46 protein-coding genes and 1 pseudogene (1 of these 47 cut by a window edge) are annotated in these 56,659 nt (G+C 74.3%); 21 read left to right on the forward strand and 26 right to left on the reverse strand.

The window, feature by feature from the left end; translation table 11 throughout:
* Nucleotides 1–146: 146 nt before the first annotated feature.
* Together ACZ6EM_RS02180 and ACZ6EM_RS02185 are read right to left on the reverse strand one after the other, a co-directional pair.
* Nucleotides 147–1,025, reverse strand: coding sequence for a geranyl diphosphate 2-C-methyltransferase (locus tag ACZ6EM_RS02180; protein WP_359915263.1), 879 nt, complete (start codon nt 1,023–1,025; stop codon nt 147–149).
* An 87-nt stretch (nt 1,026–1,112) separates the two neighbouring features.
* Nucleotides 1,113–2,414, reverse strand: a complete 1,302-nt coding sequence (locus ACZ6EM_RS02185; protein ID WP_452179254.1) for a family 2 encapsulin nanocompartment cargo protein terpene cyclase — start codon at nt 2,412–2,414, stop codon at nt 1,113–1,115.
* A gap of 553 nt (nt 2,415–2,967) precedes the next feature.
* Between ACZ6EM_RS02185 and ACZ6EM_RS02190 the strand changes: the two genes are divergently transcribed.
* Nucleotides 2,968–4,293: a radical SAM protein gene (locus ACZ6EM_RS02190; RefSeq protein WP_401048829.1), complete on the forward strand. Its 1,326-nt coding sequence runs from the start codon at nt 2,968–2,970 to the stop codon at nt 4,291–4,293.
* A 57-nt stretch (nt 4,294–4,350) separates the two neighbouring features.
* Here the strand turns inward: ACZ6EM_RS02190 and ACZ6EM_RS02195 are convergent, their stop codons facing one another.
* Together ACZ6EM_RS02195 and sph are read right to left on the reverse strand one after the other, a co-directional pair.
* Nucleotides 4,351–5,169, reverse strand: a complete 819-nt coding sequence (locus ACZ6EM_RS02195; RefSeq protein WP_452179253.1) for a thioesterase family protein — start codon at nt 5,167–5,169, stop codon at nt 4,351–4,353.
* Nucleotides 5,170–5,321: 152 nt separating this feature from the next.
* Complete coding sequence (gene sph / locus ACZ6EM_RS02200; protein ID WP_401048826.1) at nt 5,322–6,299, reverse strand: sphingomyelin phosphodiesterase; 978 nt, start codon at nt 6,297–6,299, stop codon at nt 5,322–5,324.
* A gap of 217 nt (nt 6,300–6,516) precedes the next feature.
* Here sph and ACZ6EM_RS02205 point away from each other — a divergent pair, with 217 nt between their 5' ends.
* The gene (locus ACZ6EM_RS02205) at nt 6,517–7,218 is read left to right on the forward strand and encodes a hypothetical protein (protein WP_401048824.1); all 702 of its coding nucleotides are present in this window, start codon (nt 6,517–6,519) and stop codon (nt 7,216–7,218) included.
* On the opposite strand, the gene ACZ6EM_RS02210 is transcribed toward ACZ6EM_RS02205, so the two are convergent.
* Nucleotides 7,200–8,519: a hypothetical protein gene (locus ACZ6EM_RS02210; RefSeq protein WP_465771395.1), complete on the reverse strand. Its 1,320-nt coding sequence runs from the start codon at nt 8,517–8,519 to the stop codon at nt 7,200–7,202. The two genes, ACZ6EM_RS02205 and ACZ6EM_RS02210, sit on opposite strands and share 19 nt — an antisense overlap.
* Nucleotides 8,520–8,860: 341 nt before the next feature.
* On the opposite strand from ACZ6EM_RS02210, the gene ACZ6EM_RS02215 reads away from it, so the two are divergent.
* The 3 genes from ACZ6EM_RS02215 to ACZ6EM_RS02225 all read left to right on the forward strand — a co-directional run bounded on the left by ACZ6EM_RS02215 (nt 8,861) and on the right by ACZ6EM_RS02225 (nt 11,121).
* Complete coding sequence (locus ACZ6EM_RS02215; RefSeq protein ID WP_380548567.1) at nt 8,861–9,163, forward strand: hypothetical protein; 303 nt, start codon at nt 8,861–8,863, stop codon at nt 9,161–9,163.
* 184 nt (nt 9,164–9,347) lie between these two features.
* A complete protein-coding gene (locus ACZ6EM_RS02220) occupies nt 9,348–10,649 on the forward strand; it encodes a GNAT family N-acetyltransferase (protein ID WP_465771396.1) in 1,302 nt (433 codons plus the stop codon).
* An 82-nt stretch (nt 10,650–10,731) separates the two neighbouring features.
* Nucleotides 10,732–11,121 (forward strand): hypothetical protein, encoded by a 390-nt coding sequence (locus tag ACZ6EM_RS02225; protein WP_465771397.1) that lies wholly within the window; start codon nt 10,732–10,734, stop codon nt 11,119–11,121.
* A 125-nt stretch (nt 11,122–11,246) separates the two neighbouring features.
* Here the strand turns inward: ACZ6EM_RS02225 and ACZ6EM_RS02230 are convergent, their stop codons facing one another.
* On the reverse strand, nt 11,247–11,972 hold the full coding sequence (locus tag ACZ6EM_RS02230; RefSeq protein ID WP_401052268.1) for a dienelactone hydrolase family protein: 726 nt from the start codon (nt 11,970–11,972) through the stop codon (nt 11,247–11,249).
* A gap of 159 nt (nt 11,973–12,131) precedes the next feature.
* Here ACZ6EM_RS02230 and ACZ6EM_RS02235 point away from each other — a divergent pair, with 159 nt between their 5' ends.
* Nucleotides 12,132–12,752 (forward strand): cold shock domain-containing protein, encoded by a 621-nt coding sequence (locus ACZ6EM_RS02235; protein ID WP_465771398.1) that lies wholly within the window; start codon nt 12,132–12,134, stop codon nt 12,750–12,752.
* Between the two features lie 124 nt (nt 12,753–12,876).
* A complete protein-coding gene (locus tag ACZ6EM_RS02240; protein WP_465771399.1) occupies nt 12,877–14,166 on the forward strand; it encodes a hypothetical protein in 1,290 nt (429 codons plus the stop codon).
* A 90-nt stretch (nt 14,167–14,256) separates the two neighbouring features.
* Here the strand turns inward: ACZ6EM_RS02240 and ACZ6EM_RS02245 are convergent, their stop codons facing one another.
* The 7 genes from ACZ6EM_RS02245 to ACZ6EM_RS02275 form a co-directional block, all read right to left on the reverse strand.
* Complete coding sequence (locus tag ACZ6EM_RS02245) at nt 14,257–14,478, reverse strand: hypothetical protein (protein WP_401052261.1); 222 nt, start codon at nt 14,476–14,478, stop codon at nt 14,257–14,259.
* A 213-nt stretch (nt 14,479–14,691) separates the two neighbouring features.
* Nucleotides 14,692–15,411 carry a ribonuclease H family protein gene (locus tag ACZ6EM_RS02250; protein ID WP_465771400.1) on the reverse strand — a complete coding sequence of 240 codons (720 nt, stop codon included), beginning with the start codon at nt 15,409–15,411 and terminating at the stop codon, nt 14,692–14,694.
* Nucleotides 15,412–15,453: 42 nt separating this feature from the next.
* Nucleotides 15,454–17,634: an MGH1-like glycoside hydrolase domain-containing protein gene (locus ACZ6EM_RS02255; RefSeq protein WP_465771401.1), complete on the reverse strand. Its 2,181-nt coding sequence runs from the start codon at nt 17,632–17,634 to the stop codon at nt 15,454–15,456.
* Nucleotides 17,631–19,676 carry a beta-galactosidase gene (locus ACZ6EM_RS02260; protein WP_465771402.1) on the reverse strand — a complete coding sequence of 682 codons (2,046 nt, stop codon included), beginning with the start codon at nt 19,674–19,676 and terminating at the stop codon, nt 17,631–17,633. Before ACZ6EM_RS02260 ends, ACZ6EM_RS02255 begins: the two co-directional genes overlap by 4 nt.
* Entirely contained in the window at nt 19,673–20,533 is an 861-nt protein-coding gene (locus tag ACZ6EM_RS02265) for a carbohydrate ABC transporter permease (RefSeq protein WP_465771404.1), read from the reverse strand. Before ACZ6EM_RS02265 ends, ACZ6EM_RS02260 begins: the two co-directional genes overlap by 4 nt.
* The gene (locus ACZ6EM_RS02270; protein WP_452179245.1) at nt 20,530–21,468 is read right to left on the reverse strand and encodes a carbohydrate ABC transporter permease; all 939 of its coding nucleotides are present in this window, start codon (nt 21,466–21,468) and stop codon (nt 20,530–20,532) included. Before ACZ6EM_RS02270 ends, ACZ6EM_RS02265 begins: the two co-directional genes overlap by 4 nt.
* An 11-nt stretch (nt 21,469–21,479) precedes the next feature.
* A complete protein-coding gene (locus ACZ6EM_RS02275) occupies nt 21,480–22,871 on the reverse strand; it encodes an ABC transporter substrate-binding protein (RefSeq protein ID WP_465771405.1) in 1,392 nt (463 codons plus the stop codon).
* A gap of 96 nt (nt 22,872–22,967) precedes the next feature.
* On the opposite strand from ACZ6EM_RS02275, the gene gcvPA reads away from it, so the two are divergent.
* The 6 genes from gcvPA (at nt 22,968) to ACZ6EM_RS02305 (ending at nt 29,537) form a co-directional block, all read left to right on the forward strand.
* Nucleotides 22,968–24,326, forward strand: coding sequence for an aminomethyl-transferring glycine dehydrogenase subunit GcvPA (gene gcvPA, locus ACZ6EM_RS02280; RefSeq protein WP_401047195.1), 1,359 nt, complete (start codon nt 22,968–22,970; stop codon nt 24,324–24,326).
* The gene (gcvPB, locus tag ACZ6EM_RS02285; protein ID WP_452179243.1) at nt 24,323–25,921 is read left to right on the forward strand and encodes an aminomethyl-transferring glycine dehydrogenase subunit GcvPB; all 1,599 of its coding nucleotides are present in this window, start codon (nt 24,323–24,325) and stop codon (nt 25,919–25,921) included. Before gcvPA ends, gcvPB begins: the two co-directional genes overlap by 4 nt.
* Nucleotides 25,918–27,093 carry an ATP-NAD kinase family protein gene (locus tag ACZ6EM_RS02290; RefSeq protein ID WP_452179242.1) on the forward strand — a complete coding sequence of 392 codons (1,176 nt, stop codon included), beginning with the start codon at nt 25,918–25,920 and terminating at the stop codon, nt 27,091–27,093. The genes gcvPB and ACZ6EM_RS02290 overlap by 4 nt, the downstream gene beginning before the upstream one ends.
* A gap of 20 nt (nt 27,094–27,113) precedes the next feature.
* The gene (locus ACZ6EM_RS02295; RefSeq protein ID WP_401047186.1) at nt 27,114–27,860 is read left to right on the forward strand and encodes an SDR family NAD(P)-dependent oxidoreductase; all 747 of its coding nucleotides are present in this window, start codon (nt 27,114–27,116) and stop codon (nt 27,858–27,860) included.
* Nucleotides 27,861–27,960: 100 nt separating this feature from the next.
* On the forward strand, nt 27,961–28,614 hold the full coding sequence (locus ACZ6EM_RS02300) for a GntR family transcriptional regulator (RefSeq protein ID WP_380548517.1): 654 nt from the start codon (nt 27,961–27,963) through the stop codon (nt 28,612–28,614).
* A 287-nt stretch (nt 28,615–28,901) separates the two neighbouring features.
* A complete protein-coding gene (locus tag ACZ6EM_RS02305; protein WP_465771406.1) occupies nt 28,902–29,537 on the forward strand; it encodes a DUF4937 domain-containing protein in 636 nt (211 codons plus the stop codon).
* A 164-nt stretch (nt 29,538–29,701) separates the two neighbouring features.
* Here the strand turns inward: ACZ6EM_RS02305 and ACZ6EM_RS02310 are convergent, their stop codons facing one another.
* Complete coding sequence (locus ACZ6EM_RS02310; RefSeq protein WP_465771407.1) at nt 29,702–30,043, reverse strand: aromatic-ring hydroxylase C-terminal domain-containing protein; 342 nt, start codon at nt 30,041–30,043, stop codon at nt 29,702–29,704.
* Between the two features lie 653 nt (nt 30,044–30,696).
* Here ACZ6EM_RS02310 and ACZ6EM_RS02315 point away from each other — a divergent pair.
* Nucleotides 30,697–31,768 (forward strand): annotated as a pseudogene (locus ACZ6EM_RS02315) (glycerate kinase).
* 56 nt (nt 31,769–31,824) lie between these two features.
* On the opposite strand, the gene ACZ6EM_RS02320 reads toward ACZ6EM_RS02315, so the two are convergent.
* The 6 genes from ACZ6EM_RS02320 to ACZ6EM_RS02345 all read right to left on the reverse strand — a co-directional run bounded on the left by ACZ6EM_RS02320 (nt 31,825) and on the right by ACZ6EM_RS02345 (nt 40,909).
* Nucleotides 31,825–32,892: a polyprenyl synthetase family protein gene (locus ACZ6EM_RS02320; RefSeq protein WP_465771560.1), complete on the reverse strand. Its 1,068-nt coding sequence runs from the start codon at nt 32,890–32,892 to the stop codon at nt 31,825–31,827.
* Between the two features lie 62 nt (nt 32,893–32,954).
* The gene (locus ACZ6EM_RS02325) at nt 32,955–35,312 is read right to left on the reverse strand and encodes a PP2C family protein-serine/threonine phosphatase (protein ID WP_465771408.1); all 2,358 of its coding nucleotides are present in this window, start codon (nt 35,310–35,312) and stop codon (nt 32,955–32,957) included.
* 88 nt (nt 35,313–35,400) lie between these two features.
* Entirely contained in the window at nt 35,401–39,279 is a 3,879-nt protein-coding gene (locus tag ACZ6EM_RS02330) for a HAMP domain-containing protein (RefSeq protein WP_452179237.1), read from the reverse strand.
* A 203-nt stretch (nt 39,280–39,482) separates the two neighbouring features.
* A complete protein-coding gene (locus ACZ6EM_RS02335) occupies nt 39,483–39,854 on the reverse strand; it encodes an STAS domain-containing protein (protein ID WP_465771409.1) in 372 nt (123 codons plus the stop codon).
* Between the two features lie 114 nt (nt 39,855–39,968).
* Entirely contained in the window at nt 39,969–40,463 is a 495-nt protein-coding gene (locus ACZ6EM_RS02340) for an ATP-binding protein (protein ID WP_401054772.1), read from the reverse strand.
* A gap of 11 nt (nt 40,464–40,474) precedes the next feature.
* Entirely contained in the window at nt 40,475–40,909 is a 435-nt protein-coding gene (locus ACZ6EM_RS02345; RefSeq protein WP_401054774.1) for an STAS domain-containing protein, read from the reverse strand.
* Nucleotides 40,910–41,345: 436 nt separating this feature from the next.
* Between ACZ6EM_RS02345 and ACZ6EM_RS02350 the strand changes: the two genes are divergently transcribed.
* The 3 genes from ACZ6EM_RS02350 to ACZ6EM_RS02360 all read left to right on the forward strand — a co-directional run bounded on the left by ACZ6EM_RS02350 (nt 41,346) and on the right by ACZ6EM_RS02360 (nt 44,115).
* A complete protein-coding gene (locus ACZ6EM_RS02350; RefSeq protein ID WP_465771410.1) occupies nt 41,346–42,017 on the forward strand; it encodes a phosphoribosyltransferase in 672 nt (223 codons plus the stop codon).
* A 64-nt stretch (nt 42,018–42,081) separates the two neighbouring features.
* Nucleotides 42,082–42,639 carry a GNAT family N-acetyltransferase gene (locus ACZ6EM_RS02355; protein WP_401054778.1) on the forward strand — a complete coding sequence of 186 codons (558 nt, stop codon included), beginning with the start codon at nt 42,082–42,084 and terminating at the stop codon, nt 42,637–42,639.
* 591 nt (nt 42,640–43,230) lie between these two features.
* Nucleotides 43,231–44,115: a S1 family peptidase gene (locus tag ACZ6EM_RS02360; protein ID WP_465771412.1), complete on the forward strand. Its 885-nt coding sequence runs from the start codon at nt 43,231–43,233 to the stop codon at nt 44,113–44,115.
* Nucleotides 44,116–44,191: 76 nt separating this feature from the next.
* On the opposite strand, the gene ACZ6EM_RS02365 is transcribed toward ACZ6EM_RS02360, so the two are convergent.
* The gene (locus ACZ6EM_RS02365) at nt 44,192–47,398 is read right to left on the reverse strand and encodes a cytochrome P450 (protein WP_465771413.1); all 3,207 of its coding nucleotides are present in this window, start codon (nt 47,396–47,398) and stop codon (nt 44,192–44,194) included.
* 160 nt (nt 47,399–47,558) lie between these two features.
* Here ACZ6EM_RS02365 and ACZ6EM_RS02370 point away from each other — a divergent pair, with 160 nt between their 5' ends.
* Nucleotides 47,559–48,224, forward strand: a complete 666-nt coding sequence (locus ACZ6EM_RS02370; RefSeq protein WP_465771414.1) for a helix-turn-helix transcriptional regulator — start codon at nt 47,559–47,561, stop codon at nt 48,222–48,224.
* Between the two features lie 84 nt (nt 48,225–48,308).
* Here the strand turns inward: ACZ6EM_RS02370 and ACZ6EM_RS02375 are convergent, their stop codons facing one another.
* Nucleotides 48,309–49,121, reverse strand: a complete 813-nt coding sequence (locus tag ACZ6EM_RS02375; RefSeq protein ID WP_465771415.1) for an SAM-dependent methyltransferase — start codon at nt 49,119–49,121, stop codon at nt 48,309–48,311.
* Between the two features lie 54 nt (nt 49,122–49,175).
* Between ACZ6EM_RS02375 and ACZ6EM_RS02380 the strand changes: the two genes are divergently transcribed.
* Both ACZ6EM_RS02380 and ACZ6EM_RS02385 read left to right on the forward strand, forming a co-directional pair.
* Complete coding sequence (locus tag ACZ6EM_RS02380) at nt 49,176–49,589, forward strand: MarR family winged helix-turn-helix transcriptional regulator (protein ID WP_380358054.1); 414 nt, start codon at nt 49,176–49,178, stop codon at nt 49,587–49,589.
* A gap of 153 nt (nt 49,590–49,742) precedes the next feature.
* Complete coding sequence (locus tag ACZ6EM_RS02385; RefSeq protein WP_465771416.1) at nt 49,743–50,582, forward strand: hypothetical protein; 840 nt, start codon at nt 49,743–49,745, stop codon at nt 50,580–50,582.
* A gap of 27 nt (nt 50,583–50,609) precedes the next feature.
* Here the strand turns inward: ACZ6EM_RS02385 and ACZ6EM_RS02390 are convergent, their stop codons facing one another.
* From ACZ6EM_RS02390 to ACZ6EM_RS02400, 3 genes are all read right to left on the reverse strand, one after another.
* Entirely contained in the window at nt 50,610–51,962 is a 1,353-nt protein-coding gene (locus tag ACZ6EM_RS02390; protein ID WP_465771417.1) for an aldehyde dehydrogenase family protein, read from the reverse strand.
* Entirely contained in the window at nt 51,959–53,350 is a 1,392-nt protein-coding gene (locus ACZ6EM_RS02395; RefSeq protein ID WP_401053810.1) for a carotenoid oxygenase family protein, read from the reverse strand. The genes ACZ6EM_RS02390 and ACZ6EM_RS02395 overlap by 4 nt, the downstream gene beginning before the upstream one ends.
* Before the next feature lie 126 nt (nt 53,351–53,476).
* On the reverse strand, nt 53,477–54,769 hold the full coding sequence (locus tag ACZ6EM_RS02400) for a DUF4241 domain-containing protein (protein WP_465771418.1): 1,293 nt from the start codon (nt 54,767–54,769) through the stop codon (nt 53,477–53,479).
* A gap of 293 nt (nt 54,770–55,062) precedes the next feature.
* Here ACZ6EM_RS02400 and ACZ6EM_RS02405 point away from each other — a divergent pair, with 293 nt between their 5' ends.
* Nucleotides 55,063–56,433, forward strand: coding sequence for an NUDIX hydrolase (locus ACZ6EM_RS02405; RefSeq protein ID WP_465771419.1), 1,371 nt, complete (start codon nt 55,063–55,065; stop codon nt 56,431–56,433).
* A gap of 87 nt (nt 56,434–56,520) precedes the next feature.
* Here ACZ6EM_RS02405 and ACZ6EM_RS02410 read toward each other — a convergent pair whose 3' ends face one another.
* Nucleotides 56,521–56,659 carry the 3' portion of an MFS transporter gene (locus ACZ6EM_RS02410; RefSeq protein WP_465771420.1) on the reverse strand. The gene runs 1,304 nt beyond the window's last position, so only the last 139 of its 1,443 coding nucleotides appear in the window; its start codon lies beyond the right edge, outside the window; the stop codon is at nt 56,521–56,523.

Consider the following 56,659-nt stretch of genomic DNA (forward strand, 5'->3'; position numbering starts at 1 on the left):
CACTTCCACAGTGCTGGAGCCGGCCCCCGCCCCGCCCCCTCCTCCCCCGGCCCCTCCGGGGAGGAGGGTGGCGTCCCCCTCGGGGGTGGGGGGATCCCGCCGCCGTGAGGCGTGGGCCACCGTCCGGAGGCCACGGGATCGGGCGATCAGACCCGGTCGGCCGCGATCAGCACGTACTGGAAGGAGCCGTCCTTGTAGGACTCGATGAACGCCTCCTCGATGCCGGTCACCAGCGAGGTGGTGTTGCGCAGCTCCCAGTAGGGCAGGGTGTCCGGGGTCAGGTCGATGACGGCCTGCGGCACCAGACGGTTGTCGGCCATCGCCCGCAGGTACTCGCGGCGCGAGTGGATGTTGCACTCGAAGTGGGCGTTGATCTGCGAGACCCACTTCGACGGCTGGCCGTAGCGCGGGTTCCAGCAACCCGTGATGGTCACGTACCGGCCGCCGACGCTCAGCACCCGGGAGTGCTCGGCGAACAGGTCGTGCAGGTCGACGTACATGCTGGACTCGTTGTTCCAGGAGCCCGCGACCGTGCCGGTCTCGACGGGCATGTTCAGCATGTTGGCGACCCGGGAGCGGACGAAGTCGCCGATGCCCAGCTCGGCGGCGCGCTTGTTGCCGAACTCGGCCTGCTGGGTGGACAGGGTCAGGCCCTCGACCCGGCAGCCGAAGCGCTGGTGGGCCATCACCATCGAGCCGCCGCGGCCGCAGCCCGCGTCGACCAGCGTGTGGTCGGCGCGGATGTCGCCGAGGTGGTCGAGCAGCACGTCGGCCTGGGCGGACTCCAGGCGGTGCAGCTCGGCGATGACCTTCTTCTCGCGCTCGCTGTCGGCCGGGTCGCCGATCGCGGCCCGGTCGATCTCCCCGATCCCGTAGTGGTGGTGGTAGAGGCCGTCGACGTCACCCAGGCGAAGGTTGACCGGACGGGCCTCGTGGTCCCAGTAGCGTGCGATGTCGCCCTGGTACGGGGTCGCCGGGCCGGGAATAGTGTTGCCGGGGGTGGTGATGTCGTCGGTCACGGACATGGGTCAACTCCTAGTGGATGGTCAAGGGGTCGGTCATCAAAGGGGATTCGCTGCCGGTGGGAGGTGGCACCGCCGGAAGGGCCGGTGTCACCAGAAGTCGGGCAGCGTGTAGCGGTAGGTGTTGGTCTGGTGCCAGTAGTGGTTGCCGTCCACCCACGCGGCCACACCGCGCAGGAACCGTGGGAGGGCCGGCACCGGGCAGGACAGGGCCAGGGCCGCCGCCTCGGCCTCGAAGGCCAGCATCAGTTCGTTGTGGACCTCGACCGCCTTCAGGTAGCCCTCCTTGCGGGAGACGCCCTCGCGCTCGGAGATCACCACCGGCAGGTTCAGGTGCAGTCCGGGGCTGGCCAGCTCCTTCATGTACGAGTAGAGGTCGTTGACGATGGTGGTGGCGTTGGAGGCCAGCGCGATCACCCGCTGCATCGCGGGCAGCGCGTGCAGCTCGGCGGGCAGCTCGTAGCCGCCGACGGTGTCCGTGATCGTCGGGCAGGGGCGGAAGTTGTTGAACTGGCGCATGGCCAGGTACTCCCACACCTCCGGCACGTGGTCCGCCTGGTCCCAGGCGGCCTCGGCCAGGTACCCGAGGTGCAGCCGCGCCATGTCGTGCCGGAACCGGTCCGACTGGGAGGGCGTGGCGGCCCGGGTGAAGTACTCCATCGCCGAGTGGTAGGCGCGCCGGGGCGGGTCCGACGACAGCGAGGCCTCCCACTCCGGGTGGTACTCCGTCGTGGTGTGCAGCGGGTCCAGCGCGGTGTGCGCGAGCAGCAGGCGGCTGCCCAGGCCGATCGGCGACCCGCCGAGGTCCTCGCAGTAGCAGTCGTCCACCGCGTTCTCGGCCACCATCAGGCGGGCCGCGAGCATCAGGTGGTCGACGCTCGGCGCGTCCGGGTGGCAGGCCACCATGTAGCGCCCGGTGGAGAAGCCGTCGAAGTCCTTCTCCCAGTCCGGCGGGTAGAGCTCGACCTCCTCCATCGCCCAGACCTTGATCTCCGCACTGAGCGCCTCCACCCGCACCGGGTCGGGCTCGGCGATCGGGTGGTGGTACAGGCCGGGGATGGGGTCGCCGGCCTTGGGCTTGCCGCCGCTCGGCGCCTCGGCGGCCGGGCTCGCGGCCGTCGCGATCGTCGCGGTCGCGGCGGGCGGAACGGGCAGGACGTGGACGGGCGGCAGCCGGAACCCGGGGGTGGCCGCCGTGACCTCGGTCGCGGCTTCCGAGATCTCGGGCACCGGAACCTCGGAGGCGGGGGCCTCGGGGGCCTCGACCTCGGGCGCCGACACCTGCGGCCGGAACTGCAGCCCGGAGGTGCCCAGCCCGCTGGGCCCGCGCAGGATCCGGTCGATCGCCGGGGTGCTCATGGTCCCACCGCCGGGGCGGTCACGGGCCCGCATGGTGTCTCCGGTCTGGCACGCAGGGGCATGGAGGCTCCTCTGGGAAGGGGTCGCACACATATGACGGATCGTCATTTCGTCAACCTCGAACGGGAACTCGGGCTTCCGCCCCCGTCCCGTTCGGTTCACCACCGTAGGCGCGAAGGCGCGTTCCGCATCGCAACGGACGATCTTCCTCACCCGATAGGGTGAACGTTCGGGCTGACGACGTTTGAGCGGACCGCAGTCGTGCATTGATCACACCGGTCCCGGGGCGCCCTGGCCGCGAACCCTCCCGCCCGAGCCGCCCGCCCCCCGCGTCAAGCCGCTGACGCCCGCCCGTGTCCTGGGCCGCCCGATCGCGCTGTTCCGGTCGTGGCACGGGCTGTTCGCATGCGAAAAGACCGGAGGGACGCGCAGTGACAGCGCTTTCGATGCCCTCGCCTCGGAGAACCCGCTGGATTGCGGACCGGACCGGTCGGTCACCTCCCGGCCCGGTGCACGGCCCCACTGGTAAGGGGGACCAGAATGGCCTGGGCGCCGTGAGGACGGGGCCAGGAAGGAAGACCAGCGCATGGAGAGCCAGGCCCGCAGCCGCACCGCACTCGTCGAGGAGCTCATGGAGCGCTATCCCGACGTGCCCCGGGAGGCGGTGATCAAGGAGGACCTGCTGCGCGGCGGCATGGCCTTCGACGAGTCGGCACTCAGCGGCAGCGCCGGCGCCGACGGGGGCGGCGAGGTCAAGCCGAAGTCGTACTTCATCTTCTCCTTCGACCACCGCACCCTGCCCGAGCTGGGCGCCGCCGCGCTCAACCGGCCGCCGGAGGAGATCGTGCTGACCGGCGGCCCGTACGGGCTGCGCCGCACGGTGGTGTCGGTGCGGGTGAACCCGGACTCGCCCTACCGGGTCGGCGCCGGCGAGGACGGGACCCTCGGCCTCTACCTGGACGGCGCGCGGATCGCCGATGTCGGCCTGCCGCCGATGCCGGACTACTACCGGCACACGCTGGCCAACGGGAAGTCGGTGATGGAGGTCGCCCCGACCATCCAGTGGGGCTACCTGATCTACCTCACGGTGTTCCGGGTCTGCCAGTACTTCGGCGCCAAGGAGGAGTGCCAGTACTGCGACATCAACCACAACTGGCGCCAGCACAAGGCCGCCGGCCGCCCGTACACCGGGGTCAAGCCGGTCGAGGAGGTGCTGGAGGCGCTGGCGCTGATCGACGAGCACGACACCGCCCGTGCCTCCCAGGCGTACACCCTCACCGGCGGGGCGATCACCTCGCGCGTCGGCGGCCGGGACGAGGCCGACTTCTACGGGCAGTACGCCAAGGCCATCGAGGAGCGCTTCCCCGGCCGCTGGATCGGCAAGGTGGTGGCCCAGGCGCTGCCGCGCGAGGACGTCCAGCGCTTCCACGACTACGGCGTGCGGATCTACCACCCCAACTTCGAGGTGTGGGACAAGCGGCTGTTCGAGCTCTACTGCCCGGGCAAGGAGCGCTACGTCGGCCGGGACGAGTGGCACCGCCGGATCCTCGACTCCACCGAGGTGTTCGGCCCGGAGAACGTGATCCCCAACTTCGTCGCGGGCGTGGAGATGGCCGAGCCCTTCGGCTTCACCACGGTGGACGAGGCGATCGCCTCCACCGAGGAGGGCCTGCGCTACTTCATGTCCCACGGCGTGGTGCCGCGCTTCACCACCTGGTGCCCCGAGCCCACCACCCCGCTCGGCAAGGCCAACCCGCAGGGCGCGCCGCTGGAGTACCACATCCGGCTGCTGCAGACCTACCGGGCGACCCTGGACGAGTTCGGCCTCTCCTCCCCGCCCGGCTACGGCCCGGCGGGCCCGGGCAAGGCGGTCTTCTCGGTGAGCTCCTTCATGGACTCGCTGCAGGGCTGAGCACGGCCCGCCCCGAAGGCGCCGCCGCCCATCGTCCGGGCGGCGGCGCCCGGCCCGTCAGCTCCCGTTCAGCGGGCGGACGGTGAGGATCTGCTCGGCCCGGCCCAGCGGGCCGTGGACGTCGTGCAGCACGGTGCTGGTGACGCCGTGCCCGGCCGGGCCGAAGCTGACGCTGGTGTCCAGGCCGGTCCAGGGGCCCTCGGGGCGGCGGTGGAAGTGGATCGTCAGGTCGGTGTTGGGGAACATCCACTCGGTGGGGTTCCGCCGCACCGCGATGCCGTTGGCGGTGTCCACCAGCTTGACGAAGGAGGCGTGCGGGCCGCTGGGCTCCCCCGCGACCAGCTCGACCGGGGTGGAGATCCAGGCGGCGGCTCGGCCCGGGGCGGTCTCCCGGCGGCGGACGTCGATCGAGGCGATGTAGCCGCCGCCCCACACCCCGGCCATCGTCCAGGGCTCGAACTCCTCGGGCCCGGGCAGCGGCCGGTCGTGGGTGCCGGCGACGGCGGTGGTGTCCAGCTCGGCGAGGAACCAGGCGCGGGCCCGGACCACGGCCCGCCCGCCGGTCACCACGGTGGCCTCGACCAGCTCGATGGTGCGCCCGGGGCGGACGGTCTCCACCGTGATCTCGAACTCGTCGAGGGCGATCAGGCCGAGTATGTCGTAGCTGATCCGGGCCAGGGCCAGGCCGTCGGCGGGGCGCCCGGCCCGCTGGTGGCCGGCCCGGTGGCGGTCGATGGCGTGCACGATCAGGCCGCCGAGCGGGCTGAAGTGCTGCTCGTCGGGGTGCCAGGCACCCTGCGCCTGCGCGGTGGGCTTGTAGCTGTTCTCGCCGGTGCGCTGGTAGTAGCTGTCGGGCGCGGCGGTGGGGGTGGTCACGTGCGCTTCTCCTCGGGCCGGATCGCTGGCTGCCGGGCGGGCGCCGCCGTGGTACGACGGCGCCCGACCTCGGCGTTCAGGATCGTAGGGGGCCGAACCGCCGGTGGGGCGTCACGGGTGACGCATCCCACACCCCCGGAGGACCAGGAGTGTCAGTGCGCGGCGAGCGGGTAGTGGTCGGAGAGGTCGGTGTAGGTGTAGCTCTTGCCCCAACTGCTCACCGTCCAGGGCGCGCTGTGCACCCGGACCACCTCGTTGGTGTACTCCTGCGGGCGGGCGTGGTCGGCCCGGTAGAGGACGTAATCGAGGTCCTCCTTGGGCTCGCCCGGGTAGCGGTAGGCGGCGACGGAGTTGTCGGCGGTGTCGAAGGAGTACGGCCAGCCGGTGCGGGCGGAGGCCGGGGCGAGATTGCCGTTGGTCAGCAGCGCCTGGTACTCGGAGCCGTGCGAGTCGATGTTGAGGTCGCCCGCGACCAGGATCGGTTCGTCGGCCGGGATCCGCTTGGCGTCCAGGAAGGAGCGCATCGCGGTGAGCTGCTTGGCCCGGATGTCCGCCGCCTGGCCGCTCGCGCAGCCCGAGTCGGTGGACTGGAGGTGGGTGCCGACCACGTGGGTGCGACGGCCGTTGACGTCCAGCACCGCGTAGACGAAGCCCTTGTTGGAGAACCAGTCCGAGCCGCAGGCGTCCTTGTAGACGTACTGCTCCTTGCGCAGGATCGGCCACTTGCTGAGCAGGGTGACGCCGCCGTCCTCGGGGGTGGTGGCGCTGTAGCTGCCGGAGGTGGCGTCCCAGCCGCTGGTGGAGCGGCCGACCACCGGCGTGTGGTACGGGTAGGCGGCCGAGGCCTTGGCGGTCAGCGCGTCGGAGGCCGAGTTGTCGAAGGCCTCCTCCAGCACGACCACGTCGTGGCCCTGGAAGAAGTCCGCCGAGGCGATGGCCTGCGCCCGGTACTGCTGGCCCCAGTTGGGGTAGAGCGAGGTGCTCATCAGGAACGTGTTGTAGGTCAGCACGTCGAGCGGGGGTGCGGTCGCGGGGGCGGTCTCGGCCGAGGCCGGGACGGCGCCGAGCACGGCGAGGACGGTGGCGGCGGCGCCGGCGGCGAGGGCGCGGCGGACGGACGACAGGGGCATCGGGCCTCCGTGGGGGGCGTTGTCGTGGACCCGTCGGGTCGAGGGATGTTGTTCATCCAACTTGGCTGTCGGCACCGACCGCAAGACATCGGGCGAGCATGCGGTGAACTCGTCGGTAACACCGTCGGCGAGGGGCTGACGGGCGGTCACCGCCCCGCGCGTCAGGAACCGGGGTCAGACTGTCCCCAGCGCGACGAAAGAACGAACGGGGGAAGACATGGCCGGCAGGAAGAAACGGAAGAGGCCGCTCGCCGAGGGGGTGGTCCCGCCCCCGAAGCGGGTCCGCAGGCGCCCGGAGCCGCAGTTGTCGGCGCGGGCGGTCCGCCGGACGGCGTGGCCGGTCGGGGCACTCACCCCGGTGCTGATGGTCGGCCTGGCGGTACTGGGCAGCAACCCGGACTACCAGCTGCCCTGCGGCATCCTGGCGTTCCTGGTGCTCTCCGCGGGCGTCGTCGCGCTCGGCTTCGTCCGGCCCCGCGGCTGGATCATCTGGCCGGCCGTCCTGCTCGGCGTGCTGCTGCTGGTCCTGCCGACGACGAGCATCCGCGCCCAGATCATGGCGCAGCGCGGCGTGGAGACCGCGGTGGTGGTCACCGCGGCCCACAGCGCGAAGGACAAGAACGGCAAGGTGAGCTGGACCTGCGCCATCCGCCGCGCCGACGGGCGGCCGTTGCCGCACGCCGAGGTCGGCGGCTACGGCTGCACGGGCACGCGCGACATCGGCGACACCGAGAACGTGCTGGTCGACCCGGCGGGCTGGGCGCCGCCGGTCCCGCTCGACGAGGACCTCGAATTCCGCCGCGGCGGCGTCCACGTCACCGCGGTGCTGGCCGCCCTGTGGGGCCTGCTCACCCTGGTCGCGGCGCGCCGCACCCTGCGGGAGCCGGGCGCCGCGGCCGGTCAGCGGGGCGGCAGGTAGCGCACCAGGACGTCGGAGCCGGTGCCGTTCAGGGCGCCGAACAGCAGGGTGGTGCCGAACGCGTCCACGGCCGGCGCGAAGGACGGGCCGACGGCCTCGGCGACCCGCTCGACCCGGCCGGTCCGCAGGTCCCGCCGGAAGAGGTCCGGGGCGCCGTTGGTGTCGCCGGGCACCAGGCCGGCGTCGTCCGAGACGAAGGAGACCCAGCGGTCGTCCGCCGTCATGACGGCCGGCTGGGCGCCGGCGGGGGCCACCTCCGTCACCGTGCCCGTGTGCAGGTCCCGGGCGTAGAGCGCGACGCGGGTGCCGCCCTGGTCCGGCTGGAACACCCGGAACAGCGCGTACCGGCCGTCCGGGCTCAGCCGGCTCAGCCGCACGGCGTCGCGCAGGGTGCCGCTCGGGTCGATGCTCGCGCCCTCGATCCGGCCGGTGCGGGTGTCGTAGACGTAGAGCGGGAACAGTTGCCGGGTGGGCGGCGGCTTCAGGGCGGCCAGGGCGGACTGCGCGGCCGGGGCGGCCGGCAGCAGGTTGGCCGCCTTCGACCGGAAGGCGACGGTCCGGCCGTCGGCGCTGAGCGAGGGCTCCACCGAGCCGCCGTCGGCGGGGGCGCCGCCCTGCCCCGCGGTGACCAGGCGGGTGGTGCCGGTCCAGCGGTCCGTCAGGTACACGTTGGCGGTGCCCGCCTGTGCCCCGGGGGCGAGGTCGGCGCGGTCCGAGGAGTAGGCGACGTACCGGCCGTCGGCGCTGATCGCGGGGCTGACGGAGTTCCCGGCGCCGGCGCCGGCGGTGACCAACTCGGTCCGGCCGCCGAGGCGGTCGCGGACGTAGACGTCGGTGCGCCCACTGCCGTTCCCGGCAACGGCGTTGACGGCGTCACTGCTGAAGGCGACGTACCGGCCGTCGCCGCTGATCGCCGCCTGGACGGTGGAGCCGTCCAGCTGGGCGCCGCCGTCGGCGAGGCTGACCCGCTCGGTGCGCCGCGTCCACAGGTCGCGGACGAAGACGTCGTAGAGGCGGTTGGTGTCGCCGGGCACCAGGTTGGAGGCCGGCGAGGCGAACAGCGCGTAGCGGCCGTCGGCGCTCAGCCCGAGCGGCTCGGACCAGTCGTCGGCGGGCCTGCCGTCCGGGCTCACGTTCACCCGCACCGTGTCGCCGTCCGTCACCTCGGACGCGGGCGCGGACACCGGTGCGGAGGCCGGTTCGGACGCGGGCGTGGTCCGGGCGTGCGCCGCCGGTGCCCCGGCGCCCACCAGCAGCGCGGCCGCCAGGGCGCAGACCACCCGTACCGTCGTCGTCCTCATGGGCTCCCCTCCCCTTGCGCTCCCCTTCGTTCCGGCCGAGCCAACCCCCCTGGGTGGCCACGGTCAACCCCGCCACCCCGCGATGGACACGATTCCGCCAACTCCCGGACACGACAGGAGCGCACCTACCGCACGAGCCGATCCACCGGCTCCCGGGACGCATCACCCACCCTGGCAAGGGAGGCGAGAGCAGATACCCCGAACCGGCTACATCCTCGCTAAACGCGGACCAATACGGGCATCCCACCCACGGTTGCTTCGCACCGAGGCAGCGCCCGGCCGTCGAGCGCTCGGCCGTCAACCGGACGTGACCGGCGGCAGTCGAGCGAAAGGCGGAAGCCATGAGCATGATCCAGACCGGCAAGCTGCAGTTGAACTCCACCAGCGCCACGGAGCTGACCGGTGGAGCCACCTCGACCTTCACCCAGGTCACCTTCCCCACGCCCTTCCCCAACGACGCGAACGTGATCGTCGTGCCGTTCGTCCAGACCTTCAACGGCCCCGACACCCCCGGTCTGCGGATCGCCGACGTCACCACCACCGGCTTCAAGATCCGCATCAACGAGCTCGTGGGCAGCGGCCGCGCGCTGTCCGACGGGCCGCACACCACCGAGACCATCGGCTGGATCGCCAGCACCGTCTGAGCCCCGGGCTCCTCGCGGCCCCGCACCGGCCCGGGGCCGCGAGGGGCCCTGCCCCGAACCAGCGAGCCGCCGCACCGGCCCGCGCCGCCAACGCCCCTTCGCATCGGGCGTGTTCCCCCGCCCCGGCTTGCCGGGTCGGCAAAACCCGTTGGACACGGACGACCACCGGTGCGAAGGTCCGGGAATGACCGTTGACGAAGCCTTTGCCCGGCCCGACGGCCCGCCCCTGGCCGTGTCACCGCCACTGCCCCTGCCGATGCCCCTGTTCCTCCCCGTGCCGCTGCCCGGCGGCCTGCTGCTGCGCGAGTCCCGGCCGGAGGACCTGGAGCAGCTCCGCGCGCTGCTCGCCGAGCGCGGCGACCCGGCGGACGCACTCGACCACCGTCTGGTGGTCGAGGATCCGGACGCCGGCTGGTCGGCCAGCGCGGTGGTGGTCGACGGCGACCGGGTCGTCTCCACGGCCACCCTGCTGGACGAGGAGCTGCGCCTCGGCGACGTCCGGCTGCCCGCCGGGCAGGTCGAACTGGTCGCCACCGACGAGGAGTACGAGGGCCGCGGCCTGGTCCGGGCCCTGATGCAGTGGGCGCACGCGCGCTCCGCCGCCCGCGGGCACGTGGTCCAGGCGATGATCGGAATCCCGTACTTCTACCGGCTGTTCGGCTACGAGTACGCCATCGACATCCCGGTCTCGCGGCCGCTGCGCTCCACCCCGCCCACCGAGGACGGCGCGCCCGCGCTGCGCACCGCCCGGGCCACCGACCTGCCCGCCCTGGCCGCGCTCCAGGAGCAGGCGCAGCGCGGCTTCGACCTCGCGATGGGCCACGCCCCCGCCCGCTGGCGCTGGCTGCTGGCGCACGACGCGAGCACGCTGCGGGTGGTCGAGCGCGCGGGCGAGGTGGTGGCGGTGGGCCGCACCACCCCCGTGGACGACGGCGAGTTCCACCTCGCCGAGGCGGCTGCCGCGGACGAGCGGGCGGCGCGCGAACTGCTGGCCGGTGTAGTGGCGTTGGCGCCCGAGGCGCGGCTCCGCGTGGTGCACCGGCCGGGCACCCTGCCGGCCACCGTCTGGCATGACCTGCTGGACCTCGCGCCGCGCCCCGAGGCGGAGCAGTACTACGTCCGCATCCCCGACCCGGCCGTGCTGCTCGACCGGCTGCGACCCCTGCTCCACCAGCGCCTCACCGCCGCCGGCCTGGACTGCGCCGACGGCGAACTGCTGCTCACCACCTACCGCGCCCACTACCGGATCCCGGTCGGCGCGCAGGGGCCGGGCAAGGTGGTCACGGGCGGCACGCTGCAGCACCTCGGCGCGTCCGGCGGCGTGGGCGTGGCGCCGGACGCGCTGGCGGCGCTGCTCTTCGGGCCCTACGGGATCGAAGGGTTGAGCCGCATCCGGCCGGACGTGTACGGGCGCGGGGACGAGGAACTGCACCGGGCGCTGTTCCCGCCGCTGACGGCCGACCTGCTGACGTACTACCTGCCCTGACGTCCGTCCCGCTGCGCCCCTCACGGGGACCTCGGCCGCTTCCCCTTTCGAGGCCCGGCGGCCGGGGCACGGGGTGCGCGGCGTGAACGAAGTGATCTTCCGGGCGAAGGACCTGATCCGCCCCGCCGGCATCGCCGCCCCGGTCCTCCCCCTCGTGCTCGAAACCGCCTTCGGCCTGTTCGCGCTCGCCGACCTCGGCACGGTGCTGCTGGTCGCGATGACCCTGGCGCTCGTCCTCCCGTTCCTCCTCGTGGCCCTGCGCGCGTGGACCGGGGTCGGCACCGACAAGTACCACTCGACGACGGAGTTCCTGGCGAACACCCGGCAGGTCATGGACCGGTGGGAACGGAACACCGCCCCGGACCGTCGCGTCGGGCCGCGGCCGCGGCTCTGGGACGTGCTGTCGATCCCGGTGATCGGTTCGGCCCTCGGCGCCGCTTTCGTCGCCGTCGTCCTGACGCAACTGCGGTAGCCCGACGGCCGTCGGAACACGAGGGTCACGAGGGTCACGAGGTCGGCTCCGGCTCCTGGGTGGGAGCCGGAGCCGACGCGCATTCCCCGCGACCGACGCGCCGTCGGCGCGGGTAGGCGCGCCGGTCAGTCCGGCACGGGCAGGCACTCGGCGAGCAGGCCGACGACGTCGCGCCACGCCCGCCGGGCGTGCTGCGGGTGGTGCGCGACGCCGGGGAGCACGGTGTGACCGACCGTCGGATGGTGGAAGGCGTGCTGGGCGCCGCCGTAGACCACGAGGCGCCAGTCGACGCCCGCCGCCTGCATCTCGGCGGTGAAGGCCTCCCTCCGCTCGGCGGGCATGATCGGGTCCTCCGAGCCGACCCCGGCCCACACCGGGCACCGGATCCGGGCCGCCTCGCCCGGGCGGCCGGTGGTGAGTCCGTTGACCGTCCCGATCGCCCGCAGGTCGACACCGGCTCGCCCGAGTTCCACCGCGATGGCACCCCCGGTGCCGTAGCCGATGGCGGCGATCCGGTCCGGGTCGGTCCGCGGTTCGGCGCGCAGCACGTCGAGGGCCGCGTGGCCGATGTCCCGCATCCGGTCGGGGTCGGCGAGCAGCGGCATCACCCGCGCCAGCATCTCCTGCGGGTCGCTGATCCAGCGCCCGCCGTGGAGGTCGAAGGCCAGGGCCACGTAGCCCAGTTCGGCGAGGGCGTCGGCCCGGCGGCGCTGGAAGTCGTTCAGGCCCGGTCCCTCGGGCCCGATCAGCACCCCGGGCCGGCGCCCGGCGCCGGCCGGGAGCGCGAGGTGCCCGATCATCGTCATTCCGTCGGCCGGGTACTCGACCGTGCGTGTGGTGACCGTTGTCATGGAACCGGACAGTACTGGGGTCCGCGCCCCGACCGGGCCGGACTTCGCCCTCGGCAGAGCGAGCGGCCCGCTGACGGCCGCCGCTGCGCTTCGCGTCGGCCCGGCTCCGCTGCGTGAGGGAGTGGTGCGGTCAGCGTGATCCCCGGGCGAGGAGAAGACATGGCCGAGCGCGAGAACGGCACCGTGAAGTGGTTCAACGACGAGAAGGGCTACGGCTTCATCACCCCGGAGTTGGTGACCCGCCTGATCGGCCGACCGTCAGAATCCAGCCCACGGGCCCCGTCGAGCCCCTCCCAGCGGTCTCCTCGGCCGATATCGGCTCCCGCCGGTCCCGGCCCGGGCCGATCGTACGAACAGCGACCGGCCCGCGCGCGGGAATCCGGGAGTTCCGCGGCAGCGGCACCGGCGCCCGTCGGCGGCCCGGGCCGAACCGGCGCGGCTCGCCGACCGGTACCAGTCGTCGCTCGACGAGGCGTACCCGCCGGATCCGTCTCCGTGGTCCGAGGAGGAGAAGGAGCTGTTCCGGCAGCAGGCGGCCGCTGCGCTGGAGGCCTTGCGCCGCGACCTGGGCCGCGGTTGGACGGTCGAGGATCCGTCGGGCCCGGTGCACTGACCCCCGGTCCGCCCCGGAGTGGTGCGGACCGGGGGCCGGGAGCGGGAAACATCGGGGCATGGCCAGGACGGCTCTTCAGGCCTGGTTTACGACTTTTGGTCATGGTTTTGGCCGAAGTGGTTAAAGACCCGGCCAAAAATGCGGATGACCCCTTGCCGATAATGTGATCACATGTGCAGGCGCTGTGACGTTTCACGTCGCAGGGGAGGGAACGGTCCGCTTTGCCGAGCGGACCCGATCAACAGGAGTCGTACCATCAACACCGCCATCCGCAAGGCCGCCCGTGGGGCGATGCCCGTCGCCGTCACCGCCTCCGTGCTCGCCACCGGCCTCACGGCCTGCGGCACCGTCGAGCAGCTGTCCGCCGCGCAGAAGGTCTCGAAGGCCTTCGACAAGGTCCGTGACGGCAAGTCGGCCGGGTTCACCCTCTCCATCGACGCCACCCCCGAGCAGGTCGCCGCGTTCGCCAACTCCGGCGAGCACAAGGGCAACGGGCTCATCGGCTCCGCCCGGGGCCGCAAGGAGGACATGGACGAGAAGACCGCCAAGGCGATCTCCGGCCTCTCCGTCACGGTCGCGGTCTCCGCCGACAAGCCGCTCAAGGACATCGAGGCCTTCAAGAACGCCGGCCAGGCGGGCAAGAACACCGACCTGACGCTCGACAAGTCGGTGCGCGTCTCCTACCTGCTCGCCGACCGCAGCGGCACCGCACTGCTGGAGTACCGCCAGGTCGACGCCACGGGGTACCTGCACGCCGACGCCAAGGGCCTGATGAAGCTGGTCGGCGAGGACCCGTCCACGGTGGACGAGCTCCGCAAGGACCTGCCGGAGGAGATGAAGCCGGTCGGGGACGTGCTGGCCGGCAAGTGGGTGTCCTTCGACCTCCAGTCGCTCGCCGACCGGGCGAAGGAGGGCGACGCCAAGAAGGCCGCGCCGAGCGCCGCCCCCAGTGTCGACCCGGAGCTCGGCAACCAGCTCCTCAACTCGATCAAGGACGTGCTCGGCCGCACCGTCACGTACGAGGACAAGGGCAAGAAGGACGGCACCGAGCACCTCTGGGTGAGCGCCCCGGCCCGCCAGCTGGTGGACGAGATGTACAAGGCCGTCAAGCCGCTGTCCGCCAAGTTCCCCAAGCAGCTGGGCGACTTCCCGGACAAGGCCCCGAGCGACGTGCCGGACCGGAAGATCGGCGTCGACCTCTACCTGAAGAACGGCGCCTTCTCCTCCGCCACCTTCGACCTCGCCCAGCTGGCCGACAAGGTCGAGCCGGGCGTCAACTTCCCGGTGAAGCTCGCGTTCAGCCAGGCCGCCCCGAACGTCCAGGCCCCGGCCGACGCGGTCAAGGTGACCAACGAGCAGCTGATGGACGCGGTGCTCGGCCTGGCCGCCGGGAACGACGAGGACGGCCTCGACCCCGAGGACTTCGGCGACCTCCCGGCCGCCCCGCCGCTGACCGACGCCCAGCTCAAGGAGCTCGCCGGACTCGGCGTCACGGAGGCCGAGGCGCGCGAACTCAACGACGCGGGCCTGAGCTTCGGGAGCATCAAGCAGCTCGCCCAGGCCACCCCGCCCAAGGCCTGACCTCAACCTCCGACCGGCCGACCGGCCGACCGCGCACCAGCGGTCGGCCGGTCCTGCGTTTCCGGCCGGGCACATGCGCCCGGCCCGCGGTCACCGGCCGGGCGGCGGCGCCGGTGCCGTGCCGGTCGGCAGGTCGGCCGGCTTGCCCTCCTGGTCCACCGGTGTGTCGTCGGGGTAGTGGACGCACCCGCTGCTCGCGGTGACCGCGAGGGTGTGGTCCGCGGGGTCGAAGCGCACGAGGGCCTGCTCGGGGAGGGACCCCGGGCCGGTGGCCGGCGGCGTCAGCATCAGGACGAGGACCTGGCCGGACACGTCGGCCGGAGCGACCGTCCACCCCTGGGCCGTCAGGGCCTGCCCGGGCCGTGATCCCGTCGTCCGGCCGGCGCACGTCGGACGGCTTCACCTCGGGCCCCAGCGCGAGGGCCTCGTAGACGGTCTGCGTCCGGGCGTCCAGATGCCGCGCGACGGCCGCCGGATCCGCCCGTTCTCCGGCACGGGCACGGGCGCCCGCCCGCCCGCCCGCCGTCAGGCGTGGGCGGCGGCGCACTCCGGGTGGCCCCAGGAGCCGCCGACCTTGGTGATCTTGTCGCCCTTGGCGTACGGGCGGCTGCACGGGCAGGTGCCGGGGAAGCGGGCGTTCAGGGTGCGCGAGCCGCCGCTCCGCTTGGCGGCGCCGGTACCGGTACCGGTACCGGCGCTACCGGCGGAGGTGGCGGGCCGGGCGGTGCGTGCCCTGGGGGCCTTCGTGGCGGCAGCCGGGTCGGGGACCGGCAGGTCGGCGGCGGTGCCGGAGGCGTCCTGCTGGGTGCGGGCGGCGTCGCTGGCGGCCTTGTCGGCGATGGCGTTCAGCGGGTCGCCGTCCACCTGGTGGGCCGGCACGTACACGAAGGTGACGTCCCGGCCCTCCAGCAGGGCGTCGATCGCCTGGATCAGCTCCTGGTTGGCGACCGGCTTGCCGGCCGCCGTCTTCCAGCCGTTGCGCTTCCAGCCCTTCAGCCACTTCGTCACCGAGTCACGGGTGTAGGTGCTGTCCAGCCGCACCTCCAGCGGCACCGCCGGGTCCGTCGCGGCCAGCAGCTGCCGCAGCGCCGTCAGCTCGCCCACGTTGTTGGTGCTGTGCCCGAGCGCGCCGGCCTGCCAGCGCCGGGGCGCCCCGGTGGCGTCCGCGACCACGTACGCCCAGCCCGCCGGACCGGGGTTGCCCTTGGCTGCTCCGTCACACGCTGCAATGACTCGTTCGACCATGCCCCGATCATGCCTGGTCGGACGGCCCGGAGCCAAAGTCGCTCAGGTGCGCAGCAGGAGCAGCAGCAGCGCTGCCGACCAGCTGAAGTTGGTCGAGCTGCGCCCCTCCCCCGTCAGCGGGTCGTAGTTCTCCCGGACCGGGCCGTCCCCGGCCAGTCCGGCGGCGGTGGCCAGCAGCCGCTCGACCGTCCGCCGGGCGTCCTGCTCCCAGCCGTAGCGGCGCAGGCCTTCGACGGCGAAGTAGGTCTGGTCGAGCCAGGCCAGGCCGCGCCAGTAGCCGGCCGGGTCGAAGGACGGCGAGCTGCGGGCCACGGTGGGGAACGGCATGGCGGTGCCGAACTCCGCCGGGTCGAGCAGCAGCCGGCGGACGGTGCGGGCCTGGGCGGCGGTGGCGGTGCCGGACCAGAGCGGGATGGCGCCCTCGATGCCGCGGCCCCGGGCGGTGAGCCGGGCGCCGGTGGCCAGGTCGGTGTCGTGGAACCAGCCGCCGGCCGGGTCGTACATGGTGTCGCGCACGGCGGCGTCGATCCGGTCGGCGCGGGCGCGCAGCCGCTGGGCGGCGGGCCGGTCGCCGAGTTCGGCGGCGATCAGCGCCAGGTGGCGGTGGTCGGCGGCCAGGTAGGCGTTGAGGTCGACCGCGCGCTGGTCGAGCGACCAGCCGAGCAGTGTCCCGTTCGCGTCCCGGTTGGGGAGGACGCCGGCGGCGTCGAAGCGCGGGGCGTTGTCCATGCCGGACTCCCAGGCCGCCGCCTCCCGGCAGTCCTCGGCGTTCGCGTTGGCCGGGTCCGCGGTGGCGCCGTACTCGCACAGGCCCTCGCCGAGGTGGTCGCGGGTGCGGTACCACCAGTCCTGGTAGGCGGTCAGCCGGGGCAGCAGCTCCCGCAGGAAGGCGCGGTCGCCGCTGCGCTTGTAGACCTCCCAGACCGCCCAGGCGGCCAGCGGGGGCTTGGAGTTGCGCTCGTTCCAGTTGCCGCCGCCGGTGGCCGGGTCGTTGTAGAAGACGCAGTCGGGGACCATGCCGGCGTCCTGCGGGCGCTCGGCGGAGCCCGCCGGCACCTGGTGGTCGAAGACCGCCCGGATCTGGTCGGCGGCGAGGCCGGGGGCGAAGGCGGCGGTGCCGACGGCCTGCTTCCAGGTGTCCCAGGCCCAGACCCCGCTGAACCACTTGTAGGAGAGCGTGGGGGTGACGGCGTCGTGCCGGATCCGTCCGGCCGGGCTGCGCCAGTTGGTGACCAGGGTCTGCACGCATTTGACGGCGGTGCGCCGGCGGGCGGCGGGGACGCCCTCGGTGGCCCGGGTGACGTACCCGTGCCAGCGGGCGGTGCCCTCCGCCGCGACCCGCTCCGGGGCGCGCAGCGCGGTGTCCGCCTCCTTCGCGGCCCGGGTGTACTCGGCCTCGGTGAAGGTGTAGCTCTCGGTCCAGTCCAGGTGGCGGCTCTCCCCCGGCGCCAGCCGCACCGGCTCGGCGAGTTCGGTGCGGTGCTCGTCGCCGTCGGCGCTCAGCACGACCCGGACGGGCCGGGCGTGGCGGACGGCGAAGCACTCGGTGCCGTCGGTGAGGTAGTCCCAGGTCTGCCGGACCTTGGCGAAGCGCGCCTCCACGCCGCGTTCGGCGGCGACCAGTCGCGGCGCTACGTGCTGGGGGCCGGTGGCGGGGCGCAGCAGCCGGCCGGTCCAGGCGGCGGCCAGGGTCCGTACGGCCGGGCCGGTGTTGGTGAGGCGGGCCCGGAGCAGGGCGGTGCGGTTGCCGGCGAAGCGCAGTTCGAGGGTGAGGGCGAGGCCGCCGCCGAGGTCGTGGGCCAGCCGCAGCAGGCCGGGCAGCGAGGTGCCGCGCGCGGGGGCGCCGGCGCCGAGGTCCAGGGGGCTGCCCTGTTCGGTGAGTTGGAGGCGGGTCAGGCCGTCGCTGAGCCACCACGGGTATTCCTGGGCGAGGTACAGCGGGCCGGTGAAGCCGCCGGGCCGGTCTGCCGGTCGGGGCAGGGCGTAGGCGTGCCAGGCGCCGAGGTCGGCGAAGACGGTGATCGGGTTGTTGCCGCGGGCGTCGCCGGGGTAGGCCTGGGCGGGGGTGCCGTGCAGGTCGAGGACGTCGGCGTAGCGTTCGGCGTCGAATCCTCCCTGTTCTTCCGGTCCTTCCTGGCCGTGGGCGGTGGCCGAGGCGGTCAGGGTGCCGGCGGCGGCGACCGCCGAGGCGGCGAGGAAGTGGCGGCGGGTCAGCGGGTTCACGGGCGCTCCTCGGCGGCGGGGAGTCGGAGGACGGCGGCGCCGAGCGGCGCGAGGGTGACGGCGTCGCCGGTGGCGGTGCCGGTGAGCAGGTCGGTGCCGGGCGCGTCGAGGGGCACTAGCCGCTCGACGGGGCCGTGGTTGAGCAGGAAGAGGTAGTCGGTGCCGTCGGTGGCGTGCCGGCGGGTGGCCTCGACGTCCTCCGGCAGGCCGGGCAGTTCGGCGCCCACCCCGGCTTCGGCGAGCGCCCGGTCGAGCACCGGGCCGGTGTCGGCGCCGAGGTGGCAGCTCAGGTACCAGGCGCTGCCGGTGCCCAGGCGGTTGCGGGTGACGGCCGGGAGGCCTGCCAGCTCGCCGGAGCCGTAGTGGGCGACGGCCTCGGCGGTCTCGGTCTCGATCCATTCGCTCCAGCGTTCGGCCCGCAGCCGGGTGCCGTCCGGGGCGAGGACGACGGCGGTGGTCGCGCCGTCCGGGAGCGGCCAGTGCTCGTCGACGACGATCCCGAGCAGCTCGCGCAGCGGCCCGGGGTGGCCGCCGGGGTGGATGTGGTCGTGCCGGTCGGCGATGCCGCTGAACGGACCGCAGACCAGCCGGCCGCCGTCCCGTACGTAGGTCGTGAGCCGGTCGGCGGTGGCGGTGTCGAGCAGGTACAGGTTGGGGGCGAGTGCCAGCGGGTAGCCGTCGAGTCCGGCGGTGGGCGGGACGAAGTCGACGGTGACGCCGCGCTCGTACAGTGCCGCGTACCAGGGGCGGAGCAGCTCGGGCCAGCGCATCCGGGCGGAGGGGTGGTCGTCCAGTTCCAGCGCCCACCAGCTGTCCCAGTCGAGCAGGACGGCGGCCCGCCCGCGCAGCCGGCTGCCGGCGAGTTCGCCGAGGCGGCGCAGTTCGGTGCCGAGGCGCAGGGTCTCCTGCCAGCCGCGCGAGGCGGTGCCCCGGTGCGGGAGCATCGCGCTGTGGAACTTCTCGGCGCCGGCCACCGAGGCGCGCCACTGGAAGTGCAGCACGCCGTCGGCGCCGCGGGCCAGTGCCTGCAGCGACCAGAGGCGGTGGAGGTCGGGGGGTTTGGGCACGTTGACCGGCCGCCAGCTGACCGCGGAGGGGGCCTGTTCCATCAGCAGCCAGGGGCGGCCGCCCTTGAGCGAGCGCATCAGGTCGTAGTTCATCGCGGCGTTGACGTGGGCGCGCGGGTCGGCCGGGTCGGGGTAGGCGTCGTCGGAGACGAAGTCCTCGTGCCGGCTCCACTCCCAGTAGTCCAGGGACTTGAGCATCGACATGAAGTTGGTGGTGACCGGGACGCCGGGCGAGACCTCGTCCAGGACGGCCTTCTCGGCACGGTGCAGGGCGAGCAGCGCGTCCGAGCAGAACCGGCGCCAGTCCAGCAGCTGGGTGGGGTTGACCGGGCCCGGCGCGGTGCGCGGCGGCTCGATCTGCTCGAAGGAGCCGTAGTGCTGCGACCAGAAGGCGGTGCCCCAGGAGCGGTTCAACTCCTCGATGTCGCCGTGCCGTTCGCGCAGCCAGCGGCGGAAGTCGGCGGCCGAGGCGGGGCAGAAGCACTCCTCGACGTGGTCGCCGTACTCGTTGTGGACGTGCCACAGGGCGAGGGCGGGGTGGTGGCGGTAGCGCTCGGCGAGGGCCCGGGTGAGCCGGACGGCGGCGTCCCGGTAGGCCGGCGAGGAGGGGCAGTAGTGCTGGCGCGAGCCGAACTCCAGCCGTACGCCGTCGGCGGTGACCGGCAGCAGTTCGGGGTGGGCGCGGACCAGCCAGGCGGGCGGGGAGGCGGTGGCGGTGGCCAGGTCGACGGCGATGCCGTGCCGGTGCACGAGGTCGAGCAGGCGGTCCAGCCAGCCGAAGTCCCAGCTGTGGGCGTCGGGTTGGAGCCGGGCCCAGGAGAACACGCCGACGGTGACCAGGTTGACCCCGGCCTCGGCCATCAGTTTCACGTCCTCGGCCCACACCTGTTCGGGCCACTGCTCGGGGTTCCAGTCCCCGCCGTACAGCAGTCCTGGCACCCGGGTGAGGCGGTCCTTGGTCACGGTCGTGGTCATCCCTTCAGTGCTCCGCCCAGCAGGCCCGCCACGAACTGCCGCTGGAAGACCAGGAAGAGCACCATCAGCGGGAGGGTGGCCAGGAAGGAGCCGAGCATCAGGCCGGAGTAGTCGACGTGGGTCAGCCCGGTCAGCGTGTTGAGCGCGACCGGCACGGTGTACTTGTCCTCGGTGTTGAGCATCAGCAGCGGCCAGATGAAGCTGTTCCACTGGCCCATGAAGGTGAAGATCACCAGCGCGCCCAGTTGCGGCCGCACGCACGGCAGGACGACCTGGTAGAAGGTGCGCAGCTCGCCGGAGCCGTCGATCCGGGCCGACTCCAGCAGTTCGTCGGGGAAGTCCAGGAAGCCCTGGCGCATCAGCAGGATGCCGAAGGAGTTGGCCAGGAAGGGCACGATCACGGCCTGGTAGCTGTCGATCCAGCCGAGGCTGGCCATCATCTGGAACAGTGGGACGAGCAGCACCTGCAGGGGGATCATCATGGTCGCCAGGACCAGGCCGAGCAGCAGTCCGCGGCCGCGGAAGCGGTACTTGGCCAGTCCGTAGCCGCACATCGCGGACAGCAGCGAGCTGAGCAGGGTGTAGACGACGGCGGTCCCGAGGCTGTTGAGCAGCACCCGGCCGAAGCCGATGGTCTCCTGGAGGTGCGCGAGGTTGCGCAGCAGCTCGCCGCCGGGCAGGAACGGCGGCGGGGAGTGGAACAGTTCGGAGCTGCTGTGGGTGCTGGCGATCAGCATCCAGGCGAAGGGCACCAGGCTGAGCACGGCGCCGAGAGCGAGGGCGGCCAGGACGGCGATCCGGCCGAGCCGGGCGGGCAGCGGGGTGCGGCCGGGCCTGAGCGGCGCGGTGGTGGTCATCGGCGGCGCTCCCTTCCGTAGAGCCGGAACTGGAGCAGCGAGACCGCCGCGATGATCAGCACGACCACCCAGGCGATGGCCGCCGCGTAGCCGAAGTCGAGCTGCTGGAAGCCGACCTTGTAGAGGTAGACCACGGGGGTGAGGGTCGCGTCGCCGGGGCCGCCGCGGGTCAGCACGTAGTTCTCGTCGAAGAGTTGCAGGGTGCCGATGGTGGAGGTGATGACGCAGAACAGCACGACCGGGCGCAGCTGCGGCAGGATCACGCCGGTGTAGGTGCGCACGGCGCCGGCGCCGTCGAGGGCGGCGGCCTCGTACTGGTCGCGGCCGATGGCGTGCAGTCCGGCGAGCAGGATCACCGCGTTGTAGCCGGTCCACCGCCAGGTGACCGAGCCGATCAGCGAGATCCTGGCCCAGGTGGGCGAGTTGAGCCAGTCGACCGGGCCGAGGCCGAGGGCCTGGAGGAACTGGTTGGCGAGTCCGCCGTCGGTGCGCAGCAGGACCTGGAAGACCACGGCGTAGGCGACCAGGGTGGTGATCGCGGGCAGGAAGAACACCGCCCGCCAGCCGGCCCTGAAGCGCAGCCAGGACTGGTTGAGCAGGACGGCGAGCACCAGGGCGAGGCCGATCATCACCGGTACCTGGACGGCGAGGATCAGGCCGGTGTTGACCAGGGAGTGCAGGAAGGCGGGGTCGTGGAGCATCCGCCGGTACTGGTCCAGGCCGACCCAGACGTCGGCGCCGTCGCGGCGGGCGGTGAAGCTCTGGTAGAGGCTGGCGCCGAGCGGGTAGGCGAAGAAGGCGACGAAGAGCGCGGTCGTGGGCCCGGCGAACAGCCAGGCGGCGGTGCGTGGGGAGCGCCGGCGGCGGCGGGCGGGGGCGGGGGCGGCCTGGGCGGGGGCCGCGGGTTCGCGCAGGGACACCGGAGGACTGGTCATCGGGCCCGCCCCTACGCGACCGTTTGGCGGCCGGTGGCGGTGGCGATCTGGCGGGCGGCGGAGCGCAGCACGGTGCCCGGGTCGGCGCCGTTGTGCAGCACCTGGTTGACGGCGGTGGTGACGATGTCGCCGGCCTTGGAGTCGTCGGCGGTGAGCTCGACGGCGGGGATGTCGCGGGTGAGCCCGGCGAACAGCTGCATGGCGGGCTGGCCGCCGTAGTAGGGGGAGGGCTGCTGGAAGTACGGGTCGTCCAGGGCGGGGAGGTAGGCGGGGAAGAGGCCTTCGTGCTGCATCATCGAGGCCTGGTTGGCCTTGTCGGCGAGCAGGAAGGAGAGGAACGCCCAGGCCGTCTCCGGGTTCCGGCTCTGCGCGGTGACGCACAGGGTGGAGCCGCCGCTGTTGGAGGTGCGGGTGCCGCCGGGGGCGAAGGCGGGCAGCGGGACGACGCCGAACTTGCCGCTGAGGTCGGCCATTTCGGTGGTGAGGGTGCCGTCCCACCAGGCGGCGGTGGGGGTGGTGGCGGCCTTGCCGTCGTGGGTGCCGGAGACGAACCCGTCCCAGCCGTTCTCGAAGTCCACCAGGTCGCGGTCGACGAGCTGTTTCAGCAGGGTGAGGGCGCGTTCGGCGGCGGGGGTGGCGACGGCCACCTTGCCGTCGGTGAACCAGCGCTGGCCCTGTTGCTGGAGCAGCATGGCGAAGAGGCTGTCCTGCTTGGCGTCCAGGATGAGCATCTTTTTGCCGGTGGCGGCCTTGAGGGCGGTGCCGGCGGTGACGTAGTCGTCCCAGGTGGCGAGGCCCGCCGGGTCGATGCCGGCCTGCTGGAAGAGGTCGCGCCGGTAGAACAGGGCGCACGGCCCGCTGTCCCAGGGCAGCGCGAGGACCCGGCCCCGGGCGTCCGTCACGGTGCGCCAGGAGGCCTGCGGGTACTGGGACTTGAGGTCGGCGGCGCGGCCGGTGAGGTCGACCAGGGCGTTCGGGAAGTTGCCGATGTAGGTGGGGAGTTTGTGGCCCTCGACGGTGAGGATGTCGGGCAGGCCGCTGCCGGCGCCGAGTCCGACGGTGATCTTGTCGTAGGCGTTGTCGTAGCCGATGTCCACCACCTCGACGGTCGTTCCGGGGTGGGCCTGTTCGAAGACCTTGCCGAGCCGCTGCATGGCCTTGGCGGCGACGTCCCAGGACCAGATGGTGACCTTCCCGGCGAGGGTGGCGCCCGGGCTGCCGGCGAGCTGCTTGGCGCTGGTGCCGCCGGCGCCGCCGGTCGCGCAGCCGGTGGCGCCGGCCAACAGCAGGGCGCCGCCGGCGAGTCCGGCGGCGAGGATCCGGCGGCGTGCCGGGCCCGCACTGAATCCGCCCTGGTCGAGGGCGAGTTGGGGATGTCTTTCGTGCCGGGTTTCTGCGGACATCTTGCCTCCCGACTGGTGAATGCCGAATGCTGTATACAGAACTCAGCATTCACAACCCCGTCAAGGCTTGTGACTGAAATCGCGGAAGGTGCCAGCATGAGCACACGCGTCCCCCGAACCCACCCGTACATCCCCAACTCCGCCCCGCAGGTGAGGAAAGCGATGCTGGCGGCGGTCGGCGCCCAGGACGTCGAGGAGTTCTACGCCGACATCCCCGCCGCCCTCCGACTGGACCGCCCGCTGCGACTGCCCGAGCCGCTCGGCTCCGAGGCCCGGCTGGTCGCCCACATGGAGGAGCTGCTCTCCCGCAACACCGCCGTCCCGCCGGGCCGCAGCTTCCTCGGCGCCGGCTGCTACCGCCACCACGTGCCCGCCGTGGTGGACGAGATCGTCAACCGCAGCGAGTTCCTCACCGCCTACGCGGGCGAGCCGTACGAGGACCACGGCCGCTTCCAGGCGCTGTGGGAGTACCAGTCGCTGATGGCCGAGCTGCTGGCCGTCGACGTCGTCAACGTGCCGACGTACGACGGCTTCCAGGCCGCCGCCACGGCGCTGCGGATGGCCGGACGGGTCACCGGGCGGCGCCGGCTGGTGCTGGTCGGCGCGATCGACCCGGACCGGCTCTCCCGGATCCACGACTACGTCCGGGGCATCCACGAGCTGGTGCCCGTCCCCGCCGAGCCCGCCGCCGTCCGGGCGGCCCTGGCCGAGGGCGACGTGGCCGCCGTCTACGCCCAACTCACCGACCACGACGGCCTGGTGGACCACGAGCTGCCGCAGTACATCGAACTCGCCCACGGCGCCGGGGCGCTGGCCGTCGTCCACGTCAACCCGATCAGCCTCGGCGTGCTCACCCCGCCCGCCGAACTCGGCGCCGACCTCACCTGCGGCGACCTCCAGCCGCTCGGCATCCACCCCGGCTACGGCGGCGGCAACGCGGGCTTCATCGCCAGCGCCGACGACGAACGCCTGGTCGCCGAGTACCCCAGCCGGCTGTTCGGGCTCACCCCCACCGACGTCCCCGGCGAGTACGGCTTCGGCGACGTCGCGTACGAGCGCACCTCCTTCGCCCTGCGCGAGGAGGGCAAGGAGTGGGTCGGCACCGCCGCCGCCCTGCACGGCATCGCCGCCGGGGTCTACCTCGCGCTGATGGGCCCGCACGGCATGCGGGAGATCGGCGCGACGATCCTCGCCAACACCGCCTACGCCCGCCGACGCCTCGCCCTCGTCCCCGGCATCGACCTGGCGGACCCGCAGGCCGTGCACTTCGCCGACTTCACCGTCCGCTACACCGGCGAGCGCACCGCCGCCGAGATCTCCGAGGCGCTGCTCGCCCACGGCCTGCACGGCGGCACCCCGGCCGGCCCCCACCAGGGCCGCTACTGCGTGACCGAGCTGCACACCCGGGCCGACATCGACCGCCTCGCCGACGCGCTTGAGGAGATCGTCAAGTGACGAACCACCCGAACACCGGGTCCGTGGACCCGCGGATCGCCCCCAAACCCGCCCTGCGCCGCTTCCACCAGGCCCGCTGGGACGAGAAGCTGATCTTCGAGCTCGGCGCGCCCGGCGAGCGCGGCGTCCTGCCCCCGCTGCCCGAGCCCGCCGTCACCGCCGCCGTCGGCGACCCGGCCGAACGGCTGCCCGCCGCACTGCGCCGCAGCGCCCCGCCCGCCCTGCCCGAACTCGGCCAGCAACAGGTGCTCCGGCACTACCTGCGGCTCTCCCAGGAGAACCTCGGCGCCGACCTCAACGTCGACGTCGGCCAGGGCACCTGCACCATGAAGTACAGCCCCAAGGTCAACGACACCTTCGTCCGCGACCCCAGGATCGCCGCCCTGCACCCCGCACAGGACGCCTCCACCGTCCAGGGCGTCCTCGAACTCGTCCACCGGCTGGAGCAGCTGCTCAAGGAGATCTCCGGCATGGACCGGGTCAGCCTCCAGCCCGGCGCGGGCTCGGCGGCGATCTGGACCAACGTCTCGGTGATCCGCGCCCACCACGCCGCGCGCGGCGAGCTGGAGCAGCGCGACGAGATCATCACCACCGCCTTCTCCCACCCCTCCAACGCCGCCTGCGCCAAGACCGCCGGCTTCCGGGTGATCACCCTGCACCCCGACGCCGACGGCTACCCCGACATCGAGGCGCTGCGCGCCGCCGTCGGCCCGCGCACCGCCGCACTGCTCATCACCAACCCCGAGGACACCGGCATCTACAACCCCCGGATCGCCGAGTTCGTCCGGATCGTCCACGAGGCCGGCGGCCTGTGCGCCTACGACCAGGCCAACGCCAACGGCATCCTCGGCATCACCCGGGCCCGCGAGGCCGGCTTCGACCTGTGCCACTTCAACCTGCACAAGACCTTCTCCACCCCGCACGCCTGCGGCGGCCCGGCCGCCGGCGCCTGCGGCGTCACCGCCGAGCTGGCACCCTACCTGCCGCGCCCCACCGTCGAGTTCGACGGCGAGCGGTACGTCCTGGACGACGACCGGCCGGACTCGATCGGCAAGATCCGCCCCTACCTGGGCGTCGTCCCGAACCTGGTGCGCGCCTACGCCTGGATCACGGCCCTGGGCGCCGAGGGGCTGCGCGAGGCCGCCGAGACCGCCGTCCTCAACAACAACTACCTGCTGCACCGGGTACGGCAGATCCGCGGCGTCTCCGTCCCCTACGCCGACGGGCGCCCCCGGGTCGAACAGGTCCGCTACAGCTGGCAGCAGCTCAACGAGGACACCGGCCTGCACAGCGAGGACCTCGGCTACCGCGCCGCCGACTTCGGCACCCACTACTGGACCAGCCACCACCCGTACGTCGTCCCCGAGCCGATGACCCTGGAGCCCACCGAGTCCTACTCCCGGGCCGACCTGGACGAGTACGCGGCGATCCTCGCCGAGGTCGCCCGCGAGGCGTACGAGGACCCGGAGACCGTCCGCACCGCGCCGCACAACTCCACCGTGCACCGGATCCGGCACGAGCCGCTGGACGACCCGGCGGTCTGGGCGGTCAGCTGGCGCGCCTACCGCCGCAAGGTCCTCGGCGAGCAGCCGTGACCTCCGCCCCGAGCGCCCGGATCGGGCTCGTGGTCAACCCGGTCGCCGGCCTCGGCGGCCGGGTCGGCCTCAAGGGCAGCGACGGCGCCGAGGTCCAGCGACGGGCCCTGGCACTCGGAGCCCGCCCGCAGGCCGTCGCCCGGGCCGCGCTGACCCTCCGGCGGCTGCCGCCCGACGTGGACCTGATCACGGCCGACGGCGCGATGGGCGTCGACGCCGCCCGGGCCGCCGGCCGCACCGCACGCGTCGTCCACCGGCCCGGCGCGGCGGACACCACCGCCGACGACACCCGGGCCGCGGTGCGCGCCCTGGTCGCGGCCGGCGCCGGACTGCTGCTGTTCTGCGGCGGCGACGGCACCGCCCGCGACGTCCTGGACGCCCTCGGGCCCGAGCCCCGCCTGCCCGTGCTCGGCATCCCGGCCGGGGTCAAGATGCACTCCGCCGTGTTCGCCGTCCACCCCCGGGCCGCCGCCGAGGTCGCGGCGGCCTGGGCCACCGGCCGGGGCGTGCGCCTGGAGGCCGCCGAGGTGGTGGACCGGGACGAGGCCGCGCTGCGGGCCGGCCGGGTCTCCGCCCGGCTCCACGGCCGGCTGACCGTCCCGGTGCTGCCCGCCCGGGTGCAGCAGCGCAAGACCGGCAGCTCCGGACCCGACCCGGGGACACCCGCCGGCCTCGCCGCCGAGGTCGCCGAACGGGTCGGCCCCGGCGGGCTGCTGCTCCTCGGACCCGGCAGCACCACCCACGCGGTGGCCACCGCGCTCGGCGCGCCCGGCGCCAGCCTGACCGGCGTCGACCTGCTGCGACTCGGCCCCGGCAGCGCCCTCGGGCCCGGCCGCTCCGACGGCCTCGCCACCGCCGCCCGGATCCTGATCCGCGACGCCCGGGCCGACCAGCTGCGCGCCCTGCCCACCACCCCCCACATCGCCCTCTCCCCGATCGGCGGCCAGGGCTTCCTGCTCGGCCGCGGCAACCAGCAGCTCACCCCCGAACTGCTGCGCGCCGCGGGCCGGGAGAGGCTGCTGGTGCTCGCCACCGAGGCGAAGCTCGCCGCCCTGGCCGGACGCCCGCTGCTGCTCGACACCGGCGACCCCGACCTGGACGACGCCCTCGCCGGCCACGTCCGGGTGATCACCGGCCGCCGCTCCGGCGCCGTGTACCGCCTCTCCGCCTGACCCCTGTAGAGGAGTTCCCCATGATCGACCTGCACGGCAAGCGCGCGATCGTCACCGGCGCCGCCTCCGGCATCGGCCGGGCCACCGCCGCCCTGCTCGCCGAACTCGGCGCGGCCGTCGTCCTCGCCGACCTCGACACCGAACGCGGCGAACGGGCCGCCAAGGAGATCGGCGGCACCTTCGTCCGCTGCGACGTCTCCCGGCGCGCCGACTGCGAGCAGGCCGTGCGCACCACCGTCGAACAGCACGGCGGCGTCGACGTGCTGTTCAACAACGCCGGCATCATCCGCCGCTCCACCGTCACCGGGATCAGCGACGAGGACTGGGACCTGGTGATGGCCGTCAACGTCCGCTCGATCATGCTGCTCAGCGGACTCGTGGTGCCGCTGATGGCCGCGAACGGCGGCGGCAGCATCGTCAACACCGGCTCCGGCTGGGGCATCAGGGGCGGCGGCCGGGCCGTCTCCTACTGCGCCTCCAAGGGCGCCGTGGTCAACATGACCCGGGCGATGGCCATCGACCACGGCCCGGACAACATCCGGGTCAACTGCGTCTGCCCGGGCGACACCGACACCGGCATGCTCGCCGAGGAGGCCCGCCAGCTGGGCGAGAACCCGGACGCCTTCTACACCGACGCCGCCGACCGACCGCTCGGCCGGATCGGCCAACCCCGGGACATCGCCCAGACCGTGGCCTTCCTGGCCAGCGACGCCGCCGCCTTCGTCAGCGGCGCGGTCATCGCCGTGGACGGCGCCGGCACCGCCTGACGCCCGCGAACCGTACAGCACCGCAACCCCGTACGACGGCCGGGCGACGGCACGCGTCGCCCGGCCGGTACGCTACGGACCGAGGAAGAAGGGACGTTTGATGGCGATCGAGCGGCGGCCGCTGCGCGAGCAGGTGAAGGACGAACTCCTGGAGCAGCTCGGCCGCGGCCGGTTCACCCCCGGCGAGTCGATCAACGAGGTCCAGCTCGCCGAGGAACTGGGCGTCAGCCGAACCCCCCTGCGCGAGGCCCTGATCAGCCTGGAACGCGAGGGCATCATCACCAGCGAGCGCGGCAAGGGCTTCCGCTTCGCCCCCACCGGCAAACAGGAGTTCCTCGACCTCACCGCGATCGTGATCGCCCTGGAGTCACTGGCCCTGCGCACCTCCGACCCGGCCCACCTGGCCGAGATCGCCCCCAGGCTGCTCGCCGAGGCCCGCGCCTTCTCCGCCCCCCAGGCCCCGCACGGCACCATAGAGCGCTACGACGACGCCTGGCACGCCCTGCTGCTCTCCGGCTGCGCCAACGCCCGGCTGCGCGAGATGATCGAGTCGCTGAAACTCACCCTGCACCGCTACGAGCGGGTGGTGGTCGGCGACCACGAGATCCTGGAACGCGCCGCCGAGGAGCACGAGCGGATCGCCCAGTGCCTGCTCGAGGGCGACGTCGACCAGGCCGTCACCGCCCTGGAGGCCAACTGGACCAGCGGCATGGAACGCATCCTGGACCGCCTGCCCCCGGTCGCCGCGCTCTGAACGCCCGGTCACGTCCAGCGCGTTCACTCCGGGGAACACCGGGATCACGACCGGATGCGGCAGGCGGGGTGCGTCGTTCATGCCCACACTCTCGCCCGGCGGCAGTGAAGGCGGCAATGACGGGACTCTGCAACATCCGGACAGCACGGCATCCGGGCACCACCGCATCCCGTCAGCGCCGCATCAGGCCACGGCCCCCGGCGCAGGCCCTACGCCCCTGGTCCGACCGCCCCCGGGACCAACGCCCGATTGCCTCTCCGTCGCCTCCCCGCAGCATGATGGCCCGCATGATCGGCAAGTGGATCGACTGCCGGGTTCGCCCCGGAGCACGCGAGGTGTTCGCCGCCGGACAGCGCCGCTGGTCGGCGATCTCCGACCAGCCGGGCCTGGTCGGCCAGACCGGCGGCTGGGCACCCGGCGCCGACCGCGCCCTGCTGCTCGCCCTGTGGAGCGACGAGCCCGCGTACACCCGCTTCATGCGCGAGCGCCACGACCGGGCCGCCGCCCACGCCGACCAGCGCTCCAGCTGCACGGGGATCGAGGTCGCCACCGGCCCGGTCGTCCTCACCATGCCGGGCGCGGCCCCCTCCCTCCCCGCCGCCCTCGCCCGCGCCACCGTCCTGCGCGCCGCCGACTGCCGGCTCCACCCCGGCCGCACCGACCACTTCCTCGACGTCCAGCGCGAGCTCTGGGCCCCGGGCATGGCGGCGGCGGACGGCATGCTGGGCGGCACCGTCACCCGCCTCACCCCCGAGCGCCACCTCGTCACCACCCTCTGGACCACCCCCGCCGCCCACCACGCCTACACCACCCACCACCTCCCGGCCCTGCTCGCCCGCGCCGGCGTCCCCACCGACGTCCACACCCTGACGGGACACCTGCTCCCCCTCGAACCGTCCTGGCGCATCGGGGCCGATGCCTGAACCACCGCCATTTCCGGAAAGAACGCGCTGGGCGGGCTGCTCGACACGCGGGCGCGGCGGACGTGCCGGCCCGCCCGCGCATCCCGGGCGGCCCGTAACGGCGGCCGGCGAACCGCTGGGGAACCCCGGCAGCGCCGGGCGGCTGCCGCTGCTACCGCTGCTGGTCAGACCGCGAACCAGCGCCCGACGGCCGTCCTCAGCTCGGCCTGTTCGGCCGGGTCGGGGCGGGGTGAGCCGCCGGCCCAGGCCACGTAGCCGTCGGGGCGGATCAGCAGACCGGTGAGGCCGGCCGGGCCGCCCTTCGCGACGACGACCTCGACGGCGTCCTGGTCCTCCGCCAGTGCGGCTGCCAGCGACTGGCCCTCGGTCAGGTCGATCAGCAACGGCCGGGCGCTTCGGGCGAGTTCGGCGATCCTGACCTTCCCCGTCCCGGTGGTCAGCTCCAGCTCCGGTGCGAACCGGCCGACTGCGGGGTGGGGGTCGGTGATGCCCATGTCGTAGCGCACGTCGGTGCCCGCGGTGAGGTCGGCGAGGTGCTGGACGACCTCCTGGTGGGTGAGCAGTTCGGCGAAGAGTTCGCGCAGCGGCGGGCGGGCCGCACGCGGCGGTCCGGTCCTCCCCGGCCCGCGCCGGGCGGGGTGTCGGAGGCACGCTCTACGCTCCCCCGCACCTACGAGTTCTGGGGAAGACCGGATGTCCTACGACGATGTCGAGTACCTGCCCGCACTGATCACGGCCCTGACCGATCCGTCCGAGGAGAGGTGGAGCGTCGACGGCTGGCGGATCGAGCGGATCGGCCTGGTCCGGGGGGCCGCCGACCACGGCACGATCTACGACCCGCTGGGCCCGGAGGGCACGGGCTTCCCGATGCGGCCCGGCGGCACGCCGGTCTACCTGGTCTCCCGCGAGGACGCGCCCGAGCACCCGGTGGCCGCTCTGGTGCACCCCTGCGAGACCGTCCCGGTCCGGACCGAGGAATGGGGCGACCGGGTGGCGACGCCCTCCGGCCTGGCCGTGCTGCACGCCGACCCCGGCACCACCTGGATCGGACCCTCCACCCCGATGAGACCGAGATCTTCAACCAGGAGATCTGGGACACCCCCGGGGACCGGACCCTCGCGACGGTGGTCGAGCGCCACCGGGCCCACGTGGTGGGCGCATGAGGGTCGTCCTCGCCCCGGACTCCTTCAAGGGGACGGTCACGGCGACCGACGCCGCCCGGGCGCTGGCCGACGGCTGGCGCTCGGTGCGCCCGGGCGACGAGCTGATCGCGCGTCCGATGGCCGACGGCAGCGAGGGCACCATCGCCGCCGTCGCGGCCGCCCTGCCCGGCACCACCGAGCACGAGGTCCCCGGCCGCACCGGCCCCGACGGGCGGCCGGTCACCGGGCGGTACGCCCGCCTGCCCGACGGCACCGCGCTGGTGGAACTCGCCGTCGCCAGCGGGCTGCCCCTGATGCCCCGCACCGCTCACCGCGACCACGCGCGGCACCGGCGAGACCGTCGCGGCGGCCCTCGACGCGGGCGCGCGCCGACTGGCGGTCGCCCTCGGCGGCTCCGCCTCCACCGACGGCGGCAGCGGCCTGCTCGCGGCGCTCGGCCTGCGGCTGACCGACGCGCGGGGCCGGGAGCTCCCCGACGGCGGCGGAGCACTGCCGCGGGCCCACCGGGTCGACGCCACGGGCCTGCGCCCGGCGCCGCCCGAGGGCGTGGTGCTGCTCACCGACGTCACGAATCCGCTGCTCGGCCCGGACGGCGCCGCCGCCGTCTACGGCCCGCAGAAGGGCGCGGACCCGAGCGAGGTCGCCCTGCTCGACCAGGGCCTCACCCGGCTCGCCGCGCTCCTCGGCGCGGACCCGGCGCAGCCCGGCGCCGGTGCGGCGGGCGGCACCGCCTACGGCCTCGCGGCCGCCTGGGGCGCCGTCGTCCGCCCCGGCGCGGCCGCCGTCGCCGACCTCCTCCGCCTCGACCGGGACATCGCCACGGCGGATCTGGTGATCACCGGTGAGGGCCGGTACGACGCGACCAGCCTGCGTGGCAAGGCGGTCGGCGAGGTCCTCGCCCGGGCCGCCCGGGCCGGCGTCCCGGCCCGGATCGTCGCGGGCGAGTCGGCCGACGACCGGGTACTGACCCTCGCCGCGCTCGCGGGCGACCCGGCCTCCGCCCGGGAGCACGCCCGCCTGTGGCTGGTCCGCGCCGGTGCCCGCCTCGCCCACGACGCGGCGGGCTGAACTCCCGCCGTCCGGGCCAGGTTCCCTCGCGCTCGGCGCGGACCGGGCCGCCCGGGTCACCCGCCCGGCACCACGTTCGCCGGCGGCAGCCCCTCGAAGAAGGCCACCGCCTCCTCCCGCCAGTGCGGGCGCCAGCTCTCGGCCTCGGCGCGGGCCGCGTCGGCGCAGCGGCGCATGTCGGAGCGGAGCTTCCGGTCCACGCCCAGCCGTCGGGCCAGCTCGCGGACCTGCTCGACCGCGTCGGCCGGGCAGTGCGGGTCACCGAGCGCGGACTCCACCACGGCCCGCTGCGCCTCGTCCGCGCGGGCGAGCAGGGCGCTCACGGCGTAGCTGCGGCGTCCCGCGCGGAGGTCGGCGCCGGTGGACTTGCCGGTGGCGTCCTCGTCGCCGAACAGGTCGAGGTAGTCATCGCGCAGCTGGCCGCCGATGCCGACCAGGGTCGCGTACCGGCGCAGCCGTGCGTCGTGACCGGACACGTCCTCGCCGGCGGCCAGCAGCCCCAGCCGCAGCGGGGCGAGCACGGAGTACCGGGTCGACTTGTACTCGCAGACGGTGTGCAGGAACTCCTCGTCCGGGAGCGGCAGGAAGTCGCGTTCGAGGTCGAGGATCTGGCCGGCGACCGTCTCGGCGCCGGCGTTCAGCTGCACCTCCAGCATCGCCTGGCGCAGCTCGGCGGGGACGTCCGCCTCCAGCAGGACCCGCATCGAGAGGAAGGCGGCGAGGTCCCCGGCCAGGACGGCCAGGCCGAGCGCGGTGCGGTCCGCCGCCGGGAACTCCCGGCGGTAGGCGTAGTAGGTGGAGGGGCCGCCGCGGCGTACGGGCGCGTCGTCGATGATGTCGTCGTGGACGAGCCCGTGCGTCTGGAGCAGCTCGATGCTCAGCGCGGCCTCCGCCAGGCCGGGCACCGGGTCGGTGGTCACCAGGCGGGCCGCCTCGTACAGCAGGGCGACCCGCAGCCGCTTGCCGCCGCGCAGTGAGAGGTCCCGCAGCAGCTCCAGGCAGCGCGGGGTGAAGCGGCTGAGCGGCGGCGTGTCGAGGCGCTCCGGCAGGGCGGCGAAGTAGGCCTCGAAGCGGAGGTCGAACCGGCGCCGGTGTCCGGCGGCTCGTTCGCGGGCGGCTGCCATGATCGTCTCGTTCACGAGGCCCACCCTCGCATCCGGCGTACGGGACCGCGCAGCCGCCCTGCCTACTCGGTCTGGACGGCGATCAGGCAGGTGTCGTCGTCGGTGTCGGCGGGGCTGAGTTCGAGCAGCCGGTCCAGGTACTGCTCCAGGTCCGGGCCGGGGGCGCCGGCCGCCCGGAGCAACTGTTCCACCGACTCCTCCACCGGGCGGTCCCGGCGTTCGACCAGGCCATCGGTGTAGAGCAGCAGGACGTCACCCGGGTCGAGCCGGGCGGTGCGTTCCTCGTACTCGGCGTCGTCCAGTGCGCCGAGCAGCACGCCGTGCGGCAGCGGCAGCACCTGGGCGCCGTCCGCGCCGAGCCGGATCGGCGGCAGGTGGCCGGCCCGGGCCCAGCGCAGTTCGCCGCCGACCGGGTCCACCAGCACGCAGACGGCCGTCGCGGTGACCTGGCCCGGTTCGCGCAGGGCCACGGTGTTGGCCCACTCCAGCAGCCGGCCCGGGCCGGCCCCGGTGACGGCGAGGCCGCGCAGCGCGTGCCGCAGCGCGACCATCCCGGTGGCCGCGCCGACGCCGTGCCCGGCCACGTCGCCGACCGCGAGCAGCACCCGCCGGTCGGGCAGCACCAGCACGTCGTACCAGTCGCCACCGACCCGGTCGCGCTGGGCCGCGGGCCGGTAGCGGACGGCGGCGTGCAGGCCGGTGACGGCGAGCGGGGGCGGGGCGGCGGGCAGGATCGCCTGCTGCAGCCGCAGTGCCAGCTGCGCCCGTTCGGCCGACTCCTGCTCGCTGTCGGCCAGCCGCTCCCGGGTGGCGCCGAGCGCGACCTCCGTCCAGTGCTGGGCGGAGACGTCGTGGTAGGCGCCGCGGACGGCGACGAGCCGGCCGGTCTCGTCGACCACCGGCTCGGCGATCACCCGGGTGAAGCGGTGGGTGCCGTCCGGGCGGTCCAGCCGGACCACCGCGGAGGCGGTGCGGTGGTGGTGCCGGACGGTGTCCAGCAGCCGCCGGACCGCCGGCCGGTCGTCCGGGTGGGTGTGCCGCACGAGCCGGTCCAGCGGTACGGGCGGGGCGTCCGGCGGCAGCCCGTACAGCTCGCGCAGCCCGTCGCTCCAGCGGATCCGGCCCTCGGCGGGGCGCTCCTCGAACCCGGCCACCCGGGCCAGCCGCTGGGCCTGGCGCAGCAGGGCGGCGTGCTCGTCCTCCTCCCGCTCGTCGTCCAGCCGCCAGCAGACCAGCACCCGGCCGCCGAGCGGGACGACCGAGAGCAGCACGGCCACCGGGACGGCGGGCCCCTGCTCCCGGAAGGCGAGCCGGACCCGCTCGGCGGTCGACGGCACGCCCGTCTCGTACGCGTGCAGCAGCCGGTCGAGCAGCCCGGCGGCCGAGGCGACCGGGTAGGTCTCCAGCAGCGAGGCGCCCTCCAGCGCTTCCCGGGGCCGGCCGAGCGGGTCGCGGAACCGGGCGTTGACCCGGACCACCGTGAAGTCGGCGATCCGCCCAGCCCGCAGGACGGGGGCCAGCAGCAGCGCGGGGGTGAGCAGGCCGTCCAGGAGGTCGTCGGCCCGCTCGGGGGGCACGGGCTCCGGGGGTGGGCCGAGCAGGGTCGCGCAGAGGTCGGCGAGGGCGTACAGCCCCCGGCGCCGGGCCGGGCCGAGCACCGGGGCGGAATCAGGGCCGGTGGCCGGCCAGAGCAGCTCCAGCGCGCCCGTGCGGCGGCGCCGGTCGAGCAGCGGGACGACCGCCCGGGCGGCGGCTCCGCCGACCGAGGGACCGTCCGCCCCCGGTTCGCCGGGCCACAGCTCGGCTCCCCCGCCGACGACCAGTTGCGCCGGGGTGGGGACGCCGGGCGGTACCCGGGACCAGCCGGCCGCCTCCTCGGCACGGAGCCCGGCGTGCGCGGCGAGGGCGAGCGCGCCGCCGGGCAGCCGCTGCCAGACGGCCACGGCGCGGACGCCGAGCGCCGCCGCGGCCTGGTCCAGCACGGCCCCGGCGGCGTGCTCCAGGTCGGGCGCGGAAGCGAGTGCGGGCGCGACGGGCGGGCCGGCCTCGGGCGGTTCGGCGGCGGGGAGGCCGAATGCCGCCGGTCCGGGTCCGCCGTCCGGGCCCTGTCCCGGTTCCGTTCCCGGTTCCTGGCCCGGCTCCGGGAGGCGCGCGATGTCCGTCGCCAGGACGAGCACCGGCACGCCCGACTCCCGGGCCAGCCGGGCGAGGTGCGCGGCGGCCTCGGCGACGGGCAGGCCGAGCCGCTCGGCCAGGATGCCGGTGGCGAGGTCGACGGCGGCCCTGGTCCGCGCCTCGGCGTGCGCGCGGGCGGCGGCCGCCCGGAGACGACGGACGGTTTCGGCCAGGGCCCGGGCGGTGCGCTCCGCGGCCTCCTGCGCCGAGGGCTCCTGCGCCGCGGCCTCCTGCTCGGCGGTCACGGCGCGCCCCGGGACCGGGGCGCGGTGCCTGCCCGACGAGCAGCGGTGCCCGAGTGCCGGGCCGCGGTTCCCCCGCGCCGGGCAGCGGTCATGACGCGTCCAGCCATTCCCGCATCCGCTCCAGCAGCCGGCCGGTGTCGACCGGCTTGGTGATGTGGTCGTCGGCCCCGGCGGCCAGGCTGCGGTCCCGGTCGCCGGGCATGGCCTTGGCGGTGACGGCGACGACCGGCAGCTGATCGAAGCGGGCGTCGGCGCGGATCTCCGCGATGGCGGCGTAGCCGTCCAGTTCGGGCATCATGACGTCCATCAGCACCAGGTCGGTCTCCGGGTGGGCGCGCAGCAGGTCGAGCCCGGCGCGGCCGTCGGCCGCGTGCAGGATGGTCAGCCCGTGCCGTTCCAGGGCGGCGGTGAGCGCGAAGACGTTGCGGATGTCGTCGTCGACGATCAGCACGGTCCGTCCGGCGAGCGGTCCCGCCACGACCGGGGGCGCGTCGCTCTCCCCGGTCTCCCCGGTCTCCCCGGTCTCCCCCACCGCCGAGGGGCTCTCGTCGCCGAGCGCCCGGATCACCCGCACCCGCTGCTCGTCCGGTCCGCCGACCCGCTCCACGCCCCCGGGGGCCGCGCCGCCGCCCCCGTTCCCGAGCACCGGCGTGCCGCCCGTCGCCGCCGCCTGCTCGTCCAGCGGCAGGTACAGCGTGAACCGGCTGCCCTGCCCCGCCGCGGAGCGGACGGTGATGGCGCCGCCGAGCAGCCGGGCGAGCTCCCGGCTGATCGACAGGCCGAGGCCGGTGCCGCCGTAGCGCCGCGCGGTGGAGCCGTCGGCCTGCTGGAAGGCTCCGAAGATGGTGTCCAGGTGGGCCGGGTCGATGCCGATCCCGCTGTCGTCGACGTGGAAGGCCACCGCGGCGGGCGCGCGCCCGAGTCCGGGCGGCAGCTCGGCCTCCTCGACGCGTTCGATCCGCAGCTCGACCCGGCCGGTGTCGGTGAACTTGACGGCGTTGGAGAGCAGGTTGTGCAGCACCTGGCGCAGCCGCGCCTGATCGGTGACGATCCGTTCCGGCACGGCCCGGTCGACGGCCACCTCGAAGGCGAGCCCCTTCTGGTCGGCCAGCGGCCGGAAGCCGGACTCCACGTACTCCAGCAGTTCGCGCACCGCGAAGGGCTCGATGGACAGGTCCATCTTCCCGGCCTCCACCTTGGAGAGGTCCAGGATGTCGTTGATGAGCTGGAGCAGGTCGGTGCCGGCCGAGTGGATGACGCCCGCGTACTCGACCTGTTTGGGGGTGAGGTTGCCGCCGCTGTTCTCGGCGAGCAGTTGGGCGAGGATGAGCAGGCTGTTCAGCGGGGTGCGCAGCTCGTGGCTCATGTTGGCCAGGAACTCCGACTTGTACATCGAGGTCCGGGTCAACTCCTGCGCCCTTTCCTCCAGTTCCTGGCGGGCCTGCTCGATCTCCAGGTTCTTCGCCTCGATGTCCCGGTTGCGCTGGGCGAGCAGCGCGGCCTTGTCCTCCAGTTCGGCGTTGGAGCGGCGCAGTTCCTCCTGTCCTTCCTGCAACTCCTGCGACTGGGACTGGAGTTCGGCGGTGAGCCGCTGGGACTCGCCGAGCAGCTCGTCGGTGCGCGCGTTGGCCAGCAGGTTGCCGAGGTTGACCCCGCAGGCCTCGGCGAACTGGGTCAGGAAGTCGCGGTGGACCTGGGTGAACGGGTGGACCGAGGCGAACTCCAGCACGCCGATCAGCCACTCCTCCAGGGCGATCGGCAGGACGACCAGCGAGCGGGCGTCGGCGCCGCCCGCGCCGGAGGAGACGGTGGCGTAGCCGGGCGGCAGGTCGTCCACCGCGACGGTCCGCCGGGTCCGGGCGGCCTGGCCGACCAGGGACTCCCCCAGCCGCAGCCGCCGCTGCTCCCCGGCCGGGCGGCCGTAGGCGCTGATCAGGGCCAGTTCGGTGCCGTCCGCGCCCTCCTCGGCGAGGAAGAACGCGCCGTACTGGGCGCCGACCAGCGGGGTCAGCTCGTCGGTGATCATCCCGGCGACGGCGCGGATGTCCCGCCGGGCCTGGATGGCGGCGGAGAAGCGGGCCAGGTTGCTCTTGAGCCAGTCCTGCTCCTGGTTGGCCAGGGTGGTCTCGCGCAGCGATCCGACCATCGCGTTGATGTTGTCCTTGAGGTCGGCGACCTCGCCGGAGGCGTCCACGCTGATCGAGCGGGTCAGGTCTCCGGCCGCGACGGCGCTGGTGACCTCGGCGATGGCGCGGACCTGCCGGGTGAGGTTGCCGGCCAGCTCGTTGACGTTCTCGGTGAGCCGCTTCCAGGTGCCGGAGACGCCCTCCACCCGGGCCTGCCCGCCGAGCCGGCCCTCGCTGCCGACCTCCCGGGCCACCCTGGTCACCTCGGCGGCGAAGGAGGACAGCTGGTCGACCATCGTGTTGACGGTGGTCTTGAGCTCCAGGATCTCGCCGCGCGCGTCCACGTCGATCTTGCGGGTCAGGTCGCCGTCGGCGACGGCGGTGGTGACCTGGGCGATGTTGCGCACCTGGCTGGTCAGGTTGTGCGCCATGAAGTTGACGTTGTCGGTGAGGTCCTTCCAGGTCCCGGCGACGTTGGGCACCCGGGCCTGGCCGCCCAGGATGCCCTCGGTGCCGACCTCGCGGGCGACCCTGGTGACCTCGTCGGCGAAGGCGGACAGCGTGTCCACCATGGTGTTGATGGCCGCGGCGAGGGCCGCGACCTCGCCCTCGGCCTCGACGGTGATCTTCCGGGAGAGGTCGCCGCGCGCCACCGCGGTCGCCACCTCGGACATCGAGCGGACCTGGCCGGTCAGGTTGGAGGCCATCACGTTGACGTTGTCGGTGAGGTCCTTCCACGTCCCGGAGACCCCCCGCACGGTGGCCTGGCCGCCCAGGTTCCCGGCGGTGCCGACCTCCCGGGCGACCCTGGTGACCTCGTCCGCGAAGGAGGACAGCTGGTCGACCATCGTGTTGATGGTCTCCTTCAGCTCCAGGATCTCGCCGCGCGCGTCGACCCGGATCTTCTGGGTCAGATCGCCCTCCGCGACGGCGGTGGTCACCTCGGCGATCGAACGGACCTGGGCGGTGAGGTTGTCGGCCATGACGTTGACGGACTCGGTGAGCGCCCGCCAGGTGCCGGAGACGTCCCGGACGTCCGCCTGGCCGCCGAGCCGGCCCTCGGTGCCGACCTCCCGGGCGACCCTGGTCACCTCGTCCGCGAAGGAGGACAGCTGGTCGACCATCGTGTTGATGGTCGTCTTGAGTTCCAGGATCTCCCCGCGGGCGGCGACCGAGATCTTCTGGGTGAGGTCCCCCTCGGCCACGGCGGTCGCCACCTGGGCGATGTTGCGCACCTGCCAGGTCAGGTTGCCCGCCATCGCGTTCACCGAGTCGGTCAGGTCGCGCCACGTCCCGGCGACGCCCGGCACCTGCGCCTGGCCGCCGAGCCGGCCCTCGGTGCCCACCTCCCGGGCCACCCTGGTCACCTCGTCCGCGAACGAGGACAGGGTGTCCACCATGGTGTTGACGGTGCTCTTGAGCTCCAGGATCTCGCCGCGCGCGTCCACCTCGATCTTCTGGGTGAGGTCACCGCGCGCCACCGCCGTGGTGACCTGGGCGATGTTGCGCACCTGCCAGGTCAGGTTGCCGGCCATCGCGTTCACCGAGTCGGTCAGCTCCAGCCAGGTCCCGGTCGCGTCCGGTACCTGCGCCTGGCCGCCGAGCCGCCCGTCGCTGCCGACCTCCCGGGCCACCCTGGTCACCTCGGAGGTCACCCGGGCCAGCTGGTCGGCCATGCCGTTGAAGACCTCGGCGATCTCCCCCAGCACCCCCGGCCGGTCCGGGGCGAGCCGGGTCCGGAAGTCCCCGTCGCGCACGGCCGTCAGACCGGCGAGCAGCTGCCGCAGCGCCTGCTCGGCCGGATCGGCCGCGGGGGCTGCGGCTACCGGGTGCTCGTCCATCCGCCCACCGTCCGGATCGCTCGCACGGCCGGGGTGCGCCGTCCGGGCACCTCGGACCCCAGGGCGACGGGCTGCCGCCCTGCTCCCACTGTGCCACCGCGGGCCGGGGGCGACACTCGGGGCGGATGCGCCCGGGGCAGGGGCGGACACCCGGGGCGGACGGGCCCGGGCGGGGGCGGCAGGCCCCAGCGGCCCCACCGGCCTCAGCCCGGCACGGTCTCGCGGATCGGAAAGGCGTCGGTGGCGCCGGTGAGTTCGAGCATCCGCAGGATCAGCGGCCGGGGCCGGGCCAGCTCGATCCGGCTGCCGTCCACCGCCGCCCGGGCCTTGGCCCGCAGCAGGGCGTTGAGCCCGGTGGAGTCGCAGAACTCCAGTCCGGCGCAGTCCACCACGACCACGCCGGCCGGCTCGGCGAAAGCCCGGTCGAGCGCGGCCCGCAGGTCCCCGCTGGAGTCGAGGTCGAGCTCGCCGACCAGCACCAGGACGGTGCCCAGGGCCCACGGCCGGACCTCGATGCTGAGCCCCTCGGCCCGGTCGATGGCCGGGTCCCCGGACTTCGGCGGGCGCTGCGTCATGGCTCCGCGCTCCTCTCGCTCGGTGAGGACCGGGCTCGGTCGATGCCGGCGCTCACACCCCTGCGGCTGTCCGCTGCGGAACGCCGGAAACCCCCGGGCGGGGACGGGCCGCGATCAGCCGGGCCGCTGCGGCTCCCCGGGCGCCCCGCCCGCCCCGGCCGTCGTCAGGGCCGGCGGGCGCGGCACCTCCAGCCAGACCAGCTTCCCGCCGTCCTCGGGCCGGGATCCCCAGGCGTCGGCGAGCCGGTCCACCACCCGCAGCCCGTGCCCGCCCGGCCGCCCCGCACCGGCGAAGGGGCGCAGCCGCGGCGGGACGGGACTGGCGTCCGCGACCTCCACCCGCAGCCGGGCGCCGTCCCAGTGGAGCCGCAGCTCGCGCGGGCCGCCGGGGGCGTGCAGGCAGGCGTTGGTGACCAGTTCGGAGACCATCAGCAGGACGTCCTCGGCCGCGGCCCGCCGGTCCTCGTCGGGGGCCGGCAGCCACTGCCAGGACACCAGCGCCCGCCGGCTGAACTCCCGGCTGCGCTGCACCGCGCCGGCGCTGCCCTCCAGCGCCAGCCGCCTGCTCTGCTCCCGACTCGGCGGCCCACCGTTCCCGGGGCGGTCCACGGTCTGCCTCCTCACCTCGGCTCGGGCGGTGCGGCCGGCCCGGCCGGGCCCTCGCCGGGCGCCTCCAGCGCCGTGCGGAGGTCGGGGTGGACCCGCAGCACGCCGTCGGCCCCGGTGATCGCGAGCAGCCGCACCACCAGCGGGCCGGCGCCCGCCAGCTCCAGCCGCACCCCGTCCCCCTCGGCGTCCAGCCGGGCGCGCAGCAGGACGTTCAACCCGGTCGAGTCGCAGAACCGCAGGCCGGCGAGGTCGACGACGATCCGCTCGATGCCGGACGCCGACGGCGGCCGGGCGAGGGCGGTCCGCAGGTCGTCCGCGGTGTCGTGGTCCAGCTCCCCGGTGACGGTGACGATCCGTACCGGCCCCCGGTCCCCGACCTCGACCCACAGGCCGCCGGACTCGTGCTCCCCGGTGGGTTCGCAGGGTTGCTCGGATGGCCGTGGCATGGCTCGCTCCCGGTCCGGTGGGGACGGCGGGGCGCCGTCCCGACCATCATCGCGCGCGCCGTGCCGGGCCGCGCGGACGGCCGTACCCGCGAGTATCCCGGGTGCGGGCGGGAGCACCGTCCGTCGGTCGTCCATGCCCCGCGTCTGCCCGAACCCGGCCGGGACACACGTACCGCCGCCGGCCCGGGAGCACGTCCCGGGTCGCCCGCGCGGGCCGGCGCGCGCGGACGTTTGGCGCGCGGACGTTTCGCGCGAGGACGTTTCGCGCGAGGACGTTTCGCGCGAGGACGTTTCGCGCGAGGACGTTTCGCGCGAGGACGTTAGAGCCCGCCGTGGCGGGGAAGTCGCCTTGGTGGCGGGGCCGCGGGACGCTCGCCGGTTCCTGCCGCCCCGGGGCCCGGCAGGGGCACGAACGCAGGAGAACAAGGACGGACCCGTGAGATTCCTCGACCGCAGCACCGCCGGACACCAGCTGGCCCGCAGGCTCGCCCCGCTGCTGAGCGGGCGGGCCGGTACCGGGGTGGTGGTTCTCGGGCTCGCCCCCGGCGGGCTGCCGGTGGCGGCGGAGGTCGCCGAGGCCCTGGACGCCCCGCTCGACGCCACGGTGGTCCGGTCACTGGCCGTCCGCGGCCACGACCGCCCGATCGGCGCGATCGCCGACGGCGACGCGCCGCTGGTCGACCGGCACACCCTGAGGAACCTCGGCGTCACCGCGGCCGAGCTGGGCGCGAGCGTCAAGCGGGAGCGGGTGGAGGTCCACCGCCGCGAGGCGCTCTACCGCCCGGGCCGGGACCGGCTGCCGTTGGACGGGCGCACCGTCGTCCTGGTTTCCGACGGCCTGACCAACGCCCTCACCGCCCGGGCGGCCGTCCACGCCCTCGCCGCCGACCACCCGGCGCGGCTGATCCTCGCGGCGCCGGTCTGCGACGCCCGGATCGCGGCCGACCTGCGCCGGGACGTGGACGCGGTGGTCTGCCTCCATCTGCCCCGCTACGCGCACGCCGCCGGGCCCTGGTACGGCGAGTTCCACGAGGTCACCGACCGCGAGGCGGCCGTCCTGCTGCAGCGGCGCACCCCGGTCGGCCGCGCCGGTGCCGGCCGGGGCTGAGCCGCGTCCGGCTCCGCGACAAAATCCTTTGCCGGGCAGAGGGTGTACGGACCATCCTCCTGCCATGAACCATCCCCAGCACGTCATCGCCATGGACGGGGCCGTCCTTCGCCGCTTCGACGGCGAGTCGGACCTGTCCGAGTTCTTCGCGGTCATCGAGGAGTCGTTGGAGCACTTGCGGCCCTGGATGCCCTGGGTGGCCGAGCACAGCCGGGCCAAGACCGCCGAGTTCCTCACCGGCCGGGCGGAACTCTGGGCGAGCGGGCAGGACTTCACGTACGCGATCGTTCTCGACGGCGCGATCGTCGGCGCCTGCGGGCTGTTCCGGCGCGAGGACACCCCGGCCGGGGTCCGAGAGATCGGCTACTGGCTGCACCCCGCCGCCACCGGGCGCGGGCTGGCCACCCGGAGCGTGCGGGCCCTGGCCGGTGAGGCCTTCCGTCTCCCCGGGGTGGAGTACGTCGAGATCGTCCACGACCCGGCCAACCGGGCCAGCGGCGCCGTCCCGGCCCGCCTCGGCTTCACCGAGTACCTGCGCCGCCCGGCGGAGGCGCTCGCCCCGGCCGAGACCGGGGAGGAACTGGTCTGGCGGCTGCCCCGGGAGCAGGCCCCGGCCCGGTGAGCCCGGCGGTCCGCAGCCAGGGGGGAGAGCATGCGGACCGCCGGGTGCGTCGGCCGGGTCGCAACGATCCGGCCGACGCGTCGGGAGCGGACGCGGTCGGAGCCTTCCGGCTCCGCGCGCAGTGCCCCATCTCGAACTCCGCGGTTCCGCCGTGGACCTCACCCACGGCATCGCGCGTTCACTCCCGTGCCCAGGAGACCCTCCCTGTCCACGCCGATAACACTTTCTTCCGATCGCTTCCCCAGGACATTCAGTTGACGGTTCATCACCTCGACCGAGGCACGCCATGGCCGGCACCTCACCGGCGCCTCACCGGGCCCGCACCGGGCCCGCACCGGGCCCGCCGGGCAGGAACCGCACGGCAACCGCCGAACGGCGGACCCGCAGGCTCACTCCCGGGCCTGCGGGTCCGCCGACACCCCCTCGGGAAGCTTGTACCGAACGGTCCGTTTCCTCATACTTCCGGACAGCGCCGATCAGGAGCTGATCATCCGCCGTGCTTCCGGAGAGCAACGACCGGGGTCCGCCCATCCCCTGACCGCGCTTCACGGCCCCAACCCTCAGGGCCGTCACCCCCTCAGGAGGAGATCGGTGAGGACCACGCGCACCACGCCCCGCACCGGCAGCACACGCCGCTTCCGCCTGCTCGCCGCGGCCCTCGGCCTGCTGACCGCGACCGCGGTCGCCGCGCCGGGCGCCGCCGCCGCTCCCACCCGCACCGCCGAACCGGAACAGCTCTCGGCGATCAGCGACGCCATTCTGAACGCCGAGGTCGACGGCACGGCCTGGTACGTCGACGAAGCCGCCGGACGCGTCGTGGTGACCGCCGACAGCACCGTCTCCCCGTCCTCGCTCGCCCGGCTGATGAAGGCCGCCGGCCCCTCCGCGCCCAACCTCGACGTCCACCGCGTCCCCGGCGTGTTCACCCCGCTGCTCGCCGCCGGCGACGCCATCTACGGCGGCGAGTACCGCTGCTCGCTCGGCTTCAACGTGGTGAGCGGCAGCACCTACTACTTCCTCACCGCCGGGCACTGCGGCAACGTCGCCCCCGACTGGTACACCGACGTCGCCCACAGCACCCTGATCGGCCCCACCATCGGCTCGACCTTCCCCGGCCACGACTACGCGCTGGTCCGCTACGACAACAGCACCCTTAGCCACCCGGGCGGCTTCACCTCCGCCCCGAACGCCGTCGTCGGCGAGGCGGTGAAGCGCACCGGCTCGACCACCGGCACCCACGGCGGCACCGTCACCGGCCTCAACGCCACCGTGCGCTACACCGACGGCAGCACCGTCCGCGGCCTGATCCAGACCAACGTCTGCGCCGAGGCCGGCGACTCGGGCGGCCCGCTGTACGACGGCACCAAGGCGCTCGGCCTCACCTCGGGCGGCAGCGGCGACTGCACCTCCGGCGGGACGACCTTCTACCAGCCGGTCAACGCGGCGCTCTCCGCGTACAACGTCAGCGTGTACTGACCCGAGCCCTTCCGCCCGAGCCGTGGGGCCGCCGCACCGATGCGGCGGGCCCACGGCCGTCCCCGGCGCGGGAGGGTCAGCCCGCGTACACGTCCTCGACGTACCGGCCGGCCTCGATCAGCCCCTGCAGCCAGGCCTGCGCCCGCTGCTCGTCGGCGCCCGGGGTGCGCTCCCGGTACAGCGCCCGGAAGGCCGCCCGGACGCCCGGCGCCATCCGGGCCCCGTCGCCGCACACGTACACCTCGGCGTCGGAATCCAGCAGCTCCCAGACCTCGGCCGCCTCGGCGGCGATCCGGTCCTGCACGTAGCGCCGCCCCTGGTGGGGCCGCTCGCTGAAGGCGGGCCGCAGCGAGACCGCGCCGGCCCGCTCGGCGGCCTCCAGCTCGCCGCGGTGCAGGTAGTCCGCCGCCTCGTCGTCGCAGCCGAAGTACAGCAGCGCCGGGGCGAGGGCGGCGCCCCGCGCGAGCAGCGCCCGGCGGTCGGCGACGGCGCCCCGAAAGGGTGCCAGGCCGGTGCCGGCCGCGATCATGACCACCGGGGTGCGGTGCCCGATCCGGAACGCCTCCCGGCAGGGCTGGACCCGGGCCAGCACGGTGTCGCCGACGGCGACCCGGTCGAGGTAGCCGGATCCGGCGCCCCGGAAGGTCCCCCGGCCCGAGCGGGCCGGGGCGCTGAGCACCGAGACCATCAGCTCCACCTGGCCGGGGTCGCCGGTGGGCGAGGAGGAGATCGAGTAGTGCCGCGGCCGGATCGGCGGCAGCAGTTCCAGCAGCACCGGCCAGCTCAGCCGCTCCCGCAGCGCCGGGTGGTCCTCGATCAGGTCCAGCAGGGTGCGCGGGTCGTCGGCGGGCAGGGCCCGCAGGGCGGCCTGTTCGGGCGGGCAGGGGTTGAGCGCCGCCAGCGCGGCGCGCTGCTCGGCGTTCGGGCGGTCCTGCAGCTCGACGTGACGGGTGAGCAGCTCGCGGACGGTCAGCGGACGGTCGACGGCCGGTGCGGTGCGCCGGTGCGCCACGATGTTCAGCACCGTGTCCGGGTCGGCGCCGAACAGCTTGGCGGCGCGCTCGACCAGCACCGGGTCGTTGGCCGGGAGCACGGTGAGGTGGTCGGCGGTCCGGTAGCCGGTGCCCTCCGGCAGGGCCAGCCGGACCAGCCGCTTGACCCGGTGGTAGGCCGGGTCGGTCAGGCTGCCGACGGCGGTGACGGTCAGCTCCACCGTGTCGTGCCGGGCGGCGAGCGCGGCCAACGGGCCGCCGGTCACCTCGGTCACCGTGTACGCGGCCACCGGCGGCATCCCGGCGGGGGCGTCGGCGTCCCCGTAGCGCGCCAGCAGGGCCTCGCGCAGCGCCCCGGTGAACTGCCGCACGGTGCCCTCCAGGTCGCCGGAGGCGTCGGCCTCGGCGCGGGCCAGCAGCCGGGTGCCGCCGAGCTCGGCGAGCCGGTCGTCGATCAGCGCCGGGACGCGCTGGTAGGTCGCGGCGTAGGTGCGGTCGCCGATGCCGAGCACCGCGTACTCGACGCCCTCGGCCCCGCCGCCCTCCCGGGACTCCTGGAGCCCGCGGACGAACCGGGCCGCGTCGTCGGTCGGCTGCCCGTGGTACGAGGCGGCGGTGATCACCACCGGCCGGTCGGTGGGCAGGCCGTCCGCGTACGCGTCCAGCGGGGCGGTCGCGGTCTCGCAGCCGAGGTCGGCGGCGGCCTCCGCGAGCTGCCGGGTGAACTCCCGGCAGGCACCGTAGTTGGAGCCGTGCAGGAGCAGCAGCCCGGTGCCCCGCCGGACCCGTCCGGGACGCCCGGCGGCCGGTCCGGCCTGCCGGTCGACCGCCGCCGGCGCGGTGGCGGCGAGGGAGTCCGCGGGGGAGGCGTCGAAGGCCGGGGCGGCCGTGCGCCGGGCGAGGCCGAGGGTGAACCCGTCGGGCTTGATGGTGAGCGTCTGCTTGAGGGTCAGCCGGTAGTCGGCGTGGTCGATCAGCCGGTAGCGGTGCACCAGCATGCCGAGCAGCATGACGGCCTCGTGCAGCGCGAACTGCCGTCCGATGCAGGCGCGTTCGCCGGTGCCGAAGGGCTTGAAGGCGTGCGGGGAGCGGCTCTCCTCGCGCTCCGGGTCGAACCGGGACGGGTCGAACAGCTCCGGGTTGTCGCCCCACGCCGGGTCGCGGTGCAGCAGCGGCGTGCTGACGAGGACGGTCTCCCCGGCGCGCAGCGGGATGCGTCCGCCGAGCAGGGTGTCCGCGCGCGCCTCCCGGCTGAACGCGGGCGCCGTCGGCCACAGTCGCAGCGCCTCGTTGAGCACCTGGCGGGTGTGGCGCAGCCGTCCGACGTCCTCGTAGGAGGGCTCGGGATCGGCCTGGCCGCCCCAGAGTTCGTCCACCTCCCGCTGCACCTGGCGCAGCGCGGTCGGGTGCTTGGCCAGGTAGTACAGCGCGAAGGAGAGCGCGCCGGAGGTGGTCTCGTGGCCGGCGATCAGGAAGGTGATCACCTGGTTGCGGATGTTCTCGGCGTCCAGCCGGGTGCCGTCCGCGGGGCGAACGGCGCCGAGCATCAGACCGAGCAGGTCCTCGGCCGGGCCCTGGACGTCCTCCTCGGCGCGGGCGGCGATCACCTCGTCCACCACGGCGGCCAGGTAGTCGGAGTCGGCGCGGAAGACCGCGTCGCGCTCGCGGTGGTCCGCCTCCGGGTCGCGGGTGAGGCTGGTCATCGCCCATTCCAGGCAGCGCACCATCGCCTCGACGAAGGGGTGCGGCTCGTCCCGCTCGAAGGAACCGAAGTCGAAGCCGAACCCGGCCAGGCCGATGGTGTCCAGGGTCATCCGGGTCATGTCGCCGGGCACGTCCACCGGCTGTCCGGCGGCCTCCCGGCGGTCCCAGGAGTCGACCAGCCGGCGGGCCACCCGCAGCATCACCGGGTGGTAGGTGCGCATCGAGCCGAGCGCGAAGGCGGGCATCAGGATGTCGTGCGCCCGGGCCCAGTTGGGCTCCTCGTTGTAGGCGGTGAACAGGCCGTCTCCGGTGAACTGCCGGACGTTCTCCAGGGCCAGGCCGATCGACTTGGTGAACCGGGTCTCGTCGGCCAGCTCGGTGACCAGCTCCAGGCCGCTGACGACCAGGGTGTCCCGGCCGTGCAGTCGCTGGACGAAGGCCGGGCCGTGCTCTCTGGCAAGCTCCATGATGCGCAGCACCGGGGCGGCGGCCGGCGGCATCGCCGAGATGTCCACCAGCGGGACGGCCCGGCTCTCGCCCCCGGCCGCCCGCCCGTCCTCGGTCGTGCGCTCCACGGTCTCGGTCATCGGTGTGCCCCTCCCACGGCAGGAAACATTCGTCTCCCACCACTGTGCGCCCACCGGGAGGGGGTGCGGGCCGCGGTCACTACATGATTGTGTAGTGCCCGGGTCGGTCACGGGCTTGCTACGGACCGTCAGCGTCGGCCCCGGGGAAGGAGAGTCACGGATGCGGACGACCGAGGGCTGCGGCCCGGTACCGGACAGCCCGCGGGAAGCGGCGGTGATCTGGCGCAACCGGGCGCTGCGGTTGCTGGACCACGTGCCGCTGCCGATCGCGGTGTGCGAGTTCGGCGGGCGCATCCTGATCGTCAACCGCGCCATGGCGGTCGAATTCGGCCGCTTGCCAGGTCAGTTGCACAACCGTAGGATCCTGGAGTTCTTCACCCTGCGGGACACCGGCACCCTTGAGGCGCTCACCGAGGCCGTCCGGCTGCACCGCCGCTCGCAGTACCCGGCGCGGGTCTCCTGGACGGCCGCCGACGGCAGCGAGCGGCACGGCGAGATGACCGTCGACCTGGTCGGCGACAGCCCGGAGCAGACCCCGAGCCTGCTGCTGTCGCTGCGGGCGGCGCAGCCGGCGGCCGTCGCCCCGGCTCCCGGCCCGCAGGTCGAGGTCAGCCCGGTCGAGGCCCGGATCCTGGCCGCGGCGGCCCGGGGCGACACCACGGCGCAGATCGCCCGGGAGATCGGTGTCACCCCGGACGGGGTCAACTACCACCTGGCCCGGCTCACCCGGCGCTGGCGCGTCCCCAACCGCACCGCCCTGGTCGCCAGGGCCTACGCCACCGGCGTCCTGGCCCCGGGCGCCTGGCCGCCGCGGCCGGCCCGCTGAGCGGGCGAGGGCCCGGGGGCACCCGGGCCGGTCCGCCGGGCGTGCCCAGGTGATTCCCGGGCACGGCCCCGCGGACCCGGGAGGTCAGTCCGCCGGGCGCCGTACGGCCTCGATGAAGGCCGTCGTGGTGGAGGGGTCCGGCAGCGGGCGCCCGTAGGCCTCCCCGAGCCGGACCAGGGTGGTGATGCCGACGGTCCAGCCGTTCCGGTCGAGCCATCCGCCGGTGTCCGGGCCGAGGCCGCCGCGCCACAGCCCGGTCACGTGGGCGAGCGCCGGGTCGTGCGGTGTGCGGCTCACGTCCCGGCCCTGCTCCAGCAGCAGTCGGCTGCCCGGGGCCGCCAGCCCGCCCACCGCCGTGAGCAGTCCGGCCGCCTCCTCGGCCGTGAGGTAGACCAGCAGCCCCTCGGCCAGCCAGACCGAGCGCCGCGCCGGGTCGAACCCGGCCGCGACCAGTCGCTCGGGCCAGGTCGGGTCCAGCAGGTCGGCGGCCAGGGCGGTGCGCCCGGCCCGCGGCACGGCGCCGAGCCCGTCCAGGACCTGCTCCTTGAAGGCCAGCACCGGGCCCAGGTCGAGCTCGAACACCCGGGTGCCGGCCGGCCAGTCCAGCCGGTACGCCCGGGTGTCCAGGCCGGCCGCCAGCAGCACCACCTGGTCGGCGCCGGCGGCGGGCAGCCGGTCGTCGTAGAAGCGGGTGCGCAGGATGCCGTGGGTGACCAGGCCCCTGGCGAGGTTGCTGACCGGCCCGGACAGGGCCGGTTCGAGGCCGGCGGCGGTGACGAACGCCAGGGCGTACGGGTCGACGAAGAGCGGGTCGGGGCGGGAGCTCTCGTAGGCCCGCACCCGGGCGACGGACAGGGCGGTGCGGGAGACCGGGCTGAGCGGTTCGGAGGTCGTCATGCCCGGCAATCTACATCGCCACCGATGCATCGGTGAAGATGTATTCTGTCGGGCATGGACGGCGTGCAACTCCTCAGACTCGGCAAGCGGTTGACCGAACTCGGCCGCGCCCTGATCACCGACCCGGCCTCCGAGCACCTCACCCCCGGGGAGATCGCCGTGATCGCCGACGTGTACCGGCACCCCGCCACCTCCGTCCAGGAGATCCGGGTCCGGACCGGCTTCGCCCAGAGCCACGTCTCGGTCTCCGTCGCCCGGCTGCGCGAACAGGGCCTGCTCGACGCCGCGCCCGACCCGGCCGACGGGCGGCGCACCCTGCTGACCGTCTCCGACCACGCCCGACGCGCCATCCGCGCCCACGTCGCCCGGCCCGCCGAGCCGGTCATCGCCAAGGCCGTCCCGGACCCGGCGAAGGCCCGCAGGGTCGCCGAACTGCTGGACGAGCTCGCCGGCCTGCTGCTGCCCTGATCGTCCCCGTCCGTTCCCCCAGGCCGCCCGCTCCTGACCGGCCGAGTTCGACAAGTCGGTGACAAACTCCTCCGGTTGCTCCCTCGCGACGGTCGATCCCTGCCATCATCCCGGCTGAACCCGGGAACCGCCCGGGAGGGCCGAGGGAGAGCGATGGACGCGCGGATCGAGGTCGCCGGCGGCGACGAGCCACGGGAGCCGGCCGACGCGGTACCCGCCGCCGGCACCACCACCGCCCCGGCCCCCATCGACGGAACCCCGGCCTTGGCCGACCGCGTCCCGGCACCGCCCGTACGAACGCCACCACCCCGCCCCCACGGCCCCTCCCGCCCTCGGAAGCGCCGCCCCGCCGCCCGGGTCGTGGCCCGGGTCCTGCTCGTCCTGACCGGTCTGGCCTCCGTCGCCCTCGGCTTCTCCTGGTTCGTCGACGCCTTCGACGCGGCGACCGCCTACCGCGGCGCCCCGGCCTGTACCGCGCCCGCCACCGCCACCGCCACCGCCACGGACTGCACCACCCACGAGACCGGCCGGGTGACGGACAGGAGGGCCGGCTCGAACGAGGATTCCCCCCACTACGAGGTGACCGTCTCCCGCGAGGCCGCGCCCACCGACACCTACGCCGTCTCCGACGGCCTCTACGGCAGCGTCCGGAGCGGCGACAACGTGGACCTCACCCTGTGGAACGGCCACGTCGTGGAGATCTCCCACCAGGGCCACCGCTCCCCGGTCACCGACGTCCCCTGGCTCACCTTCCTCGAACTGGCCCTGCTGGTCGGCGCGGGAACCCTGCTCGCCGTCCACACCCTGCTCCGGCGCGGCCGGGACAGCTGGTTCCTCCCCGCCATCGCCTGCCTGTTCCTCTCCGTCTTCGCCTTCGCCGGCAGCGTCCTCCTGATCGCGCTCCAGTGGTCCTTCGCCTTCACCCTCACCGTCCCGATCGTCGGCTGGCTGGCCCTCACCACCGCGATCACCGCGATGTGCTGGGAGGACTGACGCCGTGACCACGGAGGTTCGCGCCGCTCAGTCCAGCGGCACGTCCAGGCAGGCCCGGCGGTGGCTGAAGGTGTCGATCGACCAGCGGCCGTGGTACCGGCCGGAGCCGCTCTCCCCCACCCCGCCGAACGGGAGTTCCGGGATGCCCAGGTGAGCCACCGGGAGGCCGAAGTTCAGGCCGCCCGAGCTGGTCTCCTCCGCCAGGCGCCGACGGGCGTGCCCGTCCTCGGTGAAGGCGTAGAGCGCGAGGGGGCGGTCCCGCTCGTTGATGAAGGCGATCGCCTCGTCCAGGCCGGTGACCTCGACGACGGGCAGGACGGGGCCGAAGATCTCCTCCCGCATGACCGGGGCGTCCGGCCGCACCTCGGCGAGCAGGGTGGGCGCGATGTAGCGGTCCGCGCGGTCGTGCCGGCCGCCGAAGACCGTGCGCCCCGAGTCGAGGAGGGCGACGACCCGGTCGAAGTGCCGCTCGTCGACCAGGCGTCCGTACGCCCGCGACCGCGCCGGGTCGGGGCCGTACAGCTCGGTGACCGCCCGCTCCAGGGCGCCTTCCAGCGCCCGGGCCGTGGCCGGGTCGGCCAGCAGGTAGTCGGGGGCGACGCAGGTCTGCCCGGCGTTGGCGAACTTGGCGCGGGCCAGTCGGGCCGCGACCACCCCGAGGTCGACGCCCCGGTCGACGAACACCGGTGACTTGCCGCCCAGTTCGAGGGTGACCGGGGTCAGGTGCTCGGCGGCGGCCCGCAGCACCGCCCGGCCGAAGCCGGCGTTGCCGGTGTAGAGGATGTGGTCGAAGCGCTCGGCCAGCAGGGCGGTGGCCGTCTCCCCGCCGCCCTCCAGCACGGCGATCGCCGCCGGGTCCACGTACTGCGGCAGCAGCCGCGCCAGCAGGGCCGAGCAGGCCGGCGCCAGCTCGCTCGGCTTGGCCAGCACCGTGTTGCCCGCGGCGATCGCACCCGCCACCGGCACCAGCAGCAGCTGCACCGGGTAGTTCCAGGGCGCGATGACCAGGACGGTCCCGAGCGGGTCGTGGCGGGTGTGGGCGCTCGTCCCCGGCGGCAGCCGGGTGAGCGCGGCGGCGGGCACCGGCTCGGGGTGCAGCCAGTGCTCCAGGTTCCGCAGGGTGTGGTCGATCTCCCGTACGGTGAAGTCGACTTCGGCGAGGTCGGCCTCGGCGCGCGGCTTGCGCAGATCGGCGTGGAGGGCGGCGGCGATCTCCTCGCGGTGCCCGATCAGCAGGGCGCGCAGCCCGGTCAGCTGCTCGGTGCGCCAGGCGAGCGGCCGGGTGCGGCCGGTGCGGAAGGTCGCGCGCAGCCGGGCGACGGCCCCGGCCGGCGTGTCCGAGGGCCGGCTGTCCGAGGATGTGATGGGCGGGGTGCTCATGCGGAGTCCTCCCGGGCGGGGTCGGGGATCCAGCTGCCGTGGAAGCCGGCCGGCACCCGCACCGGCAGGTGGACGGTGGCGAGCGGGTCGCCGGTGAAGTCCTCGGCGGAGAGGACGACCAGGTCGCTCGCGCCCCGCTCGGGGTCGTGGACGTAGGCCAGCAGGTAGCCGTCGTCCTCGCCGCGGGCGCCCTGCCGCGGGACGAAGGAGGCCTCGCCGGTGTAGCGGCCGGCGCCGAACCGCCGCACGGTGCTGGACCGCCGGCTCAGGTCGTGCTTGATCAGGGCGTCCCCGGCGGCCTCCGGGGTCAGGGCTTCCAGGGCCCCGGCCGCCGCGAAGTGGCGCAGCAGGTCGCCGGCCACGGTGGAGTACCCGTAGCGGTGGGCGCCGCCGACCACCGCCGGGCTGACCGCCGGGAACTCCTGCGGCCGGTCGTCCAGGCGGGTCTCGGCGACCCTGCCGGAGACGGTGTCGACGGTCCAGCGGTCCAGGGTGGGGCTGCTCTGCCCGTCCAGCGCGCCGCCGGCGAACATCCGCGGGTAGCGGACCACGTCGATGACGACCCGGTGGCCGTCCTCGTGGGCGTTGAGCGTGTGGAAGACGAAGCAGGGCTCGACCTCGAACCAGGCGACCTCGGTGCCGTCGCGGGGCAGCAGCCCGATCCGCGCGCCGCCGGTCTCGTCCCAGACCGCCGGGTACGTCTTGCGCGCCCGGTTGTCGGCCGTGCTGACGCGCGCCGCGAGGTCGAGGACGACGGCGAAGTTCCGGGTCAGCGCCATGTCGTGCACCACCGGCCGGTGCGCGACCGGGACGTCCACGGCCCGGACGACGCCTCCCTGCGGGGAGAGCACCAGGTGCCGCAGGTTCTCGCTGTCCCGCTGCCAGGTGATCGCGTGCAGCTCGCCGGTGACCGGGTCGAGCTTCGGGTGGGCGGCGAACCCGTCGGGCAGCGTGCCGCAGAAGTCGCTGGCGCCCACCGTCTCGATCTCGTAGGAGAGTTCGTACGGGCGGAAGCCGCCCTCGACCAGCGCGAAGGTGCGGTCGGCGTGCCCGATGACGTGGGTGTTGGGCGCGACGTCGGTGATCCGCGGAGCGGCGCCGGGGCGCGGCCGCTCCCCCAGGGCCTCGGCCACGGCGGCGCTGCGCACCAGCCGGTTGCGGTACCACCGGGCCCGCCCGTCGAGCAGCCGCACCCCGTGCACCATGGCGTACCCGCCGAACAGGTGCCTCGGCCTGGGGTCCTCCGCCCGCATCCCGTTGGGCCCGTTGCGCAGGTACCGGCCGTTGAGCTCGGCCGGGATCGTTCCCGTGACCGGCAGGTCGAACGCGGTGACTTCCTCGCCCACCGGCGTGTAGGCACCCGTGAACGGATTGGTGACGGTGGACACCGCAGACTCCTCCAGGCCGTTTCCGACGTCCGCTGCTCCCGCTGGGCAGCGCGTCCGGATCAACGACCCGACCGCCCGCCGGGTGACGGCCGGTGGCGCGTGGGCGTCACGCCCGCCGGAGGGCCGTCATCCGGTCGACGGTTCCAGAGAGCCGACTTCGAAGACGTCCGCCACGACGACCGCCGTGACCTCACCCGCGTCGTCGTGTCCCACCCAGACCGGGTAGACGCCGTCTCCGCCCAGCACGAAGGTGACCAGCTCGGCCCCGCCGGCCTCCTCGGTCACCTTGCCGTAGCCGCCGTCGAGTTCGTGGAGGTCGTCGCCACCGCCGGAGGTGAGGGCGTCCATGAAGCGGCGGCCCAGGTCGGTTCGGGCCGCGGACTCGACGAAACAGCCGGTGGCGGAGTCGACGCCGAAGCCGAAGTACTGGCCGTCGCGCAGCAGCCTCGGGTCCTCTCCCGGCGGGACCGCCATCGTCCAGCGGGCGGTCGGCTTCTCGCTCACCAGCACGCGCACGGCGTAGGTGTCGCGGGCGGTGAAGCGATCGCCGAACATCTCGTCCTCGTAACTGGCGCCGGTCTCCTGCACCGGGTGGACACCGGGCGGAACCTCGATCACCAGTGGGTCGCCCTCCGCGCCGACGGGCAGGTACGAGGGGTCGCAGACCGCCAGCCGCCCCGTGGGCAGGGCGATCCCGGTCACCGTTGTCACCGGTTCGATGACGAGCGGCTGCGGCCGGTGCCGATGGGTGAACACGGCCCCGGGAGTGAACAGCTCGTCGAGCCGGGGCGCGGCCGCCGGCGCCGGCGGTCGCCAGCCGAAGGGCTCCGCGGCGCGACCGGCCGGCGTCGGTGCGATGTCCGAGGTCTCCTGGGCGATCTCGAAGGGGCCCGGCAGCCCGAACAGGGGTTCCGCCAACAGGCTTTCCCAGCAGCCGAATTCCGGTACCGGCAGCCACCACCGCTCACGCGGCAGGTCGACCAGGGTGCGCGTCGTTCCGCCGCCGCGTCCGCGCGGGTAACGGCCCTCGCTGTTCTTCCCGTCCGGGTACAGATCGACCGTCCGCCTCAGGGCCTTGTCCGAGAGCTCGGGGAGGTCCTCCTCCTCGTACTGCCATTCGGCCAGGTGGCGCAGGAACAGCCGCTCCGGCTCCAGCCTGCGCAGGTCGGCTTCGAACACCCGGCGGCCCGAGCCGTCGAACCGCCAGAGGCCCAGGTAGTGGCCGGCCCAGGCGACGTGCAGCACCGCGACGGGCAGCTCCTGCCCGGGGGCGGCGAGCACGACGGCGTACGGCTCGCCCGCCGCGTCCCGGCGGGCTGCCTCCGCCCGGGGGATCGGACGGACCGTCGAACGGTTCGAGGAGTCCCACCCGTCGCCGTAGACCGCTTCGACGAGCACGTCGCTGTGCACCTCGGTCATCCCTGCCTTCCATCGAGCCGTCTGCTGTGCGGTTCCACCCTAGAGACCGGGTCCGACAGGTCCGACGGCCGGTCCGCCGATGCCCGCTTCGAGGTCGAGCACCCGTACGGCGTCCCGCCCCCGATCCGGGTCCACTTGCGAGCCGCATTCGAACAGCACCATCATCGGGACGCCTGGAACCGCCCACGAGCCATTCCTGAACCCGCCCTCCCAGGAGCAGACTTGACTGTCGAACCCCCCTGACCGGCAGTACTGCGCACCCGCCCACCACCTTGCAGCGAGGAGCCCTTCCGGTGATCGACTTCACTGTGCTGACCGACCTGGCCCACCGCGAGGGCGTCCAGCGGATCGGCGTCGGCGTGGTGGTCCGCGACGCCTCCGGCCGGATCCTGATGATCCGCCGGGCCGCGCACGGCGTCCTGCCCGGCCGGTGGGAGTACCCGGGCGGCGGCCGGGCGGGCGACGAGGCGGTGGAGGCCGGCGCGGCGCGGCAGCTGGCCGAGGAGACCGGGCTCGCCGGCCTGTCACTGGAGTACGCGCGGCACCTGGACCTCACCGACCGGCGCGGCCTGCGCGTGCGCCAGTACGTCTTCACCACGGTCGTGCCGGACGGCACCGCGATCCTCCTCTCGCCCGGCCACGACGACCACCGGTGGGCCGCCCCCGACCGGCTGCCGCCGACGAGCGACGGGCAGCGCACCGTGATCGAATGGCTCACCGGCCGCCTGGCCCTGCCCGGCTGGCGGCCGGTCGGCGGCTACCTCACCACCATCGCCCGGCCCGGCTCGTACGGCTGTTTCCTCGTCACCGATCCACAGGGGCGCGTCCTCGGGCTGCGCTCCACCGTCGACCCCGGTGTGTGGAACTTCCCCGGCGGCAACGTCGAGCACGGCGAGACACCGTTCACCACCGCCCTGCGCGAGGCCCGGGAGGAACTGGGCCTCGACCTCGCCACGGAGAACCCGCAGGTGCTTCGGCGGCGCCTGGTCGCCGTCGTCCACGAGCAGGCCGGCAGCCTGCTCCCCGTCCCCGCCTGCGGCTACGTCTTCGACGGCGGCGTCCTCACCGCCGAGCAGCAGGCCCGGATCCGCCTCGACCCCGCCGAGCACACCGAATGGCGCTTCGAGACCGCCCACGACTGGCACGACCACATGGGCCCGGACCGCTACCGGCGGCTCCTGCAAGCCCTGCGCGCCCACCGCAGCGGCACCCCGCTCTACCTTGAACGCCCGTCCCCGGCCGACGACTTCGAGGGCGTCATGGTCCTGGTCACCGACCCGGCCGGGCGGCTGCTGATGCACCACCGCGACGACAAGCCCGGCATCGCCTGGCCCGGCTACTGGACCCCGATCGGCGGATGGCGCGAGGCCGACGAGACCCCCGAGGAGAACGCCGCCCGCGAGGTCCGCGAGGAGGCCGGAATCACCATCACACGGATGCGGCCGGTGCCCGGCCCCCAGCACGAGCTCGTCTCCCCGCTCGTCCGCGTCCTGCACGCCGCCTGGGACGGCCCCGACAGCGACCTGCGGCTCGGCGACGAGGGCCTGGCCGTCCGCATGGTCCCCTTCGACGAGGTCCTCGACCTCAAGGTCCCGCCCTACATGCAGCACTACCTGCCACTGCTCGCCGCGGCGGCCGACCACCCGGCCGGCAGCACCTCGTGATCCGGCCCGAACCCACCGGCCGCCCAGCCGACCACCCGGTGCCCCGCGCAACCGGCGCGGACCCGCTGACGCCGCATCACGGGTCCGTCACCGGTCGCGGCGCCGGCCTCCGCGCAGACGGCGGGAGGAGGCACGGTCCGCGGGCAGGAGGAACGCGGCCGCGAGGCCGAGCAGGGCGACCGCGGCGCTCGCGGCCCAGGCGTTGGTGTAGGCGTGCGGGCTGCTG

The organism is Kitasatospora sp. NPDC041917, from assembly GCF_055589745.1.

Coding starts and splice junctions, on each gene's coding strand:
- ACZ6EM_RS02180 (WP_359915263.1), bottom strand. CDS start 1,025: ATGTCCGTGACCGACGACATCACCACCCCCGGCAACACTATTCCCGGC.
- ACZ6EM_RS02185 (WP_452179254.1), bottom strand. CDS start 2,414: ATGCGGGCCCGTGACCGCCCCGGCGGTGGGACCATGAGCACCCCGGCG.
- ACZ6EM_RS02190 (WP_401048829.1), top strand. CDS start 2,968: ATGGAGAGCCAGGCCCGCAGCCGCACCGCACTCGTCGAGGAGCTCATG.
- sph (WP_401048826.1), bottom strand. CDS start 6,299: ATGCCCCTGTCGTCCGTCCGCCGCGCCCTCGCCGCCGGCGCCGCCGCC.
- ACZ6EM_RS02205 (WP_401048824.1), top strand. CDS start 6,517: ATGGCCGGCAGGAAGAAACGGAAGAGGCCGCTCGCCGAGGGGGTGGTC.
- ACZ6EM_RS02210 (WP_465771395.1), bottom strand. CDS start 8,519: ATGAGGACGACGACGGTACGGGTGGTCTGCGCCCTGGCGGCCGCGCTG.
- ACZ6EM_RS02215 (WP_380548567.1), top strand. CDS start 8,861: ATGAGCATGATCCAGACCGGCAAGCTGCAGTTGAACTCCACCAGCGCC.
- ACZ6EM_RS02220 (WP_465771396.1), top strand. CDS start 9,348: ATGACCGTTGACGAAGCCTTTGCCCGGCCCGACGGCCCGCCCCTGGCC.
- ACZ6EM_RS02230 (WP_401052268.1), bottom strand. CDS start 11,972: ATGACAACGGTCACCACACGCACGGTCGAGTACCCGGCCGACGGAATG.
- ACZ6EM_RS02235 (WP_465771398.1), top strand. CDS start 12,132: ATGGCCGAGCGCGAGAACGGCACCGTGAAGTGGTTCAACGACGAGAAG.
- ACZ6EM_RS02240 (WP_465771399.1), top strand. CDS start 12,877: ATGCCCGTCGCCGTCACCGCCTCCGTGCTCGCCACCGGCCTCACGGCC.
- ACZ6EM_RS02250 (WP_465771400.1), bottom strand. CDS start 15,411: ATGGTCGAACGAGTCATTGCAGCGTGTGACGGAGCAGCCAAGGGCAAC.
- ACZ6EM_RS02260 (WP_465771402.1), bottom strand. CDS start 19,676: ATGACCACGACCGTGACCAAGGACCGCCTCACCCGGGTGCCAGGACTG.
- ACZ6EM_RS02265 (WP_465771404.1), bottom strand. CDS start 20,533: ATGACCACCACCGCGCCGCTCAGGCCCGGCCGCACCCCGCTGCCCGCC.
- ACZ6EM_RS02270 (WP_452179245.1), bottom strand. CDS start 21,468: ATGACCAGTCCTCCGGTGTCCCTGCGCGAACCCGCGGCCCCCGCCCAG.
- ACZ6EM_RS02275 (WP_465771405.1), bottom strand. CDS start 22,871: ATGTCCGCAGAAACCCGGCACGAAAGACATCCCCAACTCGCCCTCGAC.
- gcvPA (WP_401047195.1), top strand. CDS start 22,968: ATGAGCACACGCGTCCCCCGAACCCACCCGTACATCCCCAACTCCGCC.
- ACZ6EM_RS02295 (WP_401047186.1), top strand. CDS start 27,114: ATGATCGACCTGCACGGCAAGCGCGCGATCGTCACCGGCGCCGCCTCC.
- ACZ6EM_RS02300 (WP_380548517.1), top strand. CDS start 27,961: ATGGCGATCGAGCGGCGGCCGCTGCGCGAGCAGGTGAAGGACGAACTC.
- ACZ6EM_RS02305 (WP_465771406.1), top strand. CDS start 28,902: ATGATCGGCAAGTGGATCGACTGCCGGGTTCGCCCCGGAGCACGCGAG.
- ACZ6EM_RS02320 (WP_465771560.1), bottom strand. CDS start 32,892: ATGGCAGCCGCCCGCGAACGAGCCGCCGGACACCGGCGCCGGTTCGAC.
- ACZ6EM_RS02330 (WP_452179237.1), bottom strand. CDS start 39,279: ATGGACGAGCACCCGGTAGCCGCAGCCCCCGCGGCCGATCCGGCCGAG.
- ACZ6EM_RS02335 (WP_465771409.1), bottom strand. CDS start 39,854: ATGACGCAGCGCCCGCCGAAGTCCGGGGACCCGGCCATCGACCGGGCC.
- ACZ6EM_RS02345 (WP_401054774.1), bottom strand. CDS start 40,909: ATGCCACGGCCATCCGAGCAACCCTGCGAACCCACCGGGGAGCACGAG.
- ACZ6EM_RS02355 (WP_401054778.1), top strand. CDS start 42,082: ATGAACCATCCCCAGCACGTCATCGCCATGGACGGGGCCGTCCTTCGC.
- ACZ6EM_RS02365 (WP_465771413.1), bottom strand. CDS start 47,398: ATGACCGAGACCGTGGAGCGCACGACCGAGGACGGGCGGGCGGCCGGG.
- ACZ6EM_RS02370 (WP_465771414.1), top strand. CDS start 47,559: ATGCGGACGACCGAGGGCTGCGGCCCGGTACCGGACAGCCCGCGGGAA.
- ACZ6EM_RS02375 (WP_465771415.1), bottom strand. CDS start 49,121: ATGACGACCTCCGAACCGCTCAGCCCGGTCTCCCGCACCGCCCTGTCC.
- ACZ6EM_RS02380 (WP_380358054.1), top strand. CDS start 49,176: ATGGACGGCGTGCAACTCCTCAGACTCGGCAAGCGGTTGACCGAACTC.
- ACZ6EM_RS02385 (WP_465771416.1), top strand. CDS start 49,743: ATGGACGCGCGGATCGAGGTCGCCGGCGGCGACGAGCCACGGGAGCCG.
- ACZ6EM_RS02390 (WP_465771417.1), bottom strand. CDS start 51,962: ATGAGCACCCCGCCCATCACATCCTCGGACAGCCGGCCCTCGGACACG.
- ACZ6EM_RS02400 (WP_465771418.1), bottom strand. CDS start 54,769: ATGACCGAGGTGCACAGCGACGTGCTCGTCGAAGCGGTCTACGGCGAC.